The sequence below is a fragment of the Elioraea sp. genome, assembly GCF_051860475.1.
Taxonomy (GTDB): Bacteria; Pseudomonadota; Alphaproteobacteria; order Acetobacterales; family Acetobacteraceae; genus Elioraea.
The window spans coordinates 1-41815 of the sequence record NZ_JBHYDW010000020.1; the positions used below are offsets into that span (position 1 = coordinate 1).

40 protein-coding genes, 1 tRNA gene and 1 pseudogene are annotated in these 41815 nt (G+C 71.6%); 19 read left to right on the top strand and 23 right to left on the bottom strand.

The window, feature by feature from the left end:
* The 5 genes from ACTIFU_RS05975 to ACTIFU_RS05995 form a co-directional block, all read left to right on the top strand.
* A partial coding sequence (locus ACTIFU_RS05975; protein WP_141855806.1) for a hypothetical protein occupies nt 1-76 on the top strand: 76 nt, incomplete at its 5' end.
* A gap of 81 nt (nt 77-157) precedes the next feature.
* Nucleotides 158-234, top strand: a tRNA-Trp gene (locus ACTIFU_RS05980).
* 83 nt (nt 235-317) lie between these two features.
* A complete protein-coding gene (gene secE, locus ACTIFU_RS05985) occupies nt 318-515 on the top strand; it encodes a preprotein translocase subunit SecE (protein WP_439577380.1) in 198 nt (65 codons plus the stop codon).
* Between the two features lie 40 nt (nt 516-555).
* Nucleotides 556-1125, top strand: coding sequence for a transcription termination/antitermination protein NusG (gene nusG, locus ACTIFU_RS05990; protein WP_439577417.1), 570 nt, complete (start codon nt 556-558; stop codon nt 1123-1125).
* An 84-nt stretch (nt 1126-1209) separates the two neighbouring features.
* The gene (locus tag ACTIFU_RS05995) at nt 1210-1779 is read left to right on the top strand and encodes a CHAP domain-containing protein (RefSeq protein WP_439577381.1); all 570 of its coding nucleotides are present in this window, start codon (nt 1210-1212) and stop codon (nt 1777-1779) included.
* Between the two features lie 3 nt (nt 1780-1782).
* Here the strand turns inward: ACTIFU_RS05995 and ACTIFU_RS06000 are convergent, their stop codons facing one another.
* From ACTIFU_RS06000 to ACTIFU_RS06020, 5 genes are all read right to left on the bottom strand, one after another.
* Complete coding sequence (locus ACTIFU_RS06000) at nt 1783-2556, bottom strand: fumarylacetoacetate hydrolase family protein (protein ID WP_439577382.1); 774 nt, start codon at nt 2554-2556, stop codon at nt 1783-1785.
* Between the two features lie 8 nt (nt 2557-2564).
* Nucleotides 2565-3236 (bottom strand): class I SAM-dependent methyltransferase, encoded by a 672-nt coding sequence (locus ACTIFU_RS06005; RefSeq protein ID WP_439577383.1) that lies wholly within the window; start codon nt 3234-3236, stop codon nt 2565-2567.
* A gap of 9 nt (nt 3237-3245) precedes the next feature.
* Entirely contained in the window at nt 3246-4139 is an 894-nt protein-coding gene (locus tag ACTIFU_RS06010) for a DMT family transporter (protein ID WP_439577384.1), read from the bottom strand.
* A gap of 25 nt (nt 4140-4164) precedes the next feature.
* Nucleotides 4165-4641 carry a GcrA family cell cycle regulator gene (locus ACTIFU_RS06015; protein WP_439577385.1) on the bottom strand — a complete coding sequence of 159 codons (477 nt, stop codon included), beginning with the start codon at nt 4639-4641 and terminating at the stop codon, nt 4165-4167.
* Between the two features lie 135 nt (nt 4642-4776).
* Entirely contained in the window at nt 4777-5727 is a 951-nt protein-coding gene (locus tag ACTIFU_RS06020) for an acetamidase/formamidase family protein (RefSeq protein WP_439577386.1), read from the bottom strand.
* Between the two features lie 78 nt (nt 5728-5805).
* Here ACTIFU_RS06020 and ACTIFU_RS06025 point away from each other — a divergent pair, with 78 nt between their 5' ends.
* The 3 genes and pseudogenes from ACTIFU_RS06025 to ACTIFU_RS06035 all read left to right on the top strand — a co-directional run.
* Nucleotides 5806-6387, top strand: coding sequence for a transposase (locus tag ACTIFU_RS06025; RefSeq protein ID WP_439577387.1), 582 nt, complete (start codon nt 5806-5808; stop codon nt 6385-6387).
* A 9-nt stretch (nt 6388-6396) separates the two neighbouring features.
* Nucleotides 6397-7212 carry an ABC transporter permease gene (locus ACTIFU_RS06030; protein ID WP_439577388.1) on the top strand — a complete coding sequence of 272 codons (816 nt, stop codon included), beginning with the start codon at nt 6397-6399 and terminating at the stop codon, nt 7210-7212.
* A gap of 104 nt (nt 7213-7316) precedes the next feature.
* Nucleotides 7317-7976, top strand: a pseudogene (locus ACTIFU_RS06035) (ABC transporter ATP-binding protein); the annotation flags it as partial.
* A gap of 130 nt (nt 7977-8106) precedes the next feature.
* On the opposite strand, the gene ugpC reads toward ACTIFU_RS06035, so the two are convergent.
* The 4 genes from ugpC to ugpB all read right to left on the bottom strand — a co-directional run bounded on the left by ugpC (nt 8107) and on the right by ugpB (nt 12425).
* Nucleotides 8107-9213 carry a sn-glycerol-3-phosphate ABC transporter ATP-binding protein UgpC gene (gene ugpC, locus ACTIFU_RS06040; protein WP_439577389.1) on the bottom strand — a complete coding sequence of 369 codons (1107 nt, stop codon included), beginning with the start codon at nt 9211-9213 and terminating at the stop codon, nt 8107-8109.
* Nucleotides 9214-9221: 8 nt separating this feature from the next.
* Nucleotides 9222-10127 carry a sn-glycerol-3-phosphate ABC transporter permease UgpE gene (gene ugpE, locus ACTIFU_RS06045; RefSeq protein ID WP_439577390.1) on the bottom strand — a complete coding sequence of 302 codons (906 nt, stop codon included), beginning with the start codon at nt 10125-10127 and terminating at the stop codon, nt 9222-9224.
* A 13-nt stretch (nt 10128-10140) separates the two neighbouring features.
* Nucleotides 10141-11022 (bottom strand): sn-glycerol-3-phosphate ABC transporter permease UgpA, encoded by an 882-nt coding sequence (gene ugpA / locus ACTIFU_RS06050; RefSeq protein ID WP_439577391.1) that lies wholly within the window; start codon nt 11020-11022, stop codon nt 10141-10143.
* Between the two features lie 77 nt (nt 11023-11099).
* The gene (ugpB, locus tag ACTIFU_RS06055; protein WP_439577392.1) at nt 11100-12425 is read right to left on the bottom strand and encodes a sn-glycerol-3-phosphate ABC transporter substrate-binding protein UgpB; all 1326 of its coding nucleotides are present in this window, start codon (nt 12423-12425) and stop codon (nt 11100-11102) included.
* A 178-nt stretch (nt 12426-12603) separates the two neighbouring features.
* On the opposite strand from ugpB, the gene ACTIFU_RS06060 reads away from it, so the two are divergent.
* Nucleotides 12604-13119, top strand: coding sequence for an adenine phosphoribosyltransferase (locus ACTIFU_RS06060; protein ID WP_439577393.1), 516 nt, complete (start codon nt 12604-12606; stop codon nt 13117-13119).
* The gene (locus ACTIFU_RS06065) at nt 13082-15097 is read left to right on the top strand and encodes an ATP-binding protein (RefSeq protein ID WP_439577394.1); all 2016 of its coding nucleotides are present in this window, start codon (nt 13082-13084) and stop codon (nt 15095-15097) included. Before ACTIFU_RS06060 ends, ACTIFU_RS06065 begins: the two co-directional genes overlap by 38 nt.
* Before the next feature lie 6 nt (nt 15098-15103).
* Here ACTIFU_RS06065 and ACTIFU_RS06070 read toward each other — a convergent pair whose 3' ends face one another.
* The gene (locus ACTIFU_RS06070; protein WP_439577395.1) at nt 15104-16033 is read right to left on the bottom strand and encodes a tripartite tricarboxylate transporter substrate binding protein; all 930 of its coding nucleotides are present in this window, start codon (nt 16031-16033) and stop codon (nt 15104-15106) included.
* A 166-nt stretch (nt 16034-16199) separates the two neighbouring features.
* On the opposite strand from ACTIFU_RS06070, the gene ACTIFU_RS06075 reads away from it, so the two are divergent.
* The 7 genes from ACTIFU_RS06075 (at nt 16200) to pqqE (ending at nt 22873) form a co-directional block, all read left to right on the top strand.
* Complete coding sequence (locus ACTIFU_RS06075) at nt 16200-17873, top strand: thiamine pyrophosphate-binding protein (protein WP_439577396.1); 1674 nt, start codon at nt 16200-16202, stop codon at nt 17871-17873.
* Nucleotides 17873-18811: a 3-hydroxyacyl-CoA dehydrogenase family protein gene (locus ACTIFU_RS06080; protein ID WP_439577397.1), complete on the top strand. Its 939-nt coding sequence runs from the start codon at nt 17873-17875 to the stop codon at nt 18809-18811. The genes ACTIFU_RS06075 and ACTIFU_RS06080 overlap by 1 nt, the downstream gene beginning before the upstream one ends.
* Nucleotides 18808-19569 (top strand): SDR family NAD(P)-dependent oxidoreductase, encoded by a 762-nt coding sequence (locus ACTIFU_RS06085; protein ID WP_439577398.1) that lies wholly within the window; start codon nt 18808-18810, stop codon nt 19567-19569. Before ACTIFU_RS06080 ends, ACTIFU_RS06085 begins: the two co-directional genes overlap by 4 nt.
* Nucleotides 19570-19819: 250 nt before the next feature.
* Nucleotides 19820-20737 carry a pyrroloquinoline quinone biosynthesis protein PqqB gene (gene pqqB / locus ACTIFU_RS06090; RefSeq protein ID WP_439577399.1) on the top strand — a complete coding sequence of 306 codons (918 nt, stop codon included), beginning with the start codon at nt 19820-19822 and terminating at the stop codon, nt 20735-20737.
* The gene (gene pqqC / locus ACTIFU_RS06095; protein WP_439577400.1) at nt 20734-21480 is read left to right on the top strand and encodes a pyrroloquinoline-quinone synthase PqqC; all 747 of its coding nucleotides are present in this window, start codon (nt 20734-20736) and stop codon (nt 21478-21480) included. The genes pqqB and pqqC overlap by 4 nt, the downstream gene beginning before the upstream one ends.
* Nucleotides 21477-21755, top strand: a complete 279-nt coding sequence (gene pqqD / locus ACTIFU_RS06100) for a pyrroloquinoline quinone biosynthesis peptide chaperone PqqD (protein WP_439577401.1) — start codon at nt 21477-21479, stop codon at nt 21753-21755. The genes pqqC and pqqD overlap by 4 nt, the downstream gene beginning before the upstream one ends.
* Entirely contained in the window at nt 21752-22873 is a 1122-nt protein-coding gene (gene pqqE / locus ACTIFU_RS06105; RefSeq protein ID WP_439577402.1) for a pyrroloquinoline quinone biosynthesis protein PqqE, read from the top strand. The genes pqqD and pqqE overlap by 4 nt, the downstream gene beginning before the upstream one ends.
* Here pqqE and ACTIFU_RS06110 read toward each other — a convergent pair.
* From ACTIFU_RS06110 to ACTIFU_RS06150, 9 genes are read right to left on the bottom strand one after another with little or no spacing between them, the layout of a single operon-like run.
* Nucleotides 22857-24248, bottom strand: coding sequence for an FAD-dependent oxidoreductase (locus ACTIFU_RS06110; protein WP_439577403.1), 1392 nt, complete (start codon nt 24246-24248; stop codon nt 22857-22859). The genes pqqE and ACTIFU_RS06110 overlap by 17 nt on opposite strands.
* The gene (locus tag ACTIFU_RS06115; protein WP_439577404.1) at nt 24245-24841 is read right to left on the bottom strand and encodes a cysteine hydrolase family protein; all 597 of its coding nucleotides are present in this window, start codon (nt 24839-24841) and stop codon (nt 24245-24247) included. The genes ACTIFU_RS06110 and ACTIFU_RS06115 overlap by 4 nt, the downstream gene beginning before the upstream one ends.
* Nucleotides 24838-26886 (bottom strand): hydantoinase/oxoprolinase family protein, encoded by a 2049-nt coding sequence (locus ACTIFU_RS06120; RefSeq protein WP_439577405.1) that lies wholly within the window; start codon nt 26884-26886, stop codon nt 24838-24840. Before ACTIFU_RS06120 ends, ACTIFU_RS06115 begins: the two co-directional genes overlap by 4 nt.
* A complete protein-coding gene (locus ACTIFU_RS06125) occupies nt 26883-28619 on the bottom strand; it encodes a hydantoinase B/oxoprolinase family protein (protein ID WP_439577406.1) in 1737 nt (578 codons plus the stop codon). Before ACTIFU_RS06125 ends, ACTIFU_RS06120 begins: the two co-directional genes overlap by 4 nt.
* On the bottom strand, nt 28616-29473 hold the full coding sequence (locus tag ACTIFU_RS06130; RefSeq protein WP_439577407.1) for an isocitrate lyase/PEP mutase family protein: 858 nt from the start codon (nt 29471-29473) through the stop codon (nt 28616-28618). The genes ACTIFU_RS06125 and ACTIFU_RS06130 overlap by 4 nt, the downstream gene beginning before the upstream one ends.
* Nucleotides 29474-29475: 2 nt before the next feature.
* Nucleotides 29476-30861, bottom strand: a complete 1386-nt coding sequence (locus ACTIFU_RS06135) for an MmgE/PrpD family protein (protein WP_439577408.1) — start codon at nt 30859-30861, stop codon at nt 29476-29478.
* 6 nt (nt 30862-30867) lie between these two features.
* Nucleotides 30868-31569 carry an ABC transporter ATP-binding protein gene (locus ACTIFU_RS06140; protein WP_439577418.1) on the bottom strand — a complete coding sequence of 234 codons (702 nt, stop codon included), beginning with the start codon at nt 31567-31569 and terminating at the stop codon, nt 30868-30870.
* Nucleotides 31570-31573: 4 nt separating this feature from the next.
* A complete protein-coding gene (locus tag ACTIFU_RS06145) occupies nt 31574-32326 on the bottom strand; it encodes an ABC transporter ATP-binding protein (protein WP_439577409.1) in 753 nt (250 codons plus the stop codon).
* Nucleotides 32323-32445, bottom strand: coding sequence for a hypothetical protein (locus ACTIFU_RS06150; protein ID WP_439577410.1), 123 nt, complete (start codon nt 32443-32445; stop codon nt 32323-32325). The genes ACTIFU_RS06145 and ACTIFU_RS06150 overlap by 4 nt, the downstream gene beginning before the upstream one ends.
* Before the next feature lie 132 nt (nt 32446-32577).
* Here ACTIFU_RS06150 and ACTIFU_RS06155 point away from each other — a divergent pair, with 132 nt between their 5' ends.
* Nucleotides 32578-34521 (top strand): molybdopterin-containing oxidoreductase family protein, encoded by a 1944-nt coding sequence (locus tag ACTIFU_RS06155; RefSeq protein ID WP_439577411.1) that lies wholly within the window; start codon nt 32578-32580, stop codon nt 34519-34521.
* A gap of 401 nt (nt 34522-34922) precedes the next feature.
* Here ACTIFU_RS06155 and ACTIFU_RS06160 read toward each other — a convergent pair whose 3' ends face one another.
* The 3 genes from ACTIFU_RS06160 to ACTIFU_RS06170 form a co-directional block, all read right to left on the bottom strand.
* The gene (locus tag ACTIFU_RS06160) at nt 34923-36128 is read right to left on the bottom strand and encodes a DUF1501 domain-containing protein (RefSeq protein WP_439577412.1); all 1206 of its coding nucleotides are present in this window, start codon (nt 36126-36128) and stop codon (nt 34923-34925) included.
* 2 nt (nt 36129-36130) lie between these two features.
* Nucleotides 36131-37441: a DUF1800 domain-containing protein gene (locus ACTIFU_RS06165; RefSeq protein ID WP_439577413.1), complete on the bottom strand. Its 1311-nt coding sequence runs from the start codon at nt 37439-37441 to the stop codon at nt 36131-36133.
* 194 nt (nt 37442-37635) lie between these two features.
* On the bottom strand, nt 37636-39921 hold the full coding sequence (locus ACTIFU_RS06170; RefSeq protein WP_439577414.1) for a fused MFS/spermidine synthase: 2286 nt from the start codon (nt 39919-39921) through the stop codon (nt 37636-37638).
* A gap of 109 nt (nt 39922-40030) precedes the next feature.
* On the opposite strand from ACTIFU_RS06170, the gene ACTIFU_RS06175 reads away from it, so the two are divergent.
* On the top strand, nt 40031-40948 hold the full coding sequence (locus ACTIFU_RS06175; RefSeq protein WP_439577415.1) for a Gfo/Idh/MocA family protein: 918 nt from the start codon (nt 40031-40033) through the stop codon (nt 40946-40948).
* Here ACTIFU_RS06175 and ACTIFU_RS06180 read toward each other — a convergent pair.
* Nucleotides 40929-41815, bottom strand: an 887-nt coding sequence (locus tag ACTIFU_RS06180; RefSeq protein ID WP_439577416.1) for a peptidoglycan -binding protein, incomplete at its 5' end; no start/stop codon positions are given. The two genes, ACTIFU_RS06175 and ACTIFU_RS06180, sit on opposite strands and share 20 nt — an antisense overlap.

Consider the following 41815-nt stretch of genomic DNA (forward strand, 5'->3'; position numbering starts at 1 on the left):
CGAGGGTCTGCGCTTCGCCATCCGCGAGGGCGGCCGCACCGTCGGCGCCGGCGTCGTCACCAAGATCGTGCAGTGACAGTGCCACAACCGGCCCCTTAATCTTTGCGGCGCGCGCCGCTAGGGTTGGCGTGGCGGCCAGCGGCATGCGTCGCCAGATAGGGGTGTAGCTCAATTGGCTAGAGCGCCGGTCTCCAAAACCGGAGGTTGGGGGTTCGAGACCCTCCACCCCTGCCACCCGCACCCTGGGGTGCGGTAAACTAGGGACAAGCGGGTGGCGACAGTGCTGCCCGGGCCCCGTTTCTTGGATGAAGGACACGATGGCGAGGATCGATCCCGCGACCTATGTGCGTCAGGTGCGCCAGGAGGTGAGCAAGGTCACCTGGCCCAGCCGGAAAGAGACCCTGATCACCACGGGGCTCGTCTTCGTGCTGTCGATCCTGGCGGCAGTGTTCTTTTTCCTGGTCGACCAGGTGATCGGCCTCGGCGTGCGCGCCATCTTCGGCTTCGGCGCCTGAGGCGGGAGGAATGACGATGGCGGCAACCGAGAGCGAGGGGATGGCGCCGGTCCGCCCGGTGGCGCCTCCGTCCGCGGCCGGGCGCAAGCGCTGGTACGTGATCCACGTCTATTCGGGCTTCGAGAAGAAGGTCGCCCAGGCGATCCGCGAGCAGGCCGCCCAGAAGGGACTGGCGGACCGGTTCGAGGAAGTGCTCGTACCGATGGAGGAGGTGGTCGAGGTCAAGCGCGGCCAGAAGGTGCAGGGCGAGCGCAAGTTCTTCCCCGGCTACGTGCTGGTGCGCATGGAGATGACCGACGACACCTGGCACCTGGTCAAGAACACGCCGAAGGTGACCAACTTCCTCGGCGGCAAGGGCCGGCCGTCCCCGATCACCGACGCCGAGGCCGAGCGCATCGTCAAGGCGGTGGCCGAGGGCGTGGAGAAGCCGCGGCCCTCGATCACCTTCGAGGTGGGCGAGCAGGTGCGCGTGACCGACGGGCCGTTCACCAGCTTCAACGGCACGGTCGAGGAGGTGGACGAGGAGAAGGGCCGGGTGAAGGTCTCGGTCTCGATCTTCGGCCGCGCCACCCCCGTGGAGCTCGAATACTCCCAGGTCGAGAAGGTGTGAGCACAGCGGGGCGCTGACCCCGCAGGAACGCTTGCGCCGACGCGGACGCGTCCGTCAGGGTGCCTCCCCGTAAGGAGGGCGCCCTTGCGGCGACGCGCGCTGCTGGCCGGGATGGTGTTCGGGCTGCTCGCCGGCTGCGCGAGCCGGACGCCGCTGCCTGCGCCCCCCGAGACTGTCACCTTCCGCACCAGCGTGCCGCTCTCCTGCGTGCCATTCGCGCGCGAACTCTCCGGCATCGAGCTCTCGGGGGATGCGCATACCTGGTGGCGCGCCGCTTCGGGGCGCTATCTGCGGAGCGGCCGTCCGGCCCCCGGTGCCGTGCTGGTGCTGCGAGGCACGCGCCGCCTGCCGCAGGGACATGTCTCGGTGGTGGTGCGCCAGACCGGGCCGCGCGAGATCCTGGTCAGCCACGCCAACTGGGCCTCGGGCGCGGCACGCGGCGCGGTGCACCAGAACCAGCTGGTGGTCGACGTCTCGCGCCGCAACGACTGGTCGGCGGTCCGGGTCTGGTATCCGCGCACCGGCCAGCTCGGCGTGACCGTGTTCGCCGCGCACGGCTTCATCCATCCGCCGCGCCCGCGCACGCCCGAAGAGATCGCCGCGGACGTCCCGCGCGCGGCGCGCGACGCGGCGATGCAGCTCGCCGCGCGCTGAGCGCTACGCGGCCTCGGCGACGAACGGGCTGCGCAGCGTGCCGATTCCCGAGATCTCGACCTCGACCACGTCGCCGGGCTTCAGGTCGGGCGAGGTGCCGTCAGTGCCCATCCAGACCACGTCGCCGGGGTGGAGCGTCAGGTAGCGGGTCATCGCGGCGATGAACCTGCGCACCCCGAACAGCATGTCATTGGTTGCGAACTCGGTCGTCACCGCGCCGTTCAGCCGCACCGTCGTGCGCGCGGCCTCGAGGTCGAAGTCGGTCTCGATCCACGGCCCCATCGGCTTGAAGGTGTCGGTGTTCTTGGCCCGCCAGAGCGTGCGGTCGGCGCGCTGCCAGACCCGCTCGCTGACATCGTTGCCGATCGTGTAGCCGAGCACGCAGGAGAGCGCGTCCGCCTCGCTCAGATGCCGCGCCTTGCGGCCGATCACCACCGCAAGCTCGCCCTCGTACTGGACCTTCGTCGCATCCGACGGGATCACCACCGGCGCGTCATGCGCGATCAGCGCGTTCACCGCGCGATAGCCGATGTCGGGCTTGGACGGGATTGCAGCCGGGTCACCGTGTTCGCGGATATGCGCGACGTAGTTCAAGCCCGCGGCATAGAATGTGCGCGGCACGAACGGCACCTCGATCCGCACCTCCGCAAGCGCGTGCGTACGCCCGGTCGGCCCGTGCCCGTCGAAGGGCGACCCGCGCACCTCGCGAATGCGTCCGCCCTCCTCGATGCCCCAGGACTCGGCGGCGCCGGGCGCGGTGAAGCGGATCCAGCGCATGGCGGCCCTCAGTCGTTCGCGAGCCGCACCAGCGTGAACAGGCCGAGCGGCGGGCAGGGGGTGAGGCTCGCGCGCGCGCGCTCGGCCGATGTCAGCACCGCCTCCATGGCAAAGTCAGGGTGCCAGCCGAGCGCGCGCGAGAACGGCGCCATCGCCCGCTCGATGCCGCGCCGGATGCCCGGCGGCGCAAGGAAGTGGTTGACCAGCAGGATCGCCCCACCCGGCCGCACCACGCGCCGGATCTCGGCCATCATGCGCCGCGGGTTCGGCACCACCGAGGCGACGAACATCGCCACGGCGGCGTCGAACGAGGCATCCGGCAGGTCCATCGCCTCGGCATCCATCTCGACCAGCGCCTCGACATGATCCAGCCGATCGCGCTCGACCTTCCGGCGCGCGAGCGCGAGCATCTCGGGGCTGAGGTCGATCCCGACCACCTGGAGCCCGGGCCGGTAGTGCGGCAGCGCAAGCCCGGTGCCCACGCCGACCTCCAGCATCCGCCCATCCGGCAGTGCGTTCAGCGCCGCGATCGCGCGCCGGCGCGCCGGGCCTGACACGACGCCGAACACGGCGTCATAGATGCGCGCCCAGCGGCGATAGGCGGCGCGGACCGCATCGGCATCGAGCGGCCTCGCGGGGGTGCGCGCCTGCTCTGGCGAGCGGTCGACGGTCGCGGGCATGACGCTTGGCTACTGCCGGGGGACCGCGGATGCAACGGGTCGCGCACGGGATTCGGACCAGATCACGAACAGTCCACCCGCGGCGACGATCACACCGCCGAGTGCGGCGAGCAGGTCCGGCAGTTCGGCGAAGAACACCCAGCCCGCGATCACTGCCCAGATGATCTGGGTATAGGCGAAGGGGGCGAGCAGCGACGCCGGAGCGCGCTGGAATGCCTGGATCAGCAGGAAATGGCTGCCTCCGCCGATCGCTCCGATCAGCGCCAGCATCGCCCACTCGGTGGCGCTCGGCCACGCCCAGTCGAACGGCGCGATCAGCGTGGTGACGAGCCCCGCCGCCACGCCGGTGTGGAAGATCGTGGTCGCGGCATCATCCACGCCGGCGAGCCGCCGCGTCAGCACCTGGTACACCGCGAACACCGCCGCGGTGCAGAGCACCAGCAGCGCGGCCGGATGAGTGACCCCGAGGCCCGGGCGGATGATCACCAGCACGCCGGCGAAGCCGATCGCGATGCCGAGCCAGCGCCGCCACCCGACGGCCTCGCCCAGCACGCGGGCGGCAAGCAGGGTCGTGATCAGCGGCGAGACGAAGCCGATCGCCACGGCTTCCGCGAGCGGGATGTAGATCAGCGCCGCCGAGAAGCAGAGATTGGCAACGCACAGGCAGAGCGAGCGCACCGCCTGAAGCCGCGGCGCGCGCGTGCGCGGCGGCACGCGCCTTCCCATGAGCGCAAGCAGCACCGAGACGAACGCCAGATGGAAGGCGAAGCGCGCCCAGAGGACGACCGCGAGCGGCAGGGTCTGCACGCTCGCCTTGATGGCGCAGTCCATCAGCACGAAGGAGACGAGGGCCGCGAGCTGGTAGACGATGCCCGCGGCCGGCCGGTCGGCGGGGGCGGTCACGCCGCCCCCGCGCGCGGGCTATCGGCTAGGCGGCGTCCTCGCGGCGGTCCTTCACCCGGACATAGGCGAGGGCGGCATGCTCCGCGCAGTAGGGCTTGCCCAACAGCGCCTGGGCGCCGCAGAAGCGGAAGCCCGACGTGCCCGGATCGCCGAGCGGCCAGCAGCAGGCGCTGTTGCCGAGCCGCAGCGGTTGCGTCGGCGGGCGCATCGCCACGACCGGCGCCGGCCGCTCGGCCGGTGGGCGCGCGGCGGCGGCGGTTCCCGCCATCATCGGCGAGGGCCGCGGCATCATCGGGCGTGCGGCTCGGCGCGACGGCCGCGGCGCGGACGGGGCGCCGGGGACGCGGCGGATTGGCGAGGGCCGGGCGGCCAGATTGAGCCGGTGCGCCTTGCCCACCACGGCGTTCTTCGAGATGCCCATGCGGCGGCCGATCTCCGCCGTCGAGAGCCCTTCCGACCACAGCTGCCGGAGCGTGGCGATCGCGTCCTCGGTCCAGTCCATCCCGTGTGCTCCCGCCTTGTGGGGCTCTTTCTCTACCAAATACGGTATCAGAACCGCCAAGCGGGACACAACGGGTAGATCCGCGTGTGGACAAGAAAATTGTGGACAACCTGGGCGCGCGGGGCGGAAGCGGCCTCAGATCAGCTCCCTGCGCAGCATCCCGTGCACGCCCTTCACCCCGTTCACGGTCTGGGTGACACGGAAATCCGCCGCCAGCGAGCAGAACTGGTAGGCGTCGATCGGGGAGAGATTGGTCCGCGCGCAGATGAACGCGATCATCTCGCGCAGCGCCTGCTTCATCGCAAGGTCGAGGTCCTCGTTCAGCCCCATCGAAATGTAGTGCGTGGGGGTCTCGGCGCGCGGGAACGACAGCAGCGGCGCCGTACCCTGTTTCCTGTGCAGCACGAAAGTGAGGGCCCCGTCGAGGCACATCTCGAGCGCGGTGATGCAGACCTCGCCGTCGCCCTGCACCCCATGGCCGTCACCAACCGAGAAGTTCGCGCCGGGAACATGCACGGGGAGGAACAGGGTCGTGCCGGCGACCAGCTCCTTGTTGTCGAGGTTGCCGGCGTGCTCGCGCGGCGGGTTCGAGGCGATCCGGCCATAGACCGGCGGCGGTGCCACGCCCATCACGCCGAAGAACGGGGCGAGGGCCAGTTCCGTGCCCCAGGGCAGGCGGCAGGTGCCCCTCTCGCGGTCCACCGGGATGTGCAGCACGCGGCTCGTGGGAAAGTCCTCTGGCAGCGTGCCGACCAGCGGGCGGACCATGTTGTAGCCCCAGTCCGCGCCCGGGGCGATCTGCTCGATCCGAACCTCGAGCATGTCGCCCGGCTCGGCACCGGCGACCGCGATCGGCCCGGTCAGGATATGCGCGCCGAGCTCCGGCGCCATGGTGGTGACGATCTCGGTCAGCACGGGCGGGATCGCCAGCCCCGTGCCCGGCCCGGGCATTACGCCCTCGCGCCCCGAGACGCATTGCACCTCGACCGTGTCGCCCGAGTTGATCGTCAGCACCGGTGGCAGGGCGGCGTCGAAATAGCCCCAGTGGACGGTCGCGGGAGAGGCGGCGAGGCGGTGCGTGGCCATGGGGCACTCCGGGGCGGGAGGCGCATCGCAGCAGCGGGGGCGGAGCACGTCAATCAGGCGCCTCGAATAACCCCCGGCGTGGAATGGGCCCCTGGGGGCGGACCTCGCTGCAGACTTCTACACGACCTCTTTGGCGCGGTCTGCCCCGCGCGCGATACCGGCGCGGCGCTCGTGCTGACCCCCGTCTCGGTCGCGGCGATGAACCTGCTGCTTGACGAGGTCGCCTCGCAACTGCCGCCTGGCACGCACGCGGCCAAGCGGATCGACAATGCCGGCTGGCACACGGCGAACGACCTGCGGGTGCCGCCGAACATCACCCTCGTCCACCTGCCGTCCTGTTCGCCCGAGCTGAACGCCATCGAGACGGTCTGGCAGCATCTGCGCGGCCGCCATCTGTCGGGGCGGCGTTTCGCCGGCACCCGCGACATCGTGGACGCCTGCCGCAACGCCTGGAACCACTTCGTCGCCGAGACAGGCCGCATCCGATCACTCACCGACTTCGTGTGGGCTCGACGGGCCAATTCATGGTGCGCGGGGTATCAGTCACATGCGATTCCCGTGCGGGGTCCGCGGACCGCACGGAGGCGCCACGGCGGCCCGGCCGAGCCGGGCAGGGACAGGACGGGCGCCCCCGTTGACCGTCCCATCCCGCGCGGATAGACCCCGCGCGTGCTCAACTCGCTGCGCCCCTCCCGCCGAGACTGGCGTCTTGCGGCAACGGATCTCGTGCGCGGCGCTCAGGCGTGGCCGACCTGGGTCCTGCTCGGGGCCAGCGACATCCGGCAGCGCTACCGGCGCTCCCGGATCGGACAGTTCTGGATCACGATCAGCCTGGCCGTGTTCGTCGCCAGCATCGGCAGCATCTACGCATTGCTGTTCCGCCAGCCCGCAGGCGAGTACATCCCCACGCTCGCCGTCAATTTCGTGGTGTGGAGTTTCATCTCGGGCACGATCACGGACAGCACCGCCACGTTCGTCCAGGCCGCCGGATACCTGCGCCAGGATGCGCTGCCCAAGACGATCTTCGTGCTGCGCGCGCTCTCGCGGAACGTCATCATCCTGGCCCACAACGTGATCGTGATCCCGGTGGTGTTCCTGCTGTTCCTCGTCATGCCGAACGCGGCGGTCCTGCTCGTCATCCCGGGGCTTGTGCTGCTGCTCGCGGCCGGCTTCGCCGCGGTTCTGATCTTCAGCATCCTGTCCACCCGGTTCCGGGACCTGCCCCAGATCATCCAGAGCCTGCTTCAGATCGCGTTCTTCCTCACTCCGGTGATGTGGCGGCCCGAACAGCTGCCCGACTCGGCCAGGTTCATCGTCGACGTCAACCCGTTCGCGGCCTTCTTGCGCATCGTGGCAGAGCCGATCCTCGGCCGGGTCCCCGACGCGCTGGCCTACGCGAACGCCCTCGCGGTGACCGCGATCCTGTTCGCTCTCGCGCTGCCGCTGTTCGCCCGCTTCCGGGCGCGCATCGTCTACTGGATCTAGCCGGCGGGGCGCGCACCTTGGCATCGATCACCCTGACCCGGGCCTCGGTGGAGATCCCGATCTACAATGCGCGCGGCCGCTCGCTGCGCAGCAACCTGCTGCGGCGCGTGGGCGGACAGCTCGCCTCGGACGATCGCGACGTCGTCACGGTGAAGGCGCTGAACGAGGTCTCGCTGTCGCTCCGGCCGGGCGACCGTCTCGGGCTGCTCGGCCACAACGGCGCGGGCAAGTCGACGCTGCTGCGCGTGCTCTCGGGCGCCTACGAGCCGTCGGGCGGCACGGCCGAGATCGTCGGCACGGTGTCGTCGCTGCTGGACATCACCATGGGCATGGACTCCGAGCTCACCGGAGCCGAGAACATCGTGCTGCGCGGCGTGCTGGTCGGCCTGTCGATCCGCGAGGCGCGCGCGCTGACGCCGGAGGTCGCCGAGTTCTCCGAGCTCGGCGACTACCTCAACCTGCCGCTGCGGACCTATTCCAGCGGCATGCTGCTGCGGCTCGCCTTCGCGGTCTCGACCGCGCGCCGGCGCGACATCCTCCTGCTCGACGAGCTGATCGGCGTGGGCGATGCCTCCTTCGCCGCCAAGGCCCGCCGTCGGGTCGAGCAGATGATGGACGAGGCCAGCATCCTTGCGATCGCGTCGCACGACGCGGCAATCATCAGGCAGTACTGCAATCGCGCGATCCTGCTGCGGGGCGGTACGGTGGTCGCCGACGGGAAGGTTGAGCACGTGCTGGCGGAGTATCAGCGGGCGGGATCGTGACGACGCCACGGCCGGCAGGCGGAGGCGAGCGGAGGAGAGTGCGTCGGAGGGTCGGACGACAGTGATGCTCGGCCGAGGCTCCTGACGCCCGGTGATCCCGGCGCCCCGTCCTCGATCGTCCTGAGCCCCGTCAGCCGCCGACCGCCGCCACCTGCGCGCGTGGCCGCACCGCCTCGATCCGCCACCCCTCGGCGTCGAACACGTGCAGGCTCGCCGGCGGCAGCACCACCGGCAGCACCGCACCCGCGAGCGGCGAGCAGTCGCTCATCCGCACCGTCAGCGCCTCGCCCGAGGGCAGCGCGCCGTGGATCAGGCTCTCGGCGCCGAGCGGCTCCACCAGATCCACCTTCAGCGCCAGGCTGCCGGGGCCCGAGCCCGCCTGGATGTGCTCCGGCCGGATGCCGACGGTGAGGGCCGTGCCGTCGCCGCCCGGGTGCACCCCGTCCGCGAAGGCGATCGTCGCGCCGGCCTTCAGCCGCGCCGCCGTGCCGCCCTCGGCAAGCTCGGCGGCGAGGAAGTTCATCGCCGGCGCGCCGATGAAGCCGGCGACATAGGTGTTGGCCGGCGTGCGCCAGATCTCCATCGGGCTCGCCACCTGCTCGGCGCGGCCCTCATGCATCACCACCAGCCGGTCGCCCAGCGTCATCGCCTCCACCTGGTCGTGGGTGACGAACAGGCTGGTCACGCCGAGCCGCCGCTGCAGCCGCTTGATCTCGGCTCGCATCTGCACGCGGAGCTTGGCGTCGAGGTTCGACAGCGGCTCGTCGAACAGGAACAGCTTGGGCTCGCGCACGATCGCGCGGCCCATCGCGACCCGCTGGCGCTGCCCGCCCGAGAGCTGGCGCGGCTTGCGCTCGAGCAACTGCCCGATGCCGAGCAGATCGGCGGTCTGCTGCACGCGCGCACGGATGTCGGCCCTGGCCAGCCCGCGGATCCTGAGGCCGTAGGCCATGTTGTCGAACACGCTCATGTGCGGGTAAAGCGCGTAGTTCTGGAACACCATCGCGATGTCGCGATCCTTGGGTTCCAGCCTGGTGACGTCCGCGCCGGCGATGATCACGCGGCCCTCGGTCGCGGTCTCCAGCCCCGCGACGATCCGCAGCAGGGTCGACTTGCCGCAGCCCGAGGCGCCGACGATGACGATCATCTCGCCCTCGGCGACCGCGAGGTCGATGCCGTGCAGCACATGCGTGGTGCCGAACGACTTGCGGATGCCCTGGAGTTCGAGCGTCGCCATGGCGTGCCTTACTTCTCCGTCTCGACCAGGCCCTTGACGAACCAGCGCTGCATCAGGATCACCACCGCGACGGGCGGCAGGAGCGCCAGCACGGCGGTCGCCATCACCAGGTTCCAGTCCGTGTCGGCCTCGGAGCCGATCATGCGCACGATGCCGATCACGATCGTCTCGACATCGCCCGAGGTGGTGACCAGCAGCGGCCAGAGATACTGGTTCCAGCCATACACGAACAGGATCACGAACAGCGCGGCGATGTTGGTGGTCGAGAGCGGCAGCACGACGTCCTTGAAGAACCGCAGCGGCCCTGCGCCGTCGATCTTCGCCGCCTCGACCAGCTCGTCGGGGATGGTCAGGAAGAACTGCCGGAACAGCAGCGTCGCGGTGGCGGACGCGATCAGCGGAATGATCAGCCCCCCATAGGTGTTGATCATGCCGAGATCGGAGACGACCTTGAAGGTCGGGAAGATGCGCACCTCGACGGGCAGCATCAGGGTGATGAAGATCGACCAGAACGCGACCATCCGCCCGGGGAAGCTGAAGAACACCACCGCATAGGCGGAGGTCAGCGAGATCGCGATCTTGCCCACGGTGATCAGCAGCGCCATGACGAAGCTGTTGATCATCATCAGGCTGACCGGCACGCGCGTGGTGCGCGCCGAGCCCTCGCCGAGCGCGGTCAGGTAGTTCTCGATCGCATAGGGGCCGGGCAGCAGCGGCACCTCGCCCCGGCTGACCGTGCCGACATCGTGGGTCGAGCCCATCAGCACGATCCAGATCGGCAGCGCGAACAGCACCACGCCGAGGCCCAGGATCATGTGCGTGATCACGTCGGTGCGCCGCCGCGCGGCCTCGGCCTTCATCGCCGCCCGTTCGGCCGCGGCGAGCCGCGCGGCGTCGATCGGCGCGTGCATCATCGCCGGCCCCGCATCAGTAGTGCACCTTGCGCTCGATGAAACGGAACTGGACCGCGGTCAGCACGATCACCGCCAGCATCAGCACCACCGACTGCGCCGAGGACGAGCCGATATCGAGGTTCACCCGCCCGTCGATATAGGCCTTGTAGATCAGCGTCTCGGTCGCCTTCGCGGGCCCGCCCTTGGTCAGCGCGTCGATCACGCCGAAGGTGCCGAAGAACGCGAACACGATGTTGACCACCAGCAGGAAGAAGGTGGTGGGCGAGAGCAGCGGGAAGATCACGGTCCAGAACCGCCGCTGCGCCGAAGCGCCGTCGATCGCCGCGGCCTCCAGCACCGATTTCGGGATCGACTGGAGCCCGGCGAGAAAGAACAGGAAGTTGTACGAGACCTGGTTCCAGGCCGAGGCGACGATCACCACCAGCATCGCCTGCCTGCCGTTCAGCTTGTAGTCCCAGACGATGCCGATGCCGTTCAGGAACCGCCCGAGCAGGCCGACCTGCGGGTGGAAGATGAAGATCCACAGCACCGCGGCGACCGCGGGCGCGATCGCGTAGGGCCAGATCAGCAGCGTCTTGTACACGCCCGCGCCGCGGATGTGCCGATCGGCCAGCACCGCGAGTCCCAGCGCGATCGCCATCGACAGCAGCGTCACCCAGAACGAGAACACCGCCGTCGTCCAGACCGCCGAGAGATAGAGCGGATCGGCGAAAAGGTCGGTGAAGTTCTCGAACCAGACGAAGGTGGTGCGGATGCCGAACGCGTCCTGGCGCAGGAAGCTGAACCAGATCGCCTGGCCGGCAGGCCAGAAGAAGAACACCAGGGTGATCGCGAGCTGCGGCGCGAGCAGCAGATAGGGCAGTCCCTTCTCGCGGAAGATGACGCGCTTCTGCATGCTCGCCTCAAGCGTGCGGGCCACCCCCGGCCCGGGAGCGGCCCGCCGACTTCCTCAGTTCGCCGCCGCCGGCTCCGTCACGAGCGGTTGGCGCGCTCGAACGTCCGCAGCACCGCATTGCCGCGGCGGTTCGCCGCCTCCATCGCCTGCTGCGCGGTCTGCTGGCCCTGCAGCGCCTTCTCAAGCTCCTCCTGGATGATGTTGCGGATCTCGACGAAGCCGCCCAGGCGGAAGCCCTGGCTGTTCGGCGTCGGCTCGGCGCGGGAGAGCTGGATGATCGCCGCATCGGCGCCGGGGTTCTGCTGGTAGTACCCTTCCGCCTTCGCCTTCTCATACGCGCCGAGCGTCAACGGCACGTAGCCGGTGACCTGGTGCCACCACTGGTCCTGGTCCGGCCGGCTGATGAACGCGTAGAACGCGGCGACCGCGGCGTATTCCGCCGGAGTGCGGGTGCGCGAGGTGAGCGCCCAGAGGCTCGCGCCGCCGATGACGCCGTTGCGCGGGCTCTGGATGATGTCGTCGTGGTAGGGCAGCGGGATCGAGGCCCACTTGAACTTCGCGTCGCGCTCGATCTGCGCGCGCGCCGCCGAGGAGCCGAAGGTGATCGCGCACTCGCCGGAGGGGAACAGGTTGCCGGCCGCGCCGTCGCGCCCGCCGTAGCGGAACAGCCCGTCCTTGGCGAGATCGAGCAGGAACTGCACGTGCTTGAGGAAGAACGGGTGGGTCAGGTTCAGCTCGGCGTCCATGCCGCCGAAGCCGTTGCCCTTGGTGGCAAGCCCCACATCATGGATCGAGGACTGCTGCTCAAACATCACCCAGGTCGGCCAGGTGGTTGTCATCACGCAGGGTGTGGGGTTCGCGGCCTTCAGCTTCTCCGCGACCGCGCGCACCTCGCGCCAGGTGCGCGGCAGCTCGGTCACGCCCGCCTTCTCCAGCGCGTCCATGTTCAGCCACATGATCGCCGAGGAGGAGTTGTGCGGCATCGAGACGAGCCGCCCCTGGGTGTCGCTGTAGTAGCCGCGCACGCCGGCGAGATACTTCGCGGGGTCGATCTCGATCCCGGATTCGGCCGAGAGCTGGTGCACCGGCCGGATCGCGGGCCCGGCCGCCATCATGGTCGCGGTGCCGACCTCGAACACCTGGGCGATGTGCGGCGGGTTGCCGGCGCGCCAGGCGGCGATCGCGCCGGTCATCACCTCGACGTAGGAGCCGCGGAACGTGGCGGTGACGGTGTAGCGGTCCTGGCTCGCGTTGAAGCGCGCGACCTGCTCCTGCACGCGCTCGCCGAGCGCGCCGCCGAGGCCGTACCAGAACTGGATCTCGGTGCGCTGCTGCGCCGAGGCCGGCGCGGTCGTGAGGGCCAGCGCCAGGGCGGCGCCGGCGAGAAGGAATCTGCGATGCATCTGGGTCTCTCCCGTTTCGTGGCCTCGCGGCGTGTAGCGGCTCCATGTTACGCCACGGTGACAGCCAGATGAAGCTTCCGCGTCCAAGGCCGCCGCCGCGCGTTGCCCCCTCGCCTCGCCGTCCTCTAAGCTGCGCTGCAACAGGACGCTCGCGGCGCGAGGGGAAGGCCGGCACTTCATGGACATCAAGGACCACATTCGCGGCATCCCCGATTTCCCCAAGCCCGGCATCCTCTTCTACGACATCTCGACGCTGCTCGCGCACGCGGATGCGTGGCAGGTGGCGATGGGAAGGATGGCGCGGATCGTGCGCCGCCACCAGCCCGACCTGATCGCCGGGGTGGAGAGCCGGGGCTTCCTGGTCGCCGCCCCGCTCGCGCTCAAGCTCGGCTGCGGCTTCATCATGCTGCGCAAGCGGGGCAAGCTCCCGGGCCCCACGGTCGGGCACGACTATGCGCTCGAATACGGCACCGACCGGATCGAGGCCCAGGTGGACGCCGTGAAGCCCGGCGACCGCGTGGTGGTGGTGGACGACCTGCTCGCGACCGGCGGCACGATGGCCGCCGGGATCACGCTGCTGCGCAAGCTCGGAGCCGCGGTGCCGGGCGCGGCGGCGCTGATCGAACTCACCTTCCTGAACGGAAGGGCGAAGCTCGATGTCCCGTTCGACGCACTCGTCGCCTACGACCGCTGAGCCTGCGCCGGCGGGCGAGGCAGCCAGCGCCGCGCTGCCCGATTTCGACCCGCGCGCGGCCGGCGTACTCGCCGCCGCGCTGGCGGCCGCGCCGACCGGCGTGACGATCGCCGACCCCTCGCGCCCCGACTGCCCGATCGTGTTCCTCAACCCCGCCTTCAGCGTGATCACCGGCTACCCGGCCGACGAGGTGCTGGGGCGCAACTGCCGCTTCCTCCAGGGCAGGGACACCGATCGGAAGGCGGTCGCGCGGGTGCGCCGCGCGATCGCGGCGGGCAGGTCGATCACGGTCGAGATGCTGAACTACCGCAGGGACGGGTCGCGGTTCTGGAACGAACTCCGCATCACCCCGGTGCCGGGACCCGACGGGATGCCCGCGCTGTTCCTCGGCATCCAGCACGACGTCACCGCGCGCAAGCGCGCCGAGCAGGCGCTCGCGCGCGCCAAGCGCGCGGCCGAGCGCGCAAACCAGACCAAATCCGACTTCCTCGCCACCATGAGCCACGAGATCCGCACGCCGATGAACGGGGTGATGGGAACGGTGCAACTCCTGCTCGAGACCGAGCTCACCCCCGAGCAGCGCGCCTATGCCGAGACGGCGCGGCGCTGCGGCCAGGATCTGCTCGCGATCGTCAACGACATCCTCGACATCTCGCGCATCGAGTCCGGCATGCTGCGCATCGAATGCGTGCCGTTCCGCATCGCCGAGGTCGTGCTCGGCGTGCTCGACCTGTTCGGCGCGACCGCCTCGGAGAAGGGGATCGGGCTGGCCGCCGCGATCGCGCCCGAGGTGCCCGACACGGTCGAGGGCGATCCGCACCGGCTGCGCCAGGTGCTGCTCAATCTGGTCGACAACGCGGTGAAGTTCACCGCGATTGGCGGCGTGACGGTGCGGATCGAACGCGCCTCCGCCGAGCCCTTCGCGCTGCGCTTCGCCGTCAGCGACACCGGCATCGGCATCCCGACGGCGGCGCAGAAGCGGCTGTTCGTCCGCTTCGCCCAGGCCGATCCCTCGATCAGCCGGCGCTTCGGCGGCTCGGGGCTCGGGCTGACGATCTGCCGTCAGCTCGTGCGGCTGCTCGGCGGCGAGCTCGGGCTCACGAGCGAGGCCGGGCGCGGCACGACCTTCGCCTTCACCCTGCCTGTCCGCCCGGTCGCCGGGGCGGGGGCGGCGCCGACGCGGCTCGTGCCCTCGGCGGAGGCGGTCGCGCCAGGCCCGCGCGGGGCGCGCGGGCGGGTGCTGCTCGCCGAGGACAGCCGCTCGAACCAGCTCGTCGCCGCGGCCATCCTGCGCCGCGCGGGGTTCGCGGTCGATGTCGCCGCCGACGGCGAGGAGGCGGTCGAGCGTGCGGCCGCGCAGCGCTACGACCTGATCCTGATGGACGTGCAGATGCCCAAGCTCGACGGCTTCGGCGCGACCGCGGCGATCCGCGCCCTCCCGCCGCCCGCCGGCGCCGTGCCGATCATCGCGCTCACCGCCTCGGTGCTGCCCGAGGACCGCGACCGCTGCATCGACGCCGGCATGACCGGCTACGTCTCAAAGCCGATCGACCTGATCGCGCTGCTCGGCGCGGTCGACCAGGCGCTCGCGGGACGGCGCGGCGGGCGGCGCGGCGGCGACCCCACCGGCGAACTGCCGCTGGTCGACCGCGCGGCGCTCGACGATCTGCGCGGCGCGGTCGAGCCCGGACGTCTGCCCCAGCTCATCGCCGTGTTCGTCGAGGAGACCGAGGCGCGGCTCGCCGAACTGGAGGCCGCGCGCGCGGCGGGCGATGTCGCAGCGATCGGCCGCCTCGCCCATGTGCTCAAGAGTGCCGCCGGCACCTTCGGCGCGGTCGCCCTCGCGCGCGCGGCCACGCTGCTCGAGGAAACCTGCCGCGACCCGCAGGCCGAGGGGGCCGGGCGCCTCGCCGGCGAGCTCGTGGCGCTCGCCCGGCGGACCCTCGCCGCCCTCGCCGAGCCCGCGTCGGTCGGCTGATCGTTCTCAGTCCAGGACGAGATTCGCCGCCTTGATGACCTCGCCGAAGCGTGCGTACTGGTCCTTGCCGAACGCAGCGAACTCGGCGGCATTCTTCACCACGATCGGGATCTGCACGCGCGCCAGCCCCTCGCGCACCTGCGGGTTCGCCATGGTCGCGAGACAGGCGCGCTCGAACCGCGCGACGAGGTCCGGCGCCATCCCGGCCGGACCATAGATGCCGCTCCAGATCGAATAGACGTGGTCATGGCCGAGCTCGCGCATGGTCGGCGTGTCGGGGAAGTCGGGGCTGCGCGCCGCCGAGAAGATCGCGATCGGATGCAGGTCGTACTGGCGGATCAGGTTGCTCTGGTCGTTGAACAGCGTGACCGAGCCCTCGCCGAAGGCCTGCATGACCTGGCCCGAGCCGCGATACGGGATGTGGTTCATGCTGATCCCGGCGCCGCGCTCGAACGCCACCATCGAGATGTGCGGGATCGTTCCCGGGCCGGTCGAGGCGTAGGGGAAGGCGCCGGGCTCGGTCTTCGCCTTCGCGATCACGTCGGCGAGCGTCCGCAGCCCGGAGGTCTTCGGCGTCATCATGATCACCGGGCTGTCCAGCACCTGGCAGATCGGCGTGAAGTTCTCGATCGTGTAGCCGACATTGCGCCGAAGCTGCGGCTGGATCATCACCGGACCGACCGGGGTGATCAGGATGGTCTTGCCGTCGGGGCGCGCGCGCGCGACCTCGAGCGTGCCGATCGTTCCGGCCGCGCCGGTGACGTTCTTGATGATCACGGCCTCGCCGAGCGCCTCGGCGAACACGGGTTGCATGATCCGCCCGCTGATGTCGGTCGCGCCGCCGGCCGGCCAGGCGATCACCATGGTCACCTGCGCGGCTGCCGGCGCGGCGAGCAGCGATGCCGCAAGCGCGGCGGCGAACAGACGTCCCGGCATGATCGGTCTCCTCCCGTGGTTCGTTGGCGGCACCCTAGCCGGGGGGGCGGCAGCGGCGCAACGTTCCATCGCCCCGATCGGGAGTGATCGTTGGGGGGCGACGGCACCGCACCTTGCCGCGCGCGCGCGCCCGTGGAACACAGGCACGCGGGGAGAGGGAGACGCCATGACGCAACCGACCGGCGCAAGCGTGATCGCACAGATGCTCGCGGGCTACGGCGTCACCCACGTGTTCTTCGTCGATGCTGTGCTGCGCCGGACCCTGATCGAGCTTGAAGGGCTCGGCGTCCGCCGCGTGCTCGCGCACAGCGAGAAGGCCGCGGTGTACATGGCCGACGGCTATGCGCGCGCCTCGGGCCGTGTCGGCGTGTGCTTCGCGCAGAGCGTGGGCGCGGCCAATCTCGCCGCAGGGTTGCAGGATGCGTATCTGCACCGCGCACCGGTCGTGGCGATGACCGGCCGCAAGGCCGCGCAGGCGCGCAACGCGTATCAGGAGATCGCGCACGCGCCGCTGTTCGCCGCCGTCACCTCGTTCGCCGAGCGGGTCGATGCGCCGGACGATCTGCCGCGGCTGCTCCGCCAGGCCTTCCGCGCCGCGACGGGTCCCACGCCGCGGCCGGCGCATCTCGACCTGCTCGGCCTCCAGGCCGAGGGGATCGAGGTGCCGGAGATCGGCGCGGATGCGTCCGTGGAGCCGCGCCATGGCGCCGTGCCCGCGTTCCGCGCCCCGCCAGATCCGGGCGACCTCGCCGCCGCCTCCTCCGTACTCGCCTCGGCGAGGCGCGTCGTGATCGTCGCCGGCGCGGGCGCGACGCTGTCCGGCGCGGGCGAAGCGCTGCTCCGACTCGCGCGCCTGCTCGCCGCCCCGGTCGCGACCAGCCTCGGCGCGCGCGGGATCATCGACACCCGCGATCCCCTCTCGGTCGGCACGGTCGGCGGCTATGGCGCGCCGCCGGCGAACGAGATCGTGCACGCGGCCGACTGCGTGCTGGTGGTCGGCAGCCATCTTGGCGACCAGCCGACACTCGACTGGCGCGTGCCCGCGCCGGGCACGCGCATCGTGCAGATCGACGCCGATCCGGCCGAGATCGGCCGCAACTACGCGAACACGCTGCCCCTGCCGGCCGATCCGCGCACCGCACTGGAGGCGCTCGCCGAGATGTTCGCCGCCGCACCCCGAGGCGATGCCTTCACGCGCTGGGCCGCGGAGCGCGTCGCCGCGTGGCGCGCGGCGATGGCGCCCCGCTTCGCCTCCGACGCGGTGCCGATCCGGCCCGACCGGCTCTGCGCCGAGATCACCGCCGCCCTGCCGCGCGACGCGATCCTGGTCTCCGACACCGGCTATTCGGGGATCTGGACCGCGACCTGCATCGAGCTCGCGCCGCCGCAGAGCTATCTGCGCGCGGCCGGCTCGCTCGGCTGGTCGTTCCCGGCCGCGATCGGCGCCAAATGCGCCTGCCCCGACCGGACGGTGCTGTGCTTCTCCGGCGACGGCGCGATCTACTACCACCTGCCTGAACTCGAGACCGCGCGCCGGCTCGGCCTGCCGCTCGTGCTGGTGATCAACAACAACTCGGGCTTCGGCCAGGGCCTGCCGAACGTGCGCCGGCTCCAGGGCAACCGCCCCGGCAACGCCGAGGAGATCATCCGCTTCGGTCCGACCGATTTCGCGCGCGTCGCCGAGGCTTTCGGCGTGCGAGGCATCCGTGTCGAGCATCCTGCTGACATCGGACCGGCGCTGGCGGCGGCGGTCGACCATTCCGGGCCCGTGGTGGTGGATGTCGCCACCGACATCGAGACGCGCGCACCGGAACCCTGGAGTCCGGAGGAGCAACGATGATGCGGGTCGCGATCCTTGGTGCGGGCCTGATGGGTCATGCGCTCGCGCTGGTGCATGCGCTCGGCGGATGCCGCGTGCGGCTGACCGACACCCATGCGCCGACCCTCGCGGGCGCGCCCGGGCTGATCGCGAAGGCGCTCGCCACACTGCGCGAGGCCGGCGAGACCGATCGCGACGAGACCTGGCTTGCCTCTGTCGTGACCACGCACGCGGCTCTCGCCGAGACCGTCGCGGATGCCGAGCTGATCGTCGAGGCGATCACCGAGGACGCCGAGGCCAAGCGCTCGCTCTACGCGGCCCTCGATCCGCACGCGCCGCGCGATGCGATCCTCGCCTCCAACACCTCCTATCTCGACCCGTTCCCACTGATGCCCGAGGGGCGCCAGCACCGCGCGGCGATCGCGCACTGGTACACGCCGCCCTATCTGGTCGATCTGGTGGACGTGGTCGCGGGGCCGCGCTGCGACGCGGAGGTGCCGGTCCGCCTGCGCGCGCTCTATGCCGGCATGGGCAAGCACCCGATCGTGATGCGCAAGTTCGTGCCGGGCTTCATCGCCAACCGCATCCAGGCGGTGATGGCCATGGAGCTCTACACGCTGCTCGATGAGGGGGTTGCCGACGCCTCCGAGATCGACGCCGCGATCGTGCATGGGCTCAGTCTGCGCCTGCCGCTGCTCGGCCACTTCATGAAGGCCGACTTCACCGGCCTGCCTCTGGTGCAGAAGGCGCTCGCGGCGCGCATGGTGCCGCCGCCGCCGCCGATCACGCGTAGCGCGTCGCTCGACCGGCTGATCGCCGAGGGCGCCTCGGGCGTGATGGCGGGACGCGGCTTCTACGACTACGGCGGCACGAGCCCCGCCGCGCTGTTCGAGGAGCGCGATCGCAGGCTGATAGCGCTCAAGCGCGCGCTCAGGGAGATCGGGAGCATGATCCGATGACGATCGCGTTCGACGCCATGACGGCGCTGGTCACCGGCGGCGCCTCGGGGATCGGCCTCGCGACCGTCGAGCAGCTCGCGCGCCGCGGCTGCTTCGTGCTGCTCAACCACCTGCCGGACGATCCCGCCGGGCCGCGCGAGGCCGCGCGCCTGCTCGCCGAGGGTTACCGTGTCGGCACCGCGCCCGGCGACGTCTCGGTGCCGGGCGAGGCCGAGGCGATGGTCGAGGGGGCGATCGCCTCGCTCGGCCGGCTCGACATCCTGGTCAACAACGCCGGCACGCCGAACACGCGAGCGCCGATCCCCCCGCGCGACCTCGACGCCATGACCGAGGATTTCTGGGCAAGAATCCTGCACACCAACCTGATCGGCCCATTCCGCTGCACCCGCGCCGCCGCGGCCGCCCTGCGCGCGGCCAAGGGGTCGGTGGTGAACACTGCCTCGATCGCCGGGCTCGGTCATGTCGGGTCCTCGCTCGCCTACGGCGCCTCCAAGGCGGCGCTGATCAACATGACGATCAGCCTTGCCCGCGCGCTCGCGCCCGAGTGCCGCGTAAACGCAGTCGCGCCGGGCTCGGTCGCCACCCCCTGGCAGGCCGACTGGCCCGAAGAGCGCAAGCAGGCCGCAGCCGACCGGGCGCTGCTGAGGCGCCAGTGCACCGCCCAGGACATCGCCGATGCGATCGTCTTCCTCGCCACCACCCCCGCACCGATCACCGGCCAGACCCTGGTGGTCGATGCCGGGCTGACGCTCGGGTGATCCTGCCGCCCATTGCAACCGCGACAGCGGGGGGCTCATATAGCCCGGGCGGAGACAACCGCCTGCCGGGCTTCGCGCCCGCGGCACAACCGGAAACGGGAGAGTGCAGATGACCTGGGAAACCCCGGCGTTCGTCGAGATCAAGATGGACGCGGAGATCTCCAGCTATCAGGGCGAGTTCGGCGAGGACGACCGCGCCGAGTGATCCCGACGGCGGCCGCGGGCTCACCTGCGGCCGCCGCCTTCGCCGATGCTGATCCGCATCCTGGGCGCGGGGGCCGGTGGCGGCTTCCCACAGTGGAACTGTGGCTGCCCGAACTGCGACGGGCTGCGCCGCGGCACGATCCGTGCGAAGCCGCGCAGCCAGGTGACGGTCGCGCTCTCGGGCGACGCCGATCGCTGGGTGCTGCTGAACTGCGGCCCCGAGATCCGCGCCCAGATCGAGGCCTTCCCCGCGCTCTGGCCGCGCGCGCCGCGCCATTCGCCGATCGCGGCGATCGTGCTGACCTGCGGCGATCTCGACCACACCCTCGGCCTGCTCTCCCTGCGCGAGAGCCATCCGCTGACGGTGCTGGCGACCGAAACGGTGCGCGCCGGCTTCGTCGACGGCAATGCGCTCTACCGCACGCTCGAGCGCTTCCCCGGGCAGGTGACCTGGCGCCGGTTCGTTCCCGGGCTGGAGGCGCCGCTCGACGACCCCGACCCCGCGCGCGCCTCACTGTTTGCCACCCCCGTGCCGGTGCCGGGCAAGCCGCCGGTGCATCTCGAAGGCCGCGAACCCCAAAGCGAGGAGCAGGCGATTGGGCTGATCGTCCGCGACCGGTCCGGCCGTCGCCTCGCTGCTTTCCCCGGCGCCGGCGGCATCACGCCCGCGATGCGCGCGGTGATGGAGGGCGCCGACGCACTGCTGTTCGACGGCACGTTCTGGTCGGAGGACGAACTCGCGCGGCCGAAGCTGATGGACAAGCGCGCGGCCGACATGGCCCATCTGCCGATCGGCGGGCCGGAGGGTTCGCTCGCCCGGCTTGTGGACCTCGCCGTGACGCGCAAGCTGTTCGTGCACATCAACAACACCAACCCGATCCTGCGCGAGGACAGCGCGGAGCGGGCGAGGGTGGAGGCGGCCGGCTGGACGGTCGCCGAGGACGGGATGGAGATCGCCCTGTGAACGAACTGGCGCGCGCACCGTTGCCGAAGGACGCGTTCATCGACTGGCTGCGCCGCGAGGGCGCACGCCGCTACCACGACCATCATCCCGTGCACATCAGAATGCACGAGGGCACGCTCACCAAGGAGCAGCTCCAGGCCTGGGTCCTGAACCGCTTCTATTACCAGACGCGCATCCCCGTGAAGGACGCGATCATCGTCAGCCGCAGCGAGGAGGCTGGGTTCTCGCGCCAGTGGGTGCGCCGCATCCACGACCACATCGGCGAGACGGACGGCGACGGTGGCTTGGCGCTCTGGCTGCGCCTCGCCGAGGGCGTGGGCCTGGACCGCGACCGTGTCGCCACCTGCGCCGACGTGCTGCCGGGCGTGCGCTTCGCCTGCGATGCCTATGTGCAGCTCGTGCGCGAGCGCTCCTTCGTCGAGGCTGTCGCCTCCTCGCTCACCGAGTTCTTCGCCCCCGACCTGATGAGCCGGCGCATCGCCGCCTGGGAGAAGCACTACCCCTGGGTCAGCCCCGACATGCTCGCCTATTTCCGCTCGCGCGTGCCGCGCGCCCGCCGCGACAGCGAGGAGGCGATCGCCTACGTCGTCGCCCACGCCGACACCTATGCGATGCAGAAGAAATGCGTCCAGGCGCTGATCACCAAGACGCAGATCCTCTGGCACCTGCTCGACTGCGTCTGGCTCGCCCACTTCGCCGAGCCGCGCATGGCCCCGCCCGAATTCGCCGAGGCGCCGCCATGATCGCTCCCGAGAGCGTCGTCGCGCTCGCGCCCAAGGTGCGCCTGCGCGAGGACCGCATCAGCGGCAAGACCGTGCTGCTCGCGCCCGAACGCGGCCTCGAACTTAACGCCTCGGCCGTCGCGGTGCTGAGGGCGCTCGACGGCACGCGCACGGTGCGCGAGGTCGCCGCGTGCCTCGCCGCCACGCACAACGCACCGGCGGACCGGATCGAGACCGAGGCGATCGCGCTCCTCTCGGCGCTGGCCGACCGCGCGCTTGTCCGGGTCGCGCCATGACCGCGCCGCGCCCCTACACCCTGGTCGCCGAACTCACCTATCGCTGCCCGCTCCGCTGCGGCTACTGCTCCAACCCGATCGACTGGACGAAGCGTCACGACGCGCTCACGACCGAGGACTGGACCCGCGTGCTCACCGAGGCCGAAACGCTCGGCGTGATGCAGGTGACGCTCACCGGCGGTGAGCCGCTGCTGCGCGACGACCTCGCAGCGATCGTCGCGCGCGGACGGCGCCTCGACCTCTACCAGACGCTCATCACCTCTGGCCTGCCACTGACGCGCGACCGCCTCGCCGGCTTGCGCGACGCCGGGCTCGATGCCGTGCAGCTCTCCGTGCAGGACGCCAACGAGACGCGCTCCGACCGCATCGCCGGCACGCGCAGCTTCGCGCAGAAGCGCCAGGTCGCGTCCTGGGTGCGCGAACTGGGGCTGCCGCTGACGCTGAACGTCGTGCTCCACCGCGCCAACCTCGACCACGTGCCGGAGATCATCGCGCTGGCCGAATCCTGGGGCGCGGAACGGCTCGAACTCGCCAACACCCAGTATCTCGGCTGGGCGCTCGCCAATCGCGACTCGCTGCTGCCGACGCGCGAACAGATCGAGCGTGCCCGGATCGCCGCCGCCGAAGCGCGCGCCCGACTGAAGGGCCGCATTGAGGTGCTGTTCGTGCTGCCCGACTACTTCACCGGCAAGCCGAAGGCATGCATGGACGGCTGGGCACAGCGCTTCATCGTCGTCGGACCCGACGGCACGACACTGCCGTGTCACGCCGCGCATACCCTGCCGCTGGAATGGTGGAACGTGCGCGAGCACGCGCTCGGCGCAATCTGGCGCGACAACCCTGGCTTTAATGCGTATCGCGGCGAAGACTGGATGCCCGAACCGTGCCGCAGTTGCGACCGGCGCGCCGTGGACTTCGGCGGGTGCAGGTGCCAGGCGTTCGCGCTCACCGGCGATGCCGCGCGCACCGATCCCGCCTGTGTACTCGCGCCGGATCACGCGCTCGTCTCGGACGCCAAACCTGGTGAACCAAGAACCCAACACCGGCGAGGGGCTCCGCCCCCCGCGCCTCCCGCCAAGGGCCATTGGCCCTTGGAACCCGCTACACAGCGCGGCTGAGACGCGCCGACTCGCGACCCGCGATCGCGCCGAGTGCCACCGCGGTCAGCAGGCCGTTGCCGGAGAGATATCCCGCCGCGCGCGACCCCGAGAGCCCCGCCGCCGCACCGCCCGCCGCGAACAGATTCGGGAACACACCCCCGGACGCGCGCCTTACCCGTGCATCGTCGCGGATCGCCAACCCTCCCTGCGTGTGGAACAACGCGCCCGTGACGCGCACCGCGCAATAGGGCGGCACGAGCGGCGCCACCCCCGTCCAGTCGCGCCCGAACCGATCCGGCGCGCCACGCTCCGCCAGCGACGTCGCCAGCGCCGCCGCCGGCACCTTCATCGCCTCCGCCAGCGCCTCCACCGACCCGGCGCGCACCTCCGCCCCGGCCACCTCGGCCGCGCGGAAATCCTCGAACTGCCGCGCGATCCCCGCGATCCGCTCGTCGAACACGCCCCACGCGAACCCGCCAGGTTGCGCCAGCACACGCGCCGCCTGCTCGGAATACCCCTCCGACTCGTCGCTGAACCGTTCCCCCTGCGCATTCACCTGCACCCCGCCCTGCATCATCGCCGCCCAGGTGATCAGGATGCCGTGCGGATGCGCGACCGACCCATGCCCCTGATGCCCGGAGAGATGCGCGAGTTCCGCCCCCAGCGCCTCGCCCCACAGCACTGCCTCGCCGCGATTGCCGTCATGCCCGAACCACACCGCCTCGGCGAGCTCCGGAATATGCCGCCGCACCAGCGCACGGTTCCCCCCATAGCCGTTGCACGCCAGCACCAGCGCACGACAGCCGATCCGCTCCTCGCTGCCGTCCGGCCGGACCACGCCGATACCGCGCACCGTGCCGTCATCATCGATGAACAGCGTGCGCGCCACCGCCTCGGTCAGCACCGCGACACCCGCGCGCTCCACCGCCGCGCGCAGACGGTCGATCAGCTCCGCGCCGGAACGGCTCGCGAGCCCGTGCATCCGATGCGCCGAATGCCCGGGATAGAGGAAGTCCGTCACCACCGAGAACGAAAGCCCATGCGCATCCGCGAGCCATTCGAGCGTGCTCGCGATGCCGCGCGTCACCGCATCGAGCACCGCCTCGTCCACCTCGCCCTTCGCCTTGCGCCGGATATCGGCCGCGAAACGCTCGGCGTCGTCCTTGATCCCAGCGTCGCGCTGCCAGCGCGTACCGCCGGCGGGAATCAGCCCGGCCGAGAGCGCGGTCGAACCGCGCGGCACCGCGTCGCGCTCCACCACCACCGGCTCCGCGCCGGCCGCGGCCGCGGCCAGCGCCGCCACGATGCCCGCAGCACCACCGCCGATGATCAGCACCTCGGCCACGGCGCCGAAGGTGACCCCGTCCGCCGGCGCGACGGCGGCTTCGCTCATCCGAGCGCGTCCAGCGCCTCGGCGATCGTCGCGATGCGCGCCACCGGACGCAGCGCCTCCACCGCCACCTCGTGCGTGCGCGGATCGAACGCCGCACAGCCGTCAGTAAGCAGCGTACAGGGGAAGTCGCGCACTGCCGCGTCGCGCAGCGTCGAGGCCACACCGCCATTCGTCACGATCCCGGCCACCAGCAGCCGCTCGATGCCGGCCTTCCGCAACACCCACTCCAGCCGGCTCATGTAGAACGCGCTGTAGGCGACCTTCTCCACCGTCAGGTCCGCCGGCGCGAGTTCCTCCACCAGCGCCTGGCCCCAGGATCCGGGCGCGAAATCGCCCGCGCGCAGGAAGGGCCGGATCGCCCTCAGATGCGGCGAGATGAACGGCTCGCCACCCTTGCCAGGCACGAGCGTGAACAGCGTCGCGACCACCCAGCCGCCGCGGTCGCGCAGCCGCTGCGCGAGCGGTGCGAGCCGCGCCGGCAGTGCCGCGATCTCGGGCGCGGACTGACCGCCGCGCGCATAGGCGCCATTCGGGTGGATGAAGTCGTTCTGCAGGTCGCAGAGCAGCAGCGCGGTCGTCACGGGGTCGGTCATGCGCGTATGATCACCAGGTTGCCGAGACGATCGACCCGCGCGGTCAGCCCGGGATCGACCACGATCGTCGCATCCGCCTGTTCGAGGATCGCGGGACCGGCGATCTCCGCGCCCGCCGGCAGGTCGAGCCGCGACCAAACGGTTGCCTCGTGCGCAATGCCGTCGAACCACACGCGGCGTGACCCCCGCTCGGCCGCTGCGCGCGTGGCCGTCCCGGGCGGCGCGAGTGCAGCGAGATCGAGCCGCGGGCGCATGCCGATCGCGATCGTGCGGACATTGGCGATGCGGATCGGGATCTCCGGCAGCAGGCGCGAGAAGGCGGTGGTGTAGGCGGCCTCGAACGACGAGCGGATGGCATCCGCGTCCACGCCGGCCGTGCCGCCCGCGAGCCGGAATGGCAACGGCACGGCGACGGTATGTGTCTGCCCAACGTAGTGCATGTCGGCCTCGAACCGCACCTCAACGCCCTCGATCGGCAGCCCGCCGCGCTCGATCACGCCGCGCGCCTCCTCGCCGGCGGCGACCAGCCGCGCATCCAGCGCCGCGGCGTCGAGGCCCGCGAGCAGCAGGTTCACCGTCTGCACCTGATCGTGGCGTAGATCGGCCAGCACGCAGCCAAGCGCCGAGGTCACGCCCGGGAAGCGCGGCACCACCGTCGCCTTCAGCCCGACCTCGCGCATCAAGGCACCCGCGTGCAGCGCGCCGCCGCCGCCGAACGGCATCAGCGCGAAGCGCGTCGGATCGTGGCCGCGCTCGATCGACAGCAGCCGGATCGCGCCCGCCATCTTCGCGTTCGCGACGCGCACGATCGCATCCGCCGCCGCCAGCGCGTCGAGCCCGAGCTTGGCGCCGATCTGCCGTGCGATCGCGTCCGTCGCCGCCTCGATATCGAGACGCGCAAGCGCGCCGCCGATTGGGCGCTCGGCATTGATGCGCCCGAGCACCACGTTCGCATCCGTCAGCGTCGGGCGGTCGTTGCCAGCGCCGTAGCAGACCGGCCCGGGCACCGAGCCGGCACTTTCGGGGCCCACCTGCAGCAGGCCCCCGGCATCGACCTGCGCGATCGAGCCGCCGCCCGCGCCGATCGTCGTGATCTCCACCATCGGCGTGCGGATGACGAGGCCGAAATCGATCGCCGCCTGCGGCGCGAAGGCCGGCTGGCCGTTCGCCACCAGCGAGACGTCGAAGCTCGTGCCGCCGAGATCGCCGGTGATCACGTCCGGAAAGCCTGCCGCGCGCGCGATCGCCGCGGCCGCGATCACACCGGCCGCCGGGCCGGATAGCGCCGTGCGCACCGGCAGGCTGCGCGCCATCACGGTGTTCATCACGCCGCCGTTCGACTGCACGATGTGGAACTTGCCGGCGAACCCGCCCTGGTCGAGCGCGGCTTCGAGCCGGCCGAGATACGCACCCACCACCGGCTGCAGATAAGCGTTCAGCGCCGTCGTGCTGGTGCGCTCGAACTCGCGGATCTCGGGCAGGATGTCGGCAGAGCAGCAGAGATGCCCCTCCGGCCAGAGCGTGCGCAGCGCCGCCATCGCCGCGCGCTCGTTCGCCGGGTTGGCGTAGGCGTTGATGAAGGCGACCGCGATCGCCTCCACGCCGCACGCGCGCAAGGCCCGTCCCGCCTCCGCCACCTGCGCCGGATCGACCGGCAGCAGTATCGTGCCGTCGGCGCGCGTGCGCTCGTCCACCTCGACCCTGAGGTCGCGATCCACCACCGGCTCGAAATCGCCCCAGAGGCCCCAGGTGCGGCGGCGGTCGCGGCGTCGCATCTCCAGCACATCGCGGAAGCCGCGCGTCGCGATCAGCCCGATGCGGGCACCCTTGCGCTCGAGCAGAGCATTGGTGCCGACCGTCGTGCCGTGCACCACCGCGGCGAGCCCGGCCACACCGCCGACCGCGTTCAGCCCGTCGAGGAACCCGGCCGCCTCGTCGCCGCGCCGCGATGGTACCTTACTAGTACGGAACGTGCCGCTCTCCGGATCGAGCGTGAACAGGTCGGTGAAGGTACCGCCGACATCCACCCCGACGATCGCGCTCATGCCACGCCGCCCTTGCGCAGCGCCTCGGTCGCCGCCGTCTCGACAGTGCCATCAGCGTTCACCACGACGGCGTAGTCGCGCCGCGCGGCCTCGGTCGTGACGTATCCGAGCCGCACGTCGCGCGCCACGCGGGCGGGATCGCGCGCGCACGCCTCGCCCCAGCCGCCGCCGCCCGGCGTCTCCAGCCGCACCCGCGCGCCGTCCTGCAGCCGCACACCGAACACCTTCGAAACCATCGGCGGCTGCTCCCAGCCGGACTCCGTCTCGTAGCTGAACCGGTTGGGTGCCGCGTCGCCGCCGCCGTTCACACCGAAGGGCGGGAAGCGGCCGCGCTCACCCAGCAGGAACGCCTCCGCGCCGCGCGGATCATCGACCGCGATTTCGTAGATCGCACCCAAGCCGCCGCGATGCAGCCCCGGCCCGCCGCTGTCGGGGCGCAGCGCCCATTGCGTGAAGCGCACAGGGTACGCGGCCTCCAGGATCTCGAGCGGCGGAATGGTCGCGGTGCTGATCGGGTTGTTGCCATGGTTCAGCCCATCGGTCTCCGGGTTGCCGCCGAGGCCGCCGCCGAAAAAGCAGAACATCACCCAGCGCGCCGCCGCCTCGCGCCAGCCGCTGATCGAGAGCGCGTTGATGGTCGCGAACGGCCCCGCGGTGGCGCGTTCGGGCGCGGCCTGGCCGAAGGCGCGGAACACCGTGTCGATCACGCGCAGGATCGTTTCGGTGTAGCCAGCCACCGGCTTCGGCGCGTTCGCCGCCAGGATCGACCCCTCCGGGACGACAAAGCGGATCGGCGCGAGGCAGCCGCCATTCGCCGGCACCTCCGGGAACAGGTGCTTCAGCGCTACGTAGCAGCAGGCGATCGTGGTCGCGCGGCTGATGTTCAGCGGCCCGGCGCAGGCGGGCGCAGAGCCGGTGAAGTCGAGCGTCATCGCATCGCCGTTGATCGTCATGGCGAGGCGGATCGGCAGTGGCGCATCGACGATGCCGTCGTTGTCGAGGAAGTCCTCCGCCGCGTAGGTGCCGTCCGGCAGGCGGGCGAGCTCGCTCCGCATCAGCGCCTCGGCGCGTGCGGTCAGCGCGGCGAGCGCCTCCGCCACTACATCCTCACCGGTCTCGTCGAGCAACGCGGTGAGCCGCCGCTCGCCGAGATCGAGCGCGTTGATCTGCCCGTTCAGGTCGCCCCAGTTCGACAGCGGCACGCGCGTGTTCGCCTGCAGGATCGCCACGATCGCCGGATCGACCACGCCGTCGCGCATCAGCCGCACGGGCGGGATGCGCACGCCTTCCTGGTGCGAGTCGGTGGCGCGCGGGTTGTAGCCGCCCGGCACGTTGCCGCCGATGTCGAGCCAGTGCCCGACCGAGGCGATCCAGCAGAACAGACGCCCCTGACGGAACACCGGGCGCACCAGGCGGAAGTCGTTCAGATGCGTCCCACCGTCATACGGATCGTTGAAGATCCAGGTCTCGCCCGGACGCGCGCCGCCCTCCTTCGCCACCGCCGCGATCACCGCCCGCACCGCGAAGGCGGTCGCGCCGACGAAGATCGGCAGCCCGGCATTGCCCTGCACCAGCGTCTCGCCCGTCTCGGCGTGGTAGAGACCGTGCGAGAGGTCGCGCGCCTCGGCGATGATCGGGTTGAAGGCCGAGCGCGCCAGCGTCGCGTCCATCTCGTCGGCGATCTGTTCGAGCCGACCCTTCAGTACCGCGAGGGTGACGGGGTCGAGGCTCATGCGTCGTACTTCTTGCCAAGCGCCAGCATCTCGGGCGTGCCGATGAGGTCGTTCAGCCCGGCGAGGTCGAGCATGCGGTCGCGGAACGGCTCGGTGGTGCGCGCGCTTGCGAGCGAGGCGTAGTAGTCGCGCGCGGTGCGGGCGAGCGCACGCACGATGCCGCCGGGGAAGATGACGATGCGGAAGCCGATCGCCTCCAGCTCCGGCGCTGACAGCACCGGCGTCCTGCCGCCCTCGACCATGTTGGCGAGCAGCGGCCGCGTGCCCCCGAGCGCAGCGGTGACGCGGGCAAGATCCTCGCGCGTGCGCGGCGCCTCGACGAACAGCGCATCCGCGCCGGCCTCGGCATAGGCATGAGCGCGCTGCACCGCCGCCTCCAGCCCCTCGATCGCCACCGCATCGGTGCGCGCGAGGATCAGCGTCGCGGCACTGCGGCGCGCGTCCACGGCGGCGCGGATCTTGCCCACCATCTCGGCCATCGGGATCACGCCCTTGCCGTCGAGATGGCCGCAGCGCTTGGGGAAGGTCTGGTCCTCGAGCTGGATCATCGCCGCACCGGCACGTTCGAAGGCGCGCACCGTGCGCTGCACGTTCAGCGCATTGCCGTAGCCCGTGTCGGCATCGACGATCAGCGGGGTGGGCACACGGTCGGCGATGCGCGCGACATGATCCGCGACCTCGGTCATCGATACGAGGCCGATATCTGGCCGGCCGAGCCGCGTGTACGCGATCGCCGCACCGGAGACGTAGAGCGCCTCGAATCCGGCATCCGCCGCGATCGCAGCCGTGAGCGCGTCGTACACGCCGGGGGCGAGCACGATGCGCGACTCTGAGAGGCGCGCTCTCAGTCCCATCGTCATCCTTCCAGACTCGCGACGAATGCGCGAACATCCGGCGCCGTGTCGATCGTCTCGACCGCCTGGCGAATTGCCGCCGCGCCGTCCGCGCCCCAGGCGGGGGCAGCGAGTACGCTGAACTTGGCGACAACCTCCTGCGGCGGGTAGGGCGTCTCGGTGTCGCCGCGATTGGTCGTCACCTCGCGCTGCACGCGCTGTCCGTCGCGCAGGGCGAGCGTGACGCGCGCCGGGCGCAGTCCGGGCAGGGCGGCGGTATGCGCGGGGTCCTCGCGCACGGTCACGCGCGCGGCGAGGGCCCGCGTCACCGCGTCCACGCGCGCCGGCTCACGGAACGACGCGACGCCGGTGCTGCCGGTGACGATCAGCGTCGCCAGCGCGAAGGGCAGCGAGAACTTCGCCGCCAGCATGTTGCGCGGGGACGGATCGTCGAGCTGCGCGGCCCAGACATAGGTGTCCACCTCCAGCGCGGCGACGTCGCCGGGCGCGACCGGCCCCGTCTCGGCCAGGATCGCGCCGAGCGCATCCAGCGCGCCGTGGGTGTAGCGGCAGGCGGCATGGCGCTTGAAGTAGTTGCGCGCGATCTCCCAGCGCGACCCGAGCTCGCGCGTCATCTCGTCCGGCCGGAAGTCGTCGGCCGACACGGTGCCGAACACGGTCGCGACCCCGTCAGGCTCGCCGACAAAACCCGAGTCGACCAGCTCGACGGCGACGAGGCCGAGCTGGTTCGACGCCCCGGCATAGGTGTTCCGCACCGTCCCACCCTGGAGCATGGTGCGCCGGCTGGTCGCGAGCCCGAGGGTGGAGGCGACGTTGATCGTCTCGCGCATCGTTCCGGCATCCGCGCCCGCGAGTGCTGCGGCGGCCACCGCGGCGCCGACCGTGCCCCAGGTGCCGTGCGGGTGCATGGTCACGCGCAGCGTGGAGGCGATGCCGATGCGCGCGCCGATCTCGTAGCCGAGGGCGAGCGCGCGGATCAGCGCGCGCCCCGAGGCGCCGCGCCGGTCGGCCTCGGCGAGGGCGGCCGGCACGACATGGATCGCGGGATGGCCGCGGCAGTACTGGTTGCCCTCGTCGAGCTCCAGCATCGTGCCGGCGGTGCCGTTCAGGAACGCCGCGACAGGCAGCGCAAGCCGCGCGCGTCCGCCGATCACCGCCGTCGTCATCCCGCCCGTCCCGTGCAGGTCGGCCATGCGGCGCGTCAGCGCCACCATCTCCGGCTCCTGCGCGCCGGCGGCGATCGCGCCGATCGTGTCGAGCAGCACCAGCCGCGCATGCGCGACCACCGCGGCGGGGATGTCCTCGAAGCGCAGCCCGGCGGCGAAGCGCGACCATTCGACGAGCCAGGCGTCGTCGACCGTGAGTTGGCTGGCGCGGATCACATTCATCGCGTGCTAGAGCCCGAGATAGGCCCTCTCCAGATCGGGGTTGCGCGCAAGCTCGGCGGCCGCGCCCTGCATCACCACCGCACCGTTCTCCAGCACATAGGCGCGCGCGGCAAGGGCGAGCGACTGCACGACGTTCTGCTCCACCAACATCACCGCGAGCCCCTCGGCGGCGATGCGGGCGATCAGCGCGAACAGCTCCTCGACCAGCAGCGGCGAGAGGCCGAGCGAGGGTTCGTCCAGGATCAGCAGCCGCGGCTCGGCCATCAGTCCGCGCCCGATCGCCAGCATCTGCTGCTCGCCGCCCGAGAGCGTGCCGGCGAGTTGGGATATGCGTTCGCGGAGACGCGGGAAGATCGTGAAGACGCGGTCGAGATTGGCCGCGCGGCTGGCGCGCGCGCGCGCATAGGCGCCGAGCTCCAGGTTCTCGCGCACGGTCAGGTTGGGGAAGATCCGCCGCCCCTCGGGCACGTGGATCAGGCCCGCGCGCACGATGGCCGGCGGCGCCGCACGCTCGATCCGCGCACCCTCGAAGGTGATCGTGCCGGCGCTCGCGCGCACCAGGCCCGAGATCGCGTTGTTCAGCGTGGTCTTGCCGACGCCGTTCGCGCCCAGCACCGCGACTATCTCGCCGGCCGCGACCTCGAGCGTCACACCGCGCAGCACCGGCACCCCGCCATAGCCGGCGACCACGGTCTCGACGCGCAGCATCGGCTCAGCCAACGCCCTGCGTCCGCAGCATGCGCTCGGCCGCACCGTGGCCGAGATACGCCTCGACCACCCTTGGATCGCGCGCGACCTCGGCCGGCGTGCCCTCGGCGATCAGGCGTCCTTGCGCGATCACGTGCACGCGGTCGCAGAGGTTCATCACCGCCTGCATCACGTGCTCGACGATCAGGATGGTGATGCCGTCGTCGCGGATGCGGCGGATCACCGGGATCATGTCGCGGATCTCGGACGGGTTGAGACCGGCGAGCACCTCGTCGAGCAGCAGCAGCGTCGGTGCGGTCGCGAGCGCGCGGGCGAGTTCCAGCCGCTTGCGTCCCGCCACCGTCAGCGCGCGGGCCTGCTGGTCGAGCATCCGCGCGAGCCCGACACGCTCGGCCACCGCGCCGGCGGCGGCGAGCGCCTCATCGCGCGCGGCATGGCGCAGATAGGCGCCGACAGCGATGTTCTCGCGCACGGACAGTCCGGCGAAGGGCTGCACCACCTGGAAGGTGCGCGCGATCCCGCGTTCCGCGCGCGCATGCACGGGCACGTCGGTGATGTCCTCGCCGCGATAGCGCACACGGCCCGCGGTCGGGGCGAGGAAGCCGGAGATCACCGCGAACAGCGTGGTCTTGCCCGCGCCGTTCGGGCCGATCAGCCCGGTGATCGCGCCAACGGGCACGGCCATGGAAGCATCGTCCACCGCGGTCAGCCCGCCGAACCGCATGGTCACGCGCTCGACCTCCAGGAGCGGGCTCATGCCCGCTCGCCCGCGTCCTGGTTCGCCGGCGCCGCGCCGGCCGCGAGCCGGGCGAGGATGGCGCGGCGAGTCGGGTCGGCAAGCGTGGCCAAGGTGGCGTCGAGCCGGTCGGCGGACATTCGATACCCAAACAGTTGTGCAGCTGCATGGCAATGGTGAGCGAGCGTCGCGCGTCACGGCGTTCCCCGGATTGGTCCTGGCCAATCGTAACAATTCCGCGCTAGCCTCGGCGCGAACGTTGGAGGAAGGCGATGGGAGACGTCCGATACGTCAAGGGCTGCTGCCCGCTCGATTGCCAGGACACCTGCGCCTGGGTTGCCGAGGTCGCGGACGGGCGCGTGGTCGCGGTGCGCGGCGCGAAGGACCATCCGTTCACCCGGGGCGTGCTCTGCGCCAAGGTGAACGACTACGAGGCCCGCGCCTACGCGCCCGACCGGCTGCTGCATCCGTTGCGCCGAGCGGGTCCCAAAGGCGAAGGGCGGTTCGAGCGCATTTCCTGGGATGCTGCCCTCGACCTGATCGCTGAACGCTTCGGTCTGATCATCGCCCGCTACGGCGCCGAGGCGCTGCTGCCGCACAACTACCTGGGCACGATGGGCGTCGTGCAGCGCCGCGCGCTCTTGCGGATCTTCCACGCGCTCGGCACGAGCCGCATGCATGGCCACATCTGCTCGGTCGCCGCGATCGCCTCGGCCGGCGCGGGCTGGCCGCTCGGCTTCGACCCCGAGGACATGGCGGAGAGCCGGCTGGTTCTGCTCTGGGGTCTCAATGCGCTGTCCACCTGCCACCACCACTGGCACTTCATCCAGGAGGCGAAGGCGCGCCACGGCGCGCGCGTGATCGCGCTCGATCCGATGTGCACCCGCACCGCGCGCCAGTGCGACGAGCACATCCAGCTTCGCCCCGGCTCGGACGCGGTGCTGGCGGCGGCGATGGCGCGCGTGATGCTGGAGGAGGGACTCGCCGATCTCGACTTCGCGCGCGCGGCCGCCGCCGATCTCGATGCGCTGCCGGAGCGGGTGGCGCCGTGGACGCCCGAGCGCGCAGCCGCGGTCTGCGGCATCGACGCGGCGACGATCCTCCGCCTCGCGCGCGACTTCGCCGCGGCGCGCCCGGCGGTGATCCGCGCCGGCGTCGGGCCGCAGCAGAGCCTCGCCGGCGACGCCTTCGTGCGCGGCATCGGCACGCTCGCGGTGCTGGCGGGACACTGGCGCCAGCGCGGCGGTGGCGTGCTGATCATCGCCACGCCGACGCTCGACAGCGCACGCGTCGACCGCGCCGACCTGATCCCCGCCGGGACCACTCCGCGCAGCCTCGACATGGCGCATCTCGGCGAGCAGCTCACGGCGCTCGATCCGCCGATCAGGGGGCTGATGATCTGGGGCACCAACCCGGCCGTGGTCCAGCCCGATGCGGGGCGCGTGCGCGCAGGGCTTGCGCGCCAGGATCTGTTCACGGTGGTGCTGGAGCATTTCCTGACCGACACCGCGCGCCATGCCGACCTCGTGCTGCCCTCGACGACGCAGCTCGAGCATTTCGATCTGCTCGGCGCCTGGGGCCACCACTACGTGACGATCAACCTGCCGGCGATCGCGCCGCTCGGCGAGGCGAAGCCGCATGCCGAGGTGATGCGCCTGCTGGCTCCGCGTCTCGGGCTCGACCATCCGGCGTTCCGGGAGACCGACGAGGAGATCGCCGCGACCGCGCTGCCGCCCGGGCTCGATCTCGCGACGCTCAAGCGCGCGGGCTGGGCGAAGACCGGCAAGCCGCCGCCACGGCTCGACGACGGGCGGCTGCGTCTCGCGGGAGAGATTCCGGTGCCGGAGGAGCCACGCGACGGGGCGCTGCGCCTGCTCACGCCGAAGGCGCATTTCTTCCTGAACTCGTCCTTCGCCAACATGCCGCGCCAGCGCCATGGCGAAGCCCGGCCGACGCTGCACATGGCGCCATCGGACGCGGTCGCACGCGGACTCCCGGACGGGGCGCGAGTGGTGCTGCGCAACGAGCGCGGCGCGATCCCGGCGACGCTGCGCGTCAGCGACACGATGCTGCCCGGCGTGGTCGCGCTGCCCGGCAAATGGTGGAGCACGGAGGGCGAGGAGGGCGCGGTCGCGAACCTGCTGTCGCCGTCGGCCTGGTCGCCCGGCGGGCAGCCAGCCTACAACGACACCTTCGTTGCGGTGTCCGCCAGCTAGGGCGTGACCGGATCAAGTTGGTGCGTATCCGGTACGGCGAGTATTGGTGGCGCATTCGGTGGAGTTGAATTGATCGAGCGATGAGCCGATGCGGTTCCAGACCGATGGTCGGCCTTGCGCAACAGGGTCCGGCACTGGTGGCGTTCCAACGTGCGCGCTCGCGCAGCGCGGCGCGCAGTCCCCGCAGGGTGAAATGCGCTGCCGCCGCGATCCGCGCCAGCGGCCGGGCCACCGCCCGGCACCACTGCCCGCCCGGCCACAGGGCCAACCGCACGGTGACGCAAGTGCAGCGAACAGGGACGCATCATCGGCCGACCACCTCCCATCCAGCCAGAAGCTGGAATCACCCTCCCAGCCAAAACCGACTCCCCAGGGTCAGTCAGCGACCGGCATTCACAAACTCAGGCGACGAGGTCCCGGAACGGCGCCACGCTCGCGCTTTCGGGAAACACCGCGCCATCGAGCGCGGCGCGCGGCACGCCGAGATGCCCCGCCAGCAGCGCCTTCGCGACCGCGCGCAGGTCGGTGGTCGGGCGGAGGTCACGCCGCTCGAACAGCGCGTCCTCGCTGAGGCCCGGCCAGTCGCCGAGCACGCGCCCGCCGGCGATCCGACCGCCCAGCGCGAAGGCGACGCCGCCGGTGCCATGGTCGGTGCCGAGCGTGCCGTTCACCCGCGCGGTGCGGCCGAACTCGGTCATCACCAGCACCGCGGTCTCGCGCCACGCAGCGCCGAGCCCCTGACGCAGCGCGGCGATCCCGCCGTCCAGCGTGCTCAGCGCCGCAGCCAGACGCTGCGGCTGGAAGGCGTGGGTGTCGAAGCCGCCGGTTTCGAGCGCGGCCACGCGTGGCCCGTCGGGTGCCGCAAGCAGCCGTCCGGCGGCTTCGGCGAGGGCGACGAAGGCGGCACGTTCCCCCGGCAGGTTCGCCATCGGCCCGTGATCCGATCCCATCGCGCCGGCGGCGAAGCGTCGTCCGGCCTGCCCCTCGCGCACCACCGGCCCAAGCAGGGGGTCGCGCGCGTAGAGCGCGGCGAGCCGGTCCATGGTCTCGCGCGAGACCTCGGGCTGGCGCGCCGTGGCGTAGCTCGTGACCGCGGCCGGTCCCTTCAGCACCAGCGGCACGGTCTGGCCGGTGGCAAGCGCATGGCGCGACCGTCCCCGGACCGGACCCAGATCGGCGGGCCACAGCGTGGCGACGGCCCGGTTCAGCCAGCCATCGGCGAGCCGCTGCTCGGCGCCCGATTCCATCGCATCCTGGGCATCGAAATGGCTGCGCGAACGGTAGGGTCCGGCGACCGCGTGTACGATCGCCGCCTCGCCGTGGCGGTAGAGCGCATGCACCGCGGCGAGCGCCGGATGCAGCCCGAACCGTCCGCCGAGATCGAGCAGCCCGTCCTCGCTGCCCGGCTCGGCGAGCGCGATCCCCTGGCGGAGCACCGCATGGGCCGGATCGGCGTAGGGCACCACGGCGCCGAGCCCGTCCAGCCCACCGCGCAAGATCACGACGACGAAACGGCGCTCGCCAGGAGCATCGCCGAACGCAGCGCGATGGCCGAAGGCGGCCAGCGCGCCGAGACCGAGCAGCACGCCGCGACGGGTGAAGCGCATGGTCACCTCCTCTGGAAGCCGGGCGCCGCCAGCACCAGCAGCACGCCCTCGCGCACGGTCGGCGCGCCGACCACGGCCCGCATGGTCGCGGCATCGGCGAGCGGGCCGAGCGTCTCGTCCAGCAGCAGGCGCGGGTCGGGCGGTGTCGCGAGCCGGGCCGCGACGACGCCCGCCCAGTCGATCCGGCGCAGGATCGCCTCGGGCGCCGCCCAGGCCTCGGCGACGTCCGGCCAGCCGTCAGGCGCGGGGGCGGCGAACAGAGACTGGCCGAGCGCGGCATGCGCGTCCACACGCGCGCGCGGCGGCAGTGGAGCGCCGGTCGCGCGCAGCACCGCGATGACGTACTCGGTCGGGGTGCGCAGCTTGCCGAGCGGGATGGCCCAGGGCTCGGGGCGCGCGATCAGGGTGCGCATCGCCGCGCCGAGATGGCCGTCGGTCTCGGCGAGGCGGCGCGCCACCGCCGCGACCGCCGGTTCCGGCGGCTGATCGGCGACGAAATGGCGCACCAGCTTGGTCGCGAGGAACCGGTAGGTCGCGGGGTGGCGCGCGAGCATGGTCAGCGCCTCGATGCCGGCCAGCTCGCCCTCGGCGAACACCCGCCCGAGCAGGGTCTTGGGTCCGGGCTCGTGCGTGCGCGGCCGGAACACGAAGGGGGCGGGGTCGGGCGTGCCGGTACCCCAGCCGGTGAGGATCGCGGCGAGGGCGGTCACGTCCGCCTGGCTGTAGCCTCCCGCCGGCGAGAGCGTGTGCAGCTCCAGGATCTCGCGCGCGAGGTTCTCGTTCAGCCCCCGCTGGCGCCGCTGCCCGGAAGGCGAGTTCGGTCCGATCGAGGCCGCGTTGTCGAGATAGCGCAGCATCGCCGGATGGCGGATCGCTGCGAGCAGCAGGTCGCGGAACGGCCCCAGCACATGCGGGCGTACCGCGCGCAGGTGGTGGTCGGCGACCATCGCGGCGGTGTTGCCGCCACGCCGGCTGACCGTCAGGTGGTTCGACCAGAACAGCGCGAGATGCTCGACCAGGGGCGCCTCGGTCGTGCACCAATGCCCGGTCAGCGCGGTCATCGCGGCGCGGTAGGACATCTCGATCGGGTTCGGTGTGCCGGGCGGGCGGCGATTGCGCTGCGCGTCGAGGGTGATCTGGAGCGCAGCGGCCGCATCGGGCACGGCCGCGTCGAGCGCGGCAGGCGGGGCCGGCACGGACTCGAGCTGCGCGGCAAGCCAGCCGCGAGGATCGGCGCCGAGTGCTGCGAGTTCGGCCGGCGCGGGGCCGAGTCCGAAGCGGATCGCGGCGATCGCGGCGTCGCGGCGGGACATGGCGGCAGCGTACCGCGCCGCTTCGGGCAGGACGATGGCAGCGGCATGACGAAGCGTTACGGCACGCTCAACTCCGTCGCACCGGCTTCAGCCGTCGTGCGGCGGGCGGCACGGGGCCGCCTCCGGCGCGTGGCCGCCCCATCAGCCTCGCGCGGGCTCCTCCCCACAACGGTCGAGCCGTGCTGGTCCGGGCATCAATGCCAGGTGCCGGTCGGCCACACGACCTCGTTGTTGAGGTAGTACTCGTCGCGTGGAAAGAGGTCGGTGTTCACCTCGCCGCCGAGCCGCGGCGTGTCAGGGGTCCAGACCACAGGCGGGTCGGCGAACATCTGAGCGAACTCGGCCGGATTCACCTGCGCCCGTGCGGCCCAGGCGCGGAATGCCGGGCTGTCGAGCCGCGCCAGCACCGCCTCACGGTCCCACGGGATAGCCGATTTCGATCCCACCAGCACCGAGAGCGGACGCAGCAGCACCGCGTGCGGGAACACCGAGACGAAGCTCTCGACCACCCGCCTGGTCGGCGCCCACTGCACGAACAGCCCGTCGGGCTTGAGGTGGTCGCGCACCAGGCGCAGGAACTCGACCGAGTAGAGCATGCCGCTGTGCGAGGTCTGCGGCAGGATCGCGTCCGCCTCGACCACGTCCCAGCGCCGGTTGGAGACGAAGATCTCGCGCCGTCCGTCGCCCACCGCCAGCTCGAAGCGCGGATCGCGCGCGAGCCAGGCCGGCGCGCTGTCCGGGTAGAGCGCCGCGTAGTCGCGGATCACCCGATAGACCGGCTGGATCAGCTCGATCGCGCGCACGTTGCGCGTCTCGGGGTTCCAGCCCGCCGCATAGGGCGTGCCGCCGGAGCCCACGCCGACCACCATCACCTCGCGCGGCGCGGGGTGGATGGCGGGGCCGAGCGCGCCGAGCAGCACGTGATGCGGCCAGAACGGCACGCGGCTCTGGGTGTGGCCGGTGATGAACATCGGCCCTGCACCGTCCTTCAGCCGCAGCACCGCCACGCCCGAGCGGTCCTCGGCGACCAGGGCGCGCTGGCCGTCCTCGACCGCATGGATGCGCGCCCACCACGCGGTGTTGCCGGGAAACACGGCGATCGCGGCGAGCATCGCGGCAGCGAGGGCGAAGGCCGGGGTATCGCGTCGCCCCTCGCGGGCGAGCCGCCAGAGCCACCAGGCGAGCATCGCCAGCGCGAGCCCGAGCAGCGCCGCCGCCGTGCCCGAGGTGCCGAGCAGGTGCAGCAGCACGAGGCCGCAGACCAGGCTGCCGGCGGCATTGCCGATGATGTTGCCGAGCTGGACGATGCCGACCCGGAACCCGACGGAGGCCATGTCGCGCTGCACCGCCCGCTGCACCACCGGGAAGCTCATGCCGAGCAGGAAGGCCGGCGCGCCGATCAGCACCACCGAGAGCAGCGCGAGCCAGCCAAGCGCGGGCAGGGTGGTGCGGAACGAGTCCATCCCCATCACGGCGGCGAAGGGCGGCCAGGGATAGAGCAGCCAGAGGGCGAGCAGTGTGGCGGCGGCAGACAGCCCGGCCCAGGCCTGAAGCAGGATGAAGGCGCGGCGCACATCGGCGATCCGCTGCACCCAGCGCGCGCCATAGAGCATCCCGGCGGCATCCGCGACCAGGAACACGCCGAGGATCAGCGGAAAGGCATAGGCCGAACCCTGCCCGGCGATGCCGAGCACGCGCACCCAGAGGATCTCCAGGGCGACGATCAGGAAGCCCGAGAGGAACACCAGCAGCGTCCAGGCCGGCAGGCCGAGCGCGCCCCTCTGCGCCGCCGGCACATCGGCCCGGACCGCGGCGGCGGGCGCCGGAGTGTCGGGCAGGCGCGAACGCACCGCGAGCGCGGCCGCGCCGGCCAGCAGGTTCAGCACCGCGCCAAGTTGGAGCGAGGCCTCGAAGCCGATCGCGCCGACGATCAGGAACCCGCCGATGAGTGTGCCGGCGGCAGCGCCGAGGGTGTTCACGCCGTACAGCAGGCCGATCCGGCTCGCCGCGGTCTCGATCCGCGCCACCACCGCCTTGGCCAGCACCGGCAGCGACAGCCCCATCAGGAAGGTCGGCACCAGCAGGCCGGCGAAGCAGATGCCGAACACCTCCCACCGTCCGGTGAGCAGCGGGCCGAGCCGCTCCACCACCAGGTCGTAGAGGAACGGGCGCGAGAGCAGCGCGAAGCCGGCGATTCCGGCCTCGATCAGCGCGAAGGCGAGTGCCGCGCGGCGCGGCGCCATGCGGTCCGCGACCAGCCCGGCCACCAGTGAGCCGAGCCCGAGCCCAAGCAGGAACGCGCCCACCACCAGCGCGGCCGTGACCGCGTCGGAGCCCGCGAACAGCCCCAGCATGCGCTGCCAGATCACCTGGTAGAGCAGGGCGGCGAAACCGGAGGCGAAGAACGCCCCGCCCATGACCCAGACCACCACGCGCTCGTCCGCCCGCGCGCGCACGACGCTCCCCGGCACCCCGTGCATGACCTCCCCCTTGGCCCCCTCCCGGCCGACGTGTGATCCTGGAGGCTTCATGACGGCACACCGTGTCGGAATCACGGCACCGTGAGGACCGCAGGAGTCGTCGCCGGCCATGCCTGACCCTCTCCGCCTCGCCGTCGTCGGCGCGGGGCATTTCGGCCGCTACCACGTGCTCAAGGCCGCCGCCGAGCCACGCGTCACCCTCGTCGGGGTGATGGACCACGACCCGGACAAGGCCGTGCGCGTGGCCGCGGAAGGCGGGGCGCGCGGCCTGCCCGATCTCGACGCCGCGCTCGCCGAGGCCGAGGCGGTGGTGGTGGCGGCGAGCACGCGGGCACATCACGCGCTCGGCCTGCGCGTGCTCGAGGCGGGGCGGCATCTGTTCATGGAGAAGCCGCTCGCGACGACGCTCGCCGAGGCCGATGAGCTGATCGCGCTTGCCGCCGCGCGGGGCGTGGTGCTCCAGGTCGGACACCTCGAACGGTACTCGGTCGCGCGTTCGGCCCTGGCACGCCATGTGTCCCAGCCGCTGGCGATGGAATTCGCCCGCCTCGCCCCGTTCCGTCCGCGCGGCACGGATGTCTCGGTCGTGCTCGACCTGATGATCCACGACATCGACCTTGCGCTGACGCTTGCCGGCGGGCCGGTTGAGCGCGTCGAGGCGGTGGGACGGGCGGTTCTGTCGGACGAGCTCGACTTCGCCCATGCGCGGGTGCGCTTCGCCGGCGGCGCGGTCGCGAGCTTCACCGCAAGCCGCGTCAGTCCGGCGGTGGAGCGCATCGCGCGACTGTTCGACGCCGGCGGGTCACTCGCGGTTGATTTCGTCGGCCGCCACCTTGCCCGGTTCGGGCGCGACGGCAGGACCGAGGAGTCCTGGCAGGACACCGATCCGCTGGCGGCGCAGCTCGCATCGTTCGTCGCGGCGGTGCGGGGTGAGGCGCCGGTCGTGGTGGACGGGGTTGCGGGCCGCGCGGCGCTCGCGGTGGCGCTGGCGGTTGAGGCCGCCTGCCTCAGCGGTCCGTCAGCCTGAGCTCGATCCGCCGGTTGCGCGCATAGGCCTCGACCGTATCGGCCGGATCGAGCGGCTGGAACTCGCCGAACCCGGTCGCAGCGAGGCGGTTCTCCGGCACGCCGAGCAGCGACAGCAGGCGCACCACGTTGATCGCGCGCGCCGCCGACAGCTCCCAGTTCGACGCGAAGCGCCCGCCGGGAGCCAGCGGCGTGCGGTCGGCGTGGCCATCGACCCGCAGGATCCACGGCACGTCCGAGGGGATGTCAGTTGCGACCTCGCGGATCACCCCGGCAAGCTGGCGCAACTGCTCCATGCCCTCGGGTTGAAGATCGGCCGAACCGGGCGGGAACAGCACTTCCGACTGGAACACGAAGCGGTCGCCGACCACCTGGATGCCCGGCCGGTTGCCCAGCACCTCGCGCAGCCTTCCGAAGAACTCGCTGCGGTAGCGCTGCAGTTCCTCGACCCGGCTCGCCAGCGCCAGGTTCAGCCGCTGGCCGAGATTGGCGATCTGCGCGTCCTTGTCGCGACCCTCCGCCTCGGCGATCTCCAGCGCCTGGCTGATCCGGCCGATCTGCGCGCGCAGCTCCTCGATCTGGCGGTTGAGCAGCGCCACCTGCGCACGCGCAGTCTCGCCGAGCCGGCGCTCGTCGGCGAGGATCGCCTCGACGGTGCGTCGGCGTTCCTCCTCGGTAGCGGCGCGCGCGGCCGCATCCGCGGCCTGCTCCTCAAGCCGGTCGCGCAGCGCGGTCAGCGTCTCGATCTGTTGCGTCAGGCGGACGATCTCGGAGAGCCGGAGCTCGATCGTCTCCCGATCCGTCTCCACCTGCCGGTCGAGTGCGGCGACCTGCTCGCGCATGAGCGCGAGCATTTCGCGTTCGGCCT

Bases quoted from the DNA above. Each gene is read 5' to 3' on its own strand.
- secE (WP_439577380.1), top strand. From the start codon at position 318: ATGGCGAGGATCGATCCCGCGACCTATGTGCGTCAGGTGCGCCAGGAG.
- nusG (WP_439577417.1), top strand. From the start codon at position 556: ATGGCGCCGGTCCGCCCGGTGGCGCCTCCGTCCGCGGCCGGGCGCAAG.
- ACTIFU_RS06000 (WP_439577382.1), bottom strand. From the start codon at position 2,556: ATGCGCTGGATCCGCTTCACCGCGCCCGGCGCCGCCGAGTCCTGGGGC.
- ACTIFU_RS06005 (WP_439577383.1), bottom strand. From the start codon at position 3,236: ATGCCCGCGACCGTCGACCGCTCGCCAGAGCAGGCGCGCACCCCCGCG.
- ACTIFU_RS06015 (WP_439577385.1), bottom strand. From the start codon at position 4,641: ATGGACTGGACCGAGGACGCGATCGCCACGCTCCGGCAGCTGTGGTCG.
- ACTIFU_RS06020 (WP_439577386.1), bottom strand. From the start codon at position 5,727: ATGGCCACGCACCGCCTCGCCGCCTCTCCCGCGACCGTCCACTGGGGC.
- ugpC (WP_439577389.1), bottom strand. From the start codon at position 9,213: ATGGCGACGCTCGAACTCCAGGGCATCCGCAAGTCGTTCGGCACCACG.
- ugpE (WP_439577390.1), bottom strand. From the start codon at position 10,127: ATGATGCACGCGCCGATCGACGCCGCGCGGCTCGCCGCGGCCGAACGG.
- ugpA (WP_439577391.1), bottom strand. From the start codon at position 11,022: ATGCAGAAGCGCGTCATCTTCCGCGAGAAGGGACTGCCCTATCTGCTG.
- ugpB (WP_439577392.1), bottom strand. From the start codon at position 12,425: ATGCATCGCAGATTCCTTCTCGCCGGCGCCGCCCTGGCGCTGGCCCTC.
- ACTIFU_RS06060 (WP_439577393.1), top strand. From the start codon at position 12,604: ATGGACATCAAGGACCACATTCGCGGCATCCCCGATTTCCCCAAGCCC.
- ACTIFU_RS06065 (WP_439577394.1), top strand. From the start codon at position 13,082: ATGTCCCGTTCGACGCACTCGTCGCCTACGACCGCTGAGCCTGCGCCG.
- ACTIFU_RS06070 (WP_439577395.1), bottom strand. From the start codon at position 16,033: ATGCCGGGACGTCTGTTCGCCGCCGCGCTTGCGGCATCGCTGCTCGCC.
- ACTIFU_RS06075 (WP_439577396.1), top strand. From the start codon at position 16,200: ATGACGCAACCGACCGGCGCAAGCGTGATCGCACAGATGCTCGCGGGC.
- ACTIFU_RS06080 (WP_439577397.1), top strand. From the start codon at position 17,873: ATGCGGGTCGCGATCCTTGGTGCGGGCCTGATGGGTCATGCGCTCGCG.
- ACTIFU_RS06085 (WP_439577398.1), top strand. From the start codon at position 18,808: ATGACGATCGCGTTCGACGCCATGACGGCGCTGGTCACCGGCGGCGCC.
- pqqB (WP_439577399.1), top strand. From the start codon at position 19,820: ATGCTGATCCGCATCCTGGGCGCGGGGGCCGGTGGCGGCTTCCCACAG.
- pqqD (WP_439577401.1), top strand. From the start codon at position 21,477: ATGATCGCTCCCGAGAGCGTCGTCGCGCTCGCGCCCAAGGTGCGCCTG.
- pqqE (WP_439577402.1), top strand. From the start codon at position 21,752: ATGACCGCGCCGCGCCCCTACACCCTGGTCGCCGAACTCACCTATCGC.
- ACTIFU_RS06110 (WP_439577403.1), bottom strand. From the start codon at position 24,248: ATGAGCGAAGCCGCCGTCGCGCCGGCGGACGGGGTCACCTTCGGCGCC.
- ACTIFU_RS06115 (WP_439577404.1), bottom strand. From the start codon at position 24,841: ATGACCGACCCCGTGACGACCGCGCTGCTGCTCTGCGACCTGCAGAAC.
- ACTIFU_RS06120 (WP_439577405.1), bottom strand. From the start codon at position 26,886: ATGAGCGCGATCGTCGGGGTGGATGTCGGCGGTACCTTCACCGACCTG.
- ACTIFU_RS06125 (WP_439577406.1), bottom strand. From the start codon at position 28,619: ATGAGCCTCGACCCCGTCACCCTCGCGGTACTGAAGGGTCGGCTCGAA.
- ACTIFU_RS06130 (WP_439577407.1), bottom strand. From the start codon at position 29,473: ATGGGACTGAGAGCGCGCCTCTCAGAGTCGCGCATCGTGCTCGCCCCC.
- ACTIFU_RS06135 (WP_439577408.1), bottom strand. From the start codon at position 30,861: ATGAATGTGATCCGCGCCAGCCAACTCACGGTCGACGACGCCTGGCTC.
- ACTIFU_RS06140 (WP_439577418.1), bottom strand. From the start codon at position 31,569: ATGCTGCGCGTCGAGACCGTGGTCGCCGGCTATGGCGGGGTGCCGGTG.
- ACTIFU_RS06145 (WP_439577409.1), bottom strand. From the start codon at position 32,326: ATGAGCCCGCTCCTGGAGGTCGAGCGCGTGACCATGCGGTTCGGCGGG.
- ACTIFU_RS06150 (WP_439577410.1), bottom strand. From the start codon at position 32,445: ATGTCCGCCGACCGGCTCGACGCCACCTTGGCCACGCTTGCCGACCCG.
- ACTIFU_RS06155 (WP_439577411.1), top strand. From the start codon at position 32,578: ATGGGAGACGTCCGATACGTCAAGGGCTGCTGCCCGCTCGATTGCCAG.
- ACTIFU_RS06160 (WP_439577412.1), bottom strand. From the start codon at position 36,128: ATGCGCTTCACCCGTCGCGGCGTGCTGCTCGGTCTCGGCGCGCTGGCC.
- ACTIFU_RS06165 (WP_439577413.1), bottom strand. From the start codon at position 37,441: ATGTCCCGCCGCGACGCCGCGATCGCCGCGATCCGCTTCGGACTCGGC.
- ACTIFU_RS06170 (WP_439577414.1), bottom strand. From the start codon at position 39,921: ATGCACGGGGTGCCGGGGAGCGTCGTGCGCGCGCGGGCGGACGAGCGC.
- ACTIFU_RS06175 (WP_439577415.1), top strand. From the start codon at position 40,031: ATGCCTGACCCTCTCCGCCTCGCCGTCGTCGGCGCGGGGCATTTCGGC.